This is a genomic window from Methylobacterium aquaticum (genome assembly GCF_001043915.1).
In the GTDB taxonomy this organism is placed as follows: domain Bacteria; phylum Pseudomonadota; class Alphaproteobacteria; order Rhizobiales; family Beijerinckiaceae; genus Methylobacterium; species Methylobacterium aquaticum.
In genome coordinates, this window is record NZ_LABX01000081.1 from 1 (window position 1) to 56,548 (window position 56,548).

At 70.7% G+C, this 56,548-nt stretch carries 49 protein-coding genes, 1 tRNA gene and 2 pseudogenes (1 of these 52 cut by a window edge); 35 read left to right on the forward strand and 17 right to left on the reverse strand.

Annotated elements, in window-relative coordinates:
• Together VP06_RS11070 and queD are read left to right on the forward strand one after the other, a co-directional pair.
• A partial coding sequence (locus VP06_RS11070) for an integrase core domain-containing protein (RefSeq protein ID WP_048463898.1) occupies positions 1–319 on the forward strand: 319 nt, incomplete at its 5' end.
• A gap of 223 nt (positions 320–542) precedes the next feature.
• Positions 543–899, forward strand: a complete 357-nt coding sequence (gene queD, locus VP06_RS11075) for a 6-carboxytetrahydropterin synthase QueD (RefSeq protein WP_048463825.1) — start codon at positions 543–545, stop codon at positions 897–899.
• Positions 900–1,036: 137 nt separating this feature from the next.
• Here the strand turns inward: queD and VP06_RS38065 are convergent.
• The 3 genes and pseudogenes from VP06_RS38065 to VP06_RS11085 form a co-directional block, all read right to left on the reverse strand.
• Positions 1,037–1,570: pseudogene (locus tag VP06_RS38065) on the reverse strand (transposase); the annotation flags it as partial.
• 42 nt (positions 1,571–1,612) lie between these two features.
• Positions 1,613–2,572, reverse strand: a complete 960-nt coding sequence (locus VP06_RS11080; RefSeq protein WP_048463826.1) for a mechanosensitive ion channel family protein — start codon at positions 2,570–2,572, stop codon at positions 1,613–1,615.
• A gap of 87 nt (positions 2,573–2,659) precedes the next feature.
• Complete coding sequence (locus VP06_RS11085; RefSeq protein ID WP_048463827.1) at positions 2,660–2,911, reverse strand: hypothetical protein; 252 nt, start codon at positions 2,909–2,911, stop codon at positions 2,660–2,662.
• 318 nt (positions 2,912–3,229) lie between these two features.
• Between VP06_RS11085 and VP06_RS11090 the strand changes: the two genes are divergently transcribed.
• From VP06_RS11090 to VP06_RS11135, 11 genes and pseudogenes are all read left to right on the forward strand, one after another.
• Positions 3,230–3,565, forward strand: a complete 336-nt coding sequence (locus VP06_RS11090) for a hypothetical protein (RefSeq protein WP_063928377.1) — start codon at positions 3,230–3,232, stop codon at positions 3,563–3,565.
• Between the two features lie 52 nt (positions 3,566–3,617).
• Positions 3,618–4,889, forward strand: coding sequence for a cation:proton antiporter (locus VP06_RS11095; RefSeq protein WP_048463828.1), 1,272 nt, complete (start codon positions 3,618–3,620; stop codon positions 4,887–4,889).
• A 396-nt stretch (positions 4,890–5,285) separates the two neighbouring features.
• Positions 5,286–5,501 carry a hypothetical protein gene (locus tag VP06_RS11100; protein ID WP_048463829.1) on the forward strand — a complete coding sequence of 72 codons (216 nt, stop codon included), beginning with the start codon at positions 5,286–5,288 and terminating at the stop codon, positions 5,499–5,501.
• A 124-nt stretch (positions 5,502–5,625) separates the two neighbouring features.
• On the forward strand, positions 5,626–5,856 hold the full coding sequence (locus VP06_RS34830; protein WP_053081707.1) for a hypothetical protein: 231 nt from the start codon (positions 5,626–5,628) through the stop codon (positions 5,854–5,856).
• A gap of 64 nt (positions 5,857–5,920) precedes the next feature.
• Positions 5,921–7,729 carry an ABC transporter ATP-binding protein gene (locus VP06_RS11110; protein ID WP_048463830.1) on the forward strand — a complete coding sequence of 603 codons (1,809 nt, stop codon included), beginning with the start codon at positions 5,921–5,923 and terminating at the stop codon, positions 7,727–7,729.
• Between the two features lie 104 nt (positions 7,730–7,833).
• Positions 7,834–8,505: a response regulator transcription factor gene (locus tag VP06_RS11115; RefSeq protein WP_048463831.1), complete on the forward strand. Its 672-nt coding sequence runs from the start codon at positions 7,834–7,836 to the stop codon at positions 8,503–8,505.
• Positions 8,506–9,158: 653 nt separating this feature from the next.
• On the forward strand, positions 9,159–9,836 hold the full coding sequence (locus VP06_RS38070; RefSeq protein ID WP_245291147.1) for a sensor histidine kinase: 678 nt from the start codon (positions 9,159–9,161) through the stop codon (positions 9,834–9,836).
• A pseudogene (locus VP06_RS34835) lies at positions 9,833–10,054 on the forward strand (transposase); the annotation flags it as partial. The gene VP06_RS38070 and the pseudogene VP06_RS34835, both read left to right, overlap by 4 nt.
• Before the next feature lie 107 nt (positions 10,055–10,161).
• Positions 10,162–10,473, forward strand: a complete 312-nt coding sequence (locus tag VP06_RS11125; protein WP_053081712.1) for a hypothetical protein — start codon at positions 10,162–10,164, stop codon at positions 10,471–10,473.
• A gap of 963 nt (positions 10,474–11,436) precedes the next feature.
• Positions 11,437–12,456: an efflux RND transporter periplasmic adaptor subunit gene (locus VP06_RS11130; RefSeq protein WP_245291148.1), complete on the forward strand. Its 1,020-nt coding sequence runs from the start codon at positions 11,437–11,439 to the stop codon at positions 12,454–12,456.
• A gap of 33 nt (positions 12,457–12,489) precedes the next feature.
• Complete coding sequence (locus tag VP06_RS11135; protein WP_048463832.1) at positions 12,490–15,651, forward strand: efflux RND transporter permease subunit; 3,162 nt, start codon at positions 12,490–12,492, stop codon at positions 15,649–15,651.
• A 51-nt stretch (positions 15,652–15,702) separates the two neighbouring features.
• Here the strand turns inward: VP06_RS11135 and VP06_RS11140 are convergent, their stop codons facing one another.
• On the reverse strand, positions 15,703–17,280 hold the full coding sequence (locus VP06_RS11140) for an Arm DNA-binding domain-containing protein (protein ID WP_048463833.1): 1,578 nt from the start codon (positions 17,278–17,280) through the stop codon (positions 15,703–15,705).
• Positions 17,281–17,498: 218 nt separating this feature from the next.
• Between VP06_RS11140 and VP06_RS11145 the strand changes: the two genes are divergently transcribed.
• A tRNA-Arg gene (locus VP06_RS11145) sits at positions 17,499–17,575 on the forward strand.
• A 258-nt stretch (positions 17,576–17,833) separates the two neighbouring features.
• Here VP06_RS11145 and VP06_RS11150 read toward each other — a convergent pair.
• Together VP06_RS11150 and VP06_RS11155 are read right to left on the reverse strand one after the other, a co-directional pair.
• Entirely contained in the window at positions 17,834–18,685 is an 852-nt protein-coding gene (locus VP06_RS11150; protein ID WP_048463834.1) for an urea carboxylase-associated family protein, read from the reverse strand.
• A 122-nt stretch (positions 18,686–18,807) separates the two neighbouring features.
• Positions 18,808–22,302, reverse strand: a complete 3,495-nt coding sequence (locus tag VP06_RS11155) for an indolepyruvate ferredoxin oxidoreductase family protein (protein WP_048463835.1) — start codon at positions 22,300–22,302, stop codon at positions 18,808–18,810.
• 256 nt (positions 22,303–22,558) lie between these two features.
• On the opposite strand from VP06_RS11155, the gene VP06_RS11160 reads away from it, so the two are divergent.
• Entirely contained in the window at positions 22,559–23,599 is a 1,041-nt protein-coding gene (locus VP06_RS11160) for a cysteine synthase A (RefSeq protein ID WP_048463836.1), read from the forward strand.
• 205 nt (positions 23,600–23,804) lie between these two features.
• On the opposite strand, the gene VP06_RS11165 is transcribed toward VP06_RS11160, so the two are convergent.
• Positions 23,805–24,035, reverse strand: a complete 231-nt coding sequence (locus VP06_RS11165) for a DUF1127 domain-containing protein (RefSeq protein ID WP_048463837.1) — start codon at positions 24,033–24,035, stop codon at positions 23,805–23,807.
• A gap of 129 nt (positions 24,036–24,164) precedes the next feature.
• Here VP06_RS11165 and gcvA point away from each other — a divergent pair, with 129 nt between their 5' ends.
• On the forward strand, positions 24,165–25,091 hold the full coding sequence (gene gcvA / locus VP06_RS11170; RefSeq protein WP_048463838.1) for a transcriptional regulator GcvA: 927 nt from the start codon (positions 24,165–24,167) through the stop codon (positions 25,089–25,091).
• A gap of 304 nt (positions 25,092–25,395) precedes the next feature.
• Here the strand turns inward: gcvA and VP06_RS11175 are convergent, their stop codons facing one another.
• Positions 25,396–26,292, reverse strand: a complete 897-nt coding sequence (locus tag VP06_RS11175; RefSeq protein ID WP_048463839.1) for a LysR family transcriptional regulator — start codon at positions 26,290–26,292, stop codon at positions 25,396–25,398.
• Positions 26,293–26,400: 108 nt separating this feature from the next.
• On the opposite strand from VP06_RS11175, the gene VP06_RS11180 reads away from it, so the two are divergent.
• The 3 genes from VP06_RS11180 to VP06_RS11190 all read left to right on the forward strand — a co-directional run bounded on the left by VP06_RS11180 (position 26,401) and on the right by VP06_RS11190 (position 29,086).
• Positions 26,401–27,195, forward strand: coding sequence for an SDR family NAD(P)-dependent oxidoreductase (locus tag VP06_RS11180; RefSeq protein ID WP_048463840.1), 795 nt, complete (start codon positions 26,401–26,403; stop codon positions 27,193–27,195).
• A gap of 119 nt (positions 27,196–27,314) precedes the next feature.
• Complete coding sequence (locus tag VP06_RS11185) at positions 27,315–28,076, forward strand: endonuclease/exonuclease/phosphatase family protein (protein ID WP_048463903.1); 762 nt, start codon at positions 27,315–27,317, stop codon at positions 28,074–28,076.
• Positions 28,073–29,086 (forward strand): lysylphosphatidylglycerol synthase transmembrane domain-containing protein, encoded by a 1,014-nt coding sequence (locus VP06_RS11190; RefSeq protein ID WP_048463841.1) that lies wholly within the window; start codon positions 28,073–28,075, stop codon positions 29,084–29,086. Before VP06_RS11185 ends, VP06_RS11190 begins: the two co-directional genes overlap by 4 nt.
• Here the strand turns inward: VP06_RS11190 and VP06_RS11195 are convergent.
• Entirely contained in the window at positions 29,040–30,461 is a 1,422-nt protein-coding gene (locus VP06_RS11195) for a phospholipase D-like domain-containing protein (RefSeq protein WP_048463842.1), read from the reverse strand. The genes VP06_RS11190 and VP06_RS11195 overlap by 47 nt on opposite strands.
• A 185-nt stretch (positions 30,462–30,646) precedes the next feature.
• Between VP06_RS11195 and VP06_RS11200 the strand changes: the two genes are divergently transcribed.
• The gene (locus VP06_RS11200; RefSeq protein WP_048463843.1) at positions 30,647–34,033 is read left to right on the forward strand and encodes a DEAD/DEAH box helicase; all 3,387 of its coding nucleotides are present in this window, start codon (positions 30,647–30,649) and stop codon (positions 34,031–34,033) included.
• 7 nt (positions 34,034–34,040) lie between these two features.
• Here the strand turns inward: VP06_RS11200 and VP06_RS11205 are convergent, their stop codons facing one another.
• Together VP06_RS11205 and VP06_RS11210 are read right to left on the reverse strand one after the other, a co-directional pair.
• Complete coding sequence (locus VP06_RS11205) at positions 34,041–34,808, reverse strand: EAL domain-containing protein (protein WP_048463844.1); 768 nt, start codon at positions 34,806–34,808, stop codon at positions 34,041–34,043.
• Between the two features lie 232 nt (positions 34,809–35,040).
• Positions 35,041–35,601, reverse strand: a complete 561-nt coding sequence (locus VP06_RS11210; protein ID WP_245291143.1) for a cupin domain-containing protein — start codon at positions 35,599–35,601, stop codon at positions 35,041–35,043.
• A 168-nt stretch (positions 35,602–35,769) separates the two neighbouring features.
• On the opposite strand from VP06_RS11210, the gene VP06_RS11215 reads away from it, so the two are divergent.
• The 5 genes from VP06_RS11215 (at position 35,770) to VP06_RS11235 (ending at position 42,347) form a co-directional block, all read left to right on the forward strand.
• Positions 35,770–36,552 (forward strand): ABC transporter substrate-binding protein, encoded by a 783-nt coding sequence (locus tag VP06_RS11215; RefSeq protein WP_048463845.1) that lies wholly within the window; start codon positions 35,770–35,772, stop codon positions 36,550–36,552.
• A 17-nt stretch (positions 36,553–36,569) separates the two neighbouring features.
• On the forward strand, positions 36,570–37,226 hold the full coding sequence (locus VP06_RS11220; protein WP_048463846.1) for an amino acid ABC transporter permease: 657 nt from the start codon (positions 36,570–36,572) through the stop codon (positions 37,224–37,226).
• Positions 37,223–37,954, forward strand: coding sequence for an amino acid ABC transporter ATP-binding protein (locus tag VP06_RS11225; RefSeq protein WP_048463847.1), 732 nt, complete (start codon positions 37,223–37,225; stop codon positions 37,952–37,954). The genes VP06_RS11220 and VP06_RS11225 overlap by 4 nt, the downstream gene beginning before the upstream one ends.
• A gap of 52 nt (positions 37,955–38,006) precedes the next feature.
• On the forward strand, positions 38,007–39,293 hold the full coding sequence (locus tag VP06_RS11230; protein ID WP_048463848.1) for an NAD(P)/FAD-dependent oxidoreductase: 1,287 nt from the start codon (positions 38,007–38,009) through the stop codon (positions 39,291–39,293).
• Between the two features lie 333 nt (positions 39,294–39,626).
• Positions 39,627–42,347 (forward strand): bifunctional diguanylate cyclase/phosphodiesterase, encoded by a 2,721-nt coding sequence (locus tag VP06_RS11235; protein WP_048463849.1) that lies wholly within the window; start codon positions 39,627–39,629, stop codon positions 42,345–42,347.
• A 7-nt stretch (positions 42,348–42,354) separates the two neighbouring features.
• Here the strand turns inward: VP06_RS11235 and VP06_RS11240 are convergent, their stop codons facing one another.
• Positions 42,355–43,599, reverse strand: coding sequence for an amidase (locus VP06_RS11240; protein ID WP_048463850.1), 1,245 nt, complete (start codon positions 43,597–43,599; stop codon positions 42,355–42,357).
• A 251-nt stretch (positions 43,600–43,850) separates the two neighbouring features.
• Between VP06_RS11240 and lptB the strand changes: the two genes are divergently transcribed.
• From lptB to VP06_RS11265, 5 genes are all read left to right on the forward strand, one after another.
• Entirely contained in the window at positions 43,851–44,702 is an 852-nt protein-coding gene (gene lptB / locus VP06_RS11245) for an LPS export ABC transporter ATP-binding protein (protein WP_425350904.1), read from the forward strand.
• A gap of 326 nt (positions 44,703–45,028) precedes the next feature.
• Complete coding sequence (gene rpoN / locus VP06_RS11250; protein WP_048463852.1) at positions 45,029–46,582, forward strand: RNA polymerase factor sigma-54; 1,554 nt, start codon at positions 45,029–45,031, stop codon at positions 46,580–46,582.
• Between the two features lie 159 nt (positions 46,583–46,741).
• Entirely contained in the window at positions 46,742–47,338 is a 597-nt protein-coding gene (hpf, locus tag VP06_RS11255; protein WP_048463853.1) for a ribosome hibernation-promoting factor, HPF/YfiA family, read from the forward strand.
• A gap of 91 nt (positions 47,339–47,429) precedes the next feature.
• Positions 47,430–47,894, forward strand: a complete 465-nt coding sequence (gene ptsN, locus VP06_RS11260; protein ID WP_048463905.1) for a PTS IIA-like nitrogen regulatory protein PtsN — start codon at positions 47,430–47,432, stop codon at positions 47,892–47,894.
• 17 nt (positions 47,895–47,911) lie between these two features.
• On the forward strand, positions 47,912–48,226 hold the full coding sequence (locus tag VP06_RS11265; protein WP_048463906.1) for a hypothetical protein: 315 nt from the start codon (positions 47,912–47,914) through the stop codon (positions 48,224–48,226).
• Positions 48,227–48,301: 75 nt separating this feature from the next.
• Here the strand turns inward: VP06_RS11265 and VP06_RS11270 are convergent, their stop codons facing one another.
• The 3 genes from VP06_RS11270 to ftsE form a co-directional block, all read right to left on the reverse strand.
• Positions 48,302–49,096, reverse strand: a complete 795-nt coding sequence (locus VP06_RS11270) for a YdcF family protein (protein WP_245291144.1) — start codon at positions 49,094–49,096, stop codon at positions 48,302–48,304.
• A 194-nt stretch (positions 49,097–49,290) separates the two neighbouring features.
• The gene (locus tag VP06_RS11275) at positions 49,291–50,250 is read right to left on the reverse strand and encodes a cell division protein FtsX (protein WP_048463854.1); all 960 of its coding nucleotides are present in this window, start codon (positions 50,248–50,250) and stop codon (positions 49,291–49,293) included.
• A gap of 18 nt (positions 50,251–50,268) precedes the next feature.
• Positions 50,269–50,988 (reverse strand): cell division ATP-binding protein FtsE, encoded by a 720-nt coding sequence (ftsE, locus tag VP06_RS11280; protein WP_048463855.1) that lies wholly within the window; start codon positions 50,986–50,988, stop codon positions 50,269–50,271.
• A gap of 183 nt (positions 50,989–51,171) precedes the next feature.
• On the opposite strand from ftsE, the gene VP06_RS11285 reads away from it, so the two are divergent.
• From VP06_RS11285 to VP06_RS11295, 3 genes are all read left to right on the forward strand, one after another.
• Positions 51,172–51,903, forward strand: a complete 732-nt coding sequence (locus VP06_RS11285; protein WP_048463856.1) for a zinc-ribbon domain-containing protein — start codon at positions 51,172–51,174, stop codon at positions 51,901–51,903.
• 14 nt (positions 51,904–51,917) lie between these two features.
• On the forward strand, positions 51,918–52,487 hold the full coding sequence (gene hpt, locus VP06_RS11290) for a hypoxanthine phosphoribosyltransferase (protein WP_048463857.1): 570 nt from the start codon (positions 51,918–51,920) through the stop codon (positions 52,485–52,487).
• A gap of 217 nt (positions 52,488–52,704) precedes the next feature.
• Complete coding sequence (locus VP06_RS11295) at positions 52,705–53,091, forward strand: response regulator (protein ID WP_048463858.1); 387 nt, start codon at positions 52,705–52,707, stop codon at positions 53,089–53,091.
• A gap of 6 nt (positions 53,092–53,097) precedes the next feature.
• Here VP06_RS11295 and VP06_RS11300 read toward each other — a convergent pair whose 3' ends face one another.
• Positions 53,098–53,997: a LysR family transcriptional regulator gene (locus tag VP06_RS11300; protein WP_048463859.1), complete on the reverse strand. Its 900-nt coding sequence runs from the start codon at positions 53,995–53,997 to the stop codon at positions 53,098–53,100.
• A gap of 109 nt (positions 53,998–54,106) precedes the next feature.
• Here VP06_RS11300 and VP06_RS11305 point away from each other — a divergent pair, with 109 nt between their 5' ends.
• Entirely contained in the window at positions 54,107–55,087 is a 981-nt protein-coding gene (locus tag VP06_RS11305) for a quinone oxidoreductase family protein (protein WP_048463860.1), read from the forward strand.
• Between the two features lie 199 nt (positions 55,088–55,286).
• Here VP06_RS11305 and VP06_RS11310 read toward each other — a convergent pair whose 3' ends face one another.
• Positions 55,287–55,817 carry a TspO/MBR family protein gene (locus VP06_RS11310; RefSeq protein WP_082167338.1) on the reverse strand — a complete coding sequence of 177 codons (531 nt, stop codon included), beginning with the start codon at positions 55,815–55,817 and terminating at the stop codon, positions 55,287–55,289.
• A gap of 101 nt (positions 55,818–55,918) precedes the next feature.
• Here VP06_RS11310 and VP06_RS11315 point away from each other — a divergent pair, with 101 nt between their 5' ends.
• A protein-coding gene (locus VP06_RS11315) for a trans-sulfuration enzyme family protein (RefSeq protein ID WP_048463861.1) crosses the window boundary here: on the forward strand, positions 55,919–56,548 show its 5' portion. 522 nt of this gene lie beyond the right edge of the window; only the first 630 of its 1,152 coding nucleotides appear in the window; its start codon is at positions 55,919–55,921; its stop codon lies beyond the right edge, outside the window.

Consider the following 56,548-nt stretch of genomic DNA (forward strand, 5'->3'; position numbering starts at 1 on the left):
ACGACCGCTTGAACCCAAGCAGTACTTCGCTCTACGCTACTCCGAGTGCCTAGCTGTAGCAGGGATCGAGCCGTCGGTCGGCAGCGGTGGCGACAGCTACGACAACGCATTGGCGGAGACGATCAACGGCCTGTTCAAGGCGGAGGTCATCCACCGACGCGGACCCTGGCGCTCCTTCGAGGCGGTCGAGTACGCTATCCTGGAGTGGGTCGACTGGTACAACCACCGTCGCCTCCTCGCGCCGATCGGCAACGTCCCTCTCGCCGAGGCCGAGGCGCGCGATTATACCCACGTCGGCGACCAAGCCCTGGCCGCCTGACCCAAGCCAACAAGCCTCCGAAAAACCCGGAGCGGTTCACCGGCCGACCAGATCATCGCCTCGGTCAAGCGCTTCTGTCTCCGAACGGCTCAGCTCGACGACAGCGAAGCCGGTTCATCACCGAACTTCGGTGCCAAACATCTGGGCGTGATCGCGGGCGATTTCGCCTGACGGACCAAGGGTGATAAAGGGCTGCCCGATCGATCCCCAGACGCGACCACAGATGAAGATCACCCAAGCCTTTACGTTCGAGGCGGCCCACCGGCTGCCGAACGTGCCCGAGACCCATCGCTGCCACCGCATGCACGGCCATTCCTACCGGGTGGAGCTGACCCTCGACGGGCCGGTCGACCCCGAGACCGGCTGGGTGGTCGATTTCTTCGACGTCGAGGCCGCCTTCGGGCCGGTGCTCGAACGCCTCGACCATTACTGCCTCAACGAGGTGCCGGGCCTCGAGAATCCCACCGCCGAGCACATCGCGATCTGGATCTGGGAGAAGACCCGGCCGGCCCTGCCGCTCCTGTCCTCGGTCAAGGTGTTCGAGACGCCGATGTCGTGGGCGGAATATACCGGCGTGTGAGACACATTCGGCTTGATCCGTTCGGGCAACGCTCAAGCGCGGGTTTCCTTCTTTCGTGTGGAAGAGGAGAGGCGGGATTCCTCCTCGGGCGGAGTGATCAAGCAGAAATCGCACGACGCCTGACAGTCTGTCCGGGATCATCGTGAACTCTGACAGACCTTTCGCCTCATGATGCGGACGGAGGCAAGGCGCAGGAAAGCCAGCGCCTTGCGGGTGCGGAACTCCCAATGCTTGGCCAGTCGCCGACAGCGATTGAGCCAAGCGTCGTGCGCTCCACGGTCCAACGCTTGGGCAAGAACCTCGAACCCGACCGCCTGATCCGAGCGCTTGACGATCTCCACCGTCGCAGACCGGCACACCCGCTCCAAAGCTTCTCGAAACACGGCCCCTGATATCCGCCGCCTGCATACCGCTTCAGCAGGAACGGTTGGAGACCAAACAGCGCCGCCATCACCCACACTCCGCCGCCCTGATCTTCAATGTCGGCTGGATTGACCAGAGCATGCATCAATAATCCTTGCGAATCGACGAGGATGTGGCGCTTTTTGCTTTTGGTCTTCCTGCCAACATCATAGCCGAATTGGTCGATTGCGGCCCCGTTTTTCCACGCTCTTGACGCTCTGGCTGTCGATGATCGCGGCCTTTGGGCTGGCCTCGCGTCCTGCCTGCTCGTGCTCAACATCCCCGACCAGGGCGCCAACTGAGGGGAGGCATCACGCGCGCTCCTCCTCGTCCGCCTCCTTCCGCTCCTGCGCGACGTGCCAGCGGCTGCGCGGGGAATTCCGGCCCGCGGGCCAGCCCTCGCGCTGGCGCGTCCGGTCGCCATCGCTCTCCTCGGTCTGGTCGTGGAACAGCACTTGGCTGGTCGGGTACGGCAGGTCGATGCCGGCCGCGACGAGCGCGTCCTTCACGTTGGCAATCGCATGGTCGAGCGCGTCGACCGCGTCGCGCCGCCGGGGCGGGTCGATCCACAGCCTTGCCGTCATGTCGACGCCGGCGGCGCCCAGGCCCGTGACCAGGGCCTCGGGCGGCGGGTCGGCCAGCACGCCCTCGGTGCCCTTGAGCGCCTCGACGATGACCCGGCGTGCCTCGCGGATGTCGTCGCCGTTGCCGATGGTGAGCGGGAAGGCGAGGCGCCGCTTCTCGTGCGCGGTGATGACCGTGATCTTGTCGACGAACAGGCTGGCGTTCGGGATCAGCACCCGCTGGTTATCGTAGGTGCGCAGCACCGTGGCGCGCACCCAGACATCCTCGACCGTGCCTTCGTGCGAGCCTGCGCGGATCTGGTCGCCGATGACGAAGGGCCGCGTCAGCAGGATCAGGATGCCGGCGAGCAGGTTCTGGAGCACGTCGCGGAACGCGAAGCCGATGGCGACGCCGCCGATCCCGAGCAGATTGAACAGGTCGGCGGCCGAGACCGACGGAAAGGCGACCGAGGCGGCCACCAGGAACGCGACGAGGATGGTCACGCCGCCCGCGATGCGCCCGAGGACCGCGGCCGAACCCGGCGAGGCGTCACGGAGTGCGGCTGCTCGGCGCACGGCGGCGCGCACCAGTCGGGCGACGACAAGGCCGAGACCGAACAGGACGAGAGCGACGGCAAGCCCCGGCAGCAGCGCCGCTGCCGACCGACCCAGCCCTTCGAGGCGTCCGAGCGCTTCCGCGAAGATCATGCCTGACACCATCCCATGAAAAAGCCGCCGGAGGCGGTCGTGCCTGCCGGCGGCGCGTCGTCCCTCGCGGAATGATCGCGCGTGCGGTTAGCGGCGTGGGCCGCCGCTCGTCCCGCCGTATTGCTGCCCGCGGGCGCCACGCGACGGCATGGCGGCATTCCCGCGGCTGGCGGAGCCCTGCCGCATCCGGGAGCGCCGGTGCATGCGCACCTGCACGACGTCGACGCCGGCCGTGGGCGCCACGCCGGCGGCGATCACGGGCAGCGCCGCGGACGGCAGGGTGGACGCGGCCAGGCCGAGGCCGGCGAGAAACGCCGATGCGAGGATGGTCTTCTGCAAGGTGATGCTCCTTGTCCGGCCTGGACAGGTTTGCCGGACCCTTCGGGTGACGCGACCAGGAAACGTCCGCTCAACATGTCGGTTCGCGGTCGGCAACGCCCGAACCGCGATCGCGTTCAGGCGAATTCGACCATCGTCCGGGGGCGGCAGGACCGACGGGCGGCGCCATGCAGCAATCGCCTCGGATTGTCGTCCGGTGCCCACTCCGGCATGGCCCGTGCGGATGGTGCCGGGCCCGGTCAGGAACCAAGGCCATCCGAGGGGCTTGCAGGACGACGGGCCCGCGCGCGGGCATCAGACCGGGAGTTCCGCGAACCGATGACCGACCACCAACGTGCCCGCCGCGTGCGGAGCATCACCACCCTCCTCATCGGCGCGGTTGCCGGCCTCGGCACGACGACCGCCACCGTCGATCGGGCGGCGGCCCAGTCGGCAGCCAGCGCCATCGACCAGCCGACTGCCGGGACCCTGCCCTCCGGTACGTCGACGATCGAGGGCAATGGCAGGCCGCGCGACCGGGCCACCGGCCAAGTGGCGCCTCCGAGTGCGATCCAGGCGACCACGGACGTGATGCGATCCGAAGGCTCCGTGCAGGGCAAGGACGAGGGGGGCCGCACCGACCCGCTGAAGCACCTGCCGCGGGACATGCGCTGAACTCCCGCGAGTCCGCAGCGGCCACGATGCCGCTCCTCATCGGGGGACGACCGTGATTTCCATCCTCGATCTCGCGGCCCTGCTGCTGACGCTCTCGGCCCTGTTCGGTTGGCTCAACCGGAAGCTGCTGCATCTGCCGCACGCCGTCGGCCTGCTCGTCATGGGCCTCGCCGCCTCGGTCGCCCTCGTCATCCTCGATGTCGCCTTCCCCGAGCAGCACCTCTACGAGGACCTGACCCGTGTGCTCGGGCAGGTCGACTTCACCAAGGTGGTGATGGACGGCATGCTGGCCTTCCTGCTGTTTGCCGGTGCCATGAGCCTCGACCTCGGGGCCTTGCGCGACCGGGCGGGGGCCGTGGCGACGCTGGCGCTCGTCGGCACCCTCATCTCCACCGCAATCGTCGGCGGCGCCTTCTGGTTGGCGGCGGGCGCCCTCGGCCAGCCGCTGCCCCTTGCCTGGGCGCTGGTGTTCGGCGCCCTGATCAGCCCGACCGACCCGGTGGCGGTGCTGGCCACCCTCAAGAACGTGCGGGTGCCCGAGGCCCTGGAGGTCGAGATGCAGGGCGAGGCCCTGTTCAACGACGGCATCGGCATCGTGCTGTTCACGGTGCTCGTGGCCTTCGCCGCGGGCTCCGGCGGAGCGGCGACGAGTGCCGGCGGCGTCGCCAAGCTCCTCCTGCAGGAGGCGGGTGGCGGCCTGCTGCTCGGTGTCGTCACCGGCTACCTCGCCTACCGGGCCATGCGGGCCATCGACGACTTTCCCGTCGAGGTGCTGATCACCCTGGCGCTGGTCGCCGGCACCTACGCGCTCGCCCAGAAGCTGCACGCCAGCGGCCCGCTCGCCGTCGTGGCGGCCGGGCTCCTGGTGGGCGACCGCGCGCCGCGCGACGCGATGAGCGAGCGCACGCAGGGCTATGTCGAGTCCCTCTGGACGCTCATCGACGAAGTCCTGAATTCGGTGCTGTTCCTGCTCATCGGCCTGGAGGTGCTGGTTCTGCGCTTCGAGGCGAGCGGGTTGCTGCTCGCCGCCTGCGCCGTGCCCATCGTCCTCGTTGCCCGCCTCGTGGCGGTGTCCGCGCCGCTCCTGGCCTTCCGGTGGGGCGGCTATCTCAGCCCCCGCAACGTGCCGTTCCTGACCTGGGCGGGGGTGCGTGGCGGCATTTCCGTGGCCCTGGCACTGTCGTTGCCGGAGAGCGACGCCAAGTCCGTCGTGCTGGCCGCGACCTACGCGGTGGTCCTGTTCACCATCATCGTCCAGGGCCTCACGCTCGGCGCCGTCGCACGCCGGACGCTGAGGGACCTGCCGGAGGGCGACACTCCGTAAGTCCCCCGGCTTACGGCACGTCCGTGGTCTGGAGAGCTTCAGCACGCAAGCGCGATGGGTCGAGCACGGTCGTCCACGCGGCGTTCCGAGGCAACTTCGCTATCGCGACGATCCAGATTCGGCCTCGCTGGCATCGGGCAACTTGGCATCGGGCGGCCGGAGCCTGTCCCATGTCGACCTGGTGCGGTCTTGGGACGGATCATGAGCCGGGGGCTGGGTGACCACGTTCTGTGACGTCAGCTACGGAGACAAAACCGGACGAGGCGGGATGGCGTGGACGACCTTGAAGCGCGGTCGCCACGCAGGGTCGGCAACATTCCACGCATCCGGCATCCCGTAATGTTGCCGTAATGCGGAACCTCTACCGAGCCTCCCGACCACCACCGGAGGTGTCTCGTGCAGACGGAAATCGAGAAACCGGACGACACCTTCGAGGCAACGTCGCGGAAGGTGGACACCGACACCATAAAGTCGGGCCTGGATACGGATCTCCCTTGGGAGAATGACATCATCGCTCGTTTGATGAATTATGAAAATCGCGTAGGCCTGGAGCAGATGAGTTCCCCAACCCTGCAGGTCATCCTGTCGGAGAAACGCCTCCTCGGTAGATAGGAGCGAAGCGGCCGGCCGCCTCCTGAGCGGCAGCATCCGCCCCCGGGTGCGCCATCGCGGCCGCAATGGCGAAGGATGCCCGTCCGCACGGCCGGTTCACGCGGGCCTACAACGACGCGACCCGATGATGACGCAGGGAGGCCAATGGGCCGCCCTTCACATCCCCAATCTCGCCGAGCCGACGCTGCGCCAGCTGGTCTCGGACTGGTTCGCGGAACGCCTTCGTCGCCATCACGCGACGGGTGCCGGACACGACCTGGAACTCGTCCGACCCGCCACCGACGGCGCTTGGCTCGCCTGTCTCGTCCGCGACACGCCGAGCGAATCCGTGCCCGTCCTCGGCGGGTTCCCGTGAACGCCTCGTCGCCATGACCCTGGCCGGACCGGCAACGACTTCGAACGACGGCAACCCCTCACCCATGAGACAAACTTCAACGAACGGGTTCGCACCGGAAGCGGCCGACGACACCGCCTACGACGCACTCGCCACGGCCCACGTGTCCGTGGCGCGCATCCTCGGCCTTTTCAGGCCCTACAGGGGGCGGATCGCGCTCGTCCTCTTCCTGATCGCCCTGGCGTCGGCCGCCGGGCTTGCCTCCCCGTTCCTGCTCCGGGCAATCATCGACGAGGCCTTTCCGAAGGGCGACCTGCCGTTGCTGGCCGCCCTCTCCGGCAGCCTGGTCGCCCTTGCGGCGGTCGGCGCCGGCATCGGCGTGCTGCAAGTCCTCGTCACCGCAAAGGTCGGGCAGGCGATCATGCACGACCTCCGGATGGCGGTGTACACCCACCTCCAGTCGCTCTCGCTCGGGTTCTTCACGGCAACGCGCGCCGGCGACATCCAGTCCCGCATCGCCAACGACATCGGTGCCTTGCAGGCCCTGGTGACCCATACGGCCGGCGAGGCGACCAGGAACGCCAGCACGGTGGTCATGACGGCCGCCGCGATGCTGCTCCTGGATTGGCGGCTCGCCTTGCTCTCGTTCCTCGTCCTGCCGCTCGCGGCATGGATCAGCGACCGGGTCGGCCGGCAGCGCGAGGAGTTCACCTACGAACAGCAGGGACGGATCGCGGAGATGTCGTCGGCGGTGCAGGAATCCCTGTCCGTGTCCGGCATCGTCCTCGCCCGCACGATGGGACGCACCCGCGACCTGGCGCAACGCTTCGGCCGGGCGTCGCGCGAGGTGGCTTCGCTGGAGGTCCGGTCTCACACGGCGGGCCAGTGGCAGTGGTCGGTCATCGACCTGGTGCTTCAGGCCATGCCCGCCCTGACCCTGCTCCTCGGCGGCTGGCTGATGGCCTCGGGCACTGCCATGACCGTCGGCACGCTCGTGGCCATGATCGCCTTGCAGGAGCAACTCCTGTTCCCGCTCGAAGAGGTGCTGCGCTCGGGCGTCGAGGTCAGAAAGACGCGAGCCTTGTTCGCGCGCATCTTCGAGTACCTCGACGAGCCAACCGGGATCACCGAACGGCCCGATCCCGTCACGCTCGACCCGGCCACGGTCGCGGGCCACGTCAGGCTCGATCGCGTAGTGTTCTCGTATGACCGGGCGGGACCCGCCGCCATACGCGGCGTCACCATCGACATCCCGGCGGGCTCGCACACCGCCATCGTGGGTGCCACGGGATCGGGCAAGTCCACGCTCGGCTACCTGATCGCCCGCCTCTACGACGTGGATGCCGGAGCCGTGCTCTACGATGGCGTCGACGTCCGTGATTTGAGCCTACGCTCGCTCACGGACATCCTGGGGGTGGTCACGCAGGACCCCTACCTGCTCCATGCCAGCGTCGCCGAGAACCTGCGCTTCGCCCGGCCGGACGCCAGCGACGAGGACCTGTTCGCGGCCGCGCGGACGGCGCAGGTGCACGACCTGCTCGCGGCCCTGCCCGACGGGTACGATACCGTGGTCGGCGAGCGGGGACACCGCTTCTCCGGCGGCGAGAAGCAGCGCCTGTCCCTCGCCCGAACCATCCTGCGCGATCCGCGCGTGCTGCTGCTCGACGAGGCGACGAGCGCGCTCGACACCGCGACGGAGCTGGCGATGACCCGTGCCCTCGACCGACCCGGCAGGACCCGCACGACCATCACCATCGCGCACCGGCTCTCCACCGTTCGCCGGGCCGATCAGATCATCGTTCTCGACAGGGGAGCGGTGGTCGAGCACGGGACGCACCAGGAGCTGCTGGGCCGCAGCGGCGCCTATGCTCGTCTCGTCCGCACGGCGGCTTGACAATCCGGACCAGCCGGACCCGTCCTGCTGGGATGTCGGCCCGGACGCTCGTCAGTACGTCGGCCGGCGGGTCGCCGCCCTCACTCCTTGGAGGTCCAACCGTCTTGCGAGTCCTGGTCGTAGAGGATGACCCGCAACTGAGCGCATGGCTCAAGACCACGCTCTCGGAAGCGCTCGGGCACGCCGACGTCGTCGGCACCCTCGACGAGGCGCTTGCCGCCGTCAGCGTCCAGCCGTTCGATCTCGTCGTCCTGGACCGCAGGCTGCCGGACGGCGACGGCATCACGCTGGTGACTCGCCTGGCGGAACTCAGGCCGCGGCCCGGGCTGTTGATGCTGACCGCGTTCGACGATCCGCGGGAGATCGCCCGAGCCCTCGACGCCGGAGCCGACGATTACGTGCCGAAGCCGTTCGAGCCGGTCGAACTCGTCGCCCGCGCGAGGGCCGTGATCCGCCGGCTCCAGGTCGACAGAAACGGCGTGCTGAGGATCGGCAACCTGTCCTTCGACACGGCCGCACGCTCGGTCAGCATCGATGGTCACCCCATCCCGGTCCCCCGCCGGGAACTCGCGTTGCTCGAAGCCCTCATCCGCCGGGCCGGGCAGGTCGCCATGCGGGAGGCGCTCGAAGCCGCGGCCTACGGCTTCGACGACGAGATCCAGTCCAATGCCCTCGACGCCCACATCTCACGCCTGCGGAAGCGGTTGCGGGCCGCCGACTGCTCCGTGGCGATCAAGCCGCTCCGGGGCCTGGGCTACATGCTGGAGGCCGGCTGATGCCGCATGGGCAGCCGTCCATCGCCCGGCTCGCCGCCGTCCTGCTCAGCCTCGTCGTCGCCGCCACCATCCTGTGCACCTGGACACTGGTCATCGCCCTGCAGGGCGATGATGGTCTCCTGGCGCAGTATGATGCGGCGAGGGCGATCAAGGGGGCCCTCTCGCGCGACGGGGGCGGGGCGCCGGTCGTGTCGTCGACAGGCGACCTCGACGGGATCAAGCGCACCTTCCCTGGCCTCTGGTACGTCGTGACGACGAAGGGAGGGACGTTGCAATACGGCGCCGTGCCGGCATCGATCCGGGACGGCGACATCGCGGCTCCAGGCGGGCCGGACATCCCGGAAAGCGGCGATGCCCTGCGTTTGACCAACGCGACCCTCGTGACGCGCCTTGGAGGGGAACTCGTGCGGATACAGGTCGGCGGTGCCGCCTACACCCCCGCACAAGCCGCGCTGACCAGCCTGCGCGACGTGAACTACACGGCCATCCCCGTCCTGGCCGTGGTCGTCGCGACCATCCTGGTCGCTCTCTTCACCGTCCCCGCCCTGATCGCGCGACCCGTGCGCCGGGTCTCACGCTCGGCGGAGCGCATCGACGGCGGGTCCGACGGCATTCGCCTGCCGTTGAGCGAGGCCCCACGGGAACTCGTCCCGATGGTGGCCGCCTTCAATCGCGCGCTGGAGCGCATCGACGTGGCCTCGGCCACGCAGCGCCGGTTCCTGTCGAACGCGGCCCACGAGCTCCGGACCCCGCTGACCCGGGTCCGGACCGGCCTGGAGCGGGTGGAGGACCCGCAGCTGCGCCGGGTGCTCGTGGCGGATATCCAGTCGCTGTCGTCCACCGTCACGATGCTGCTCCAGATCGCGCGGCTGTCCTCGAACAGCCCGGAGATGCGCAGGTTCGACCTCGTGGCGACGGTTCGCGCCGTGACCGCGGAGCATGTCCCGGCGGCGCTGGCGGCCGGCGTGGACATCGCGTTCTCCTCGGAGGGCGACGCCGTCTTCGTCACCGGTTCGGACACGGCCGCAGGCATGGCCGTCGGCAATCTCGTCCGCAACGCGCTTCAGCACGCCCGCGCCGACAGGAGCATCCTGGTCGACGTTCGCGCGCCCGGGACCGTTCGCGTCATCGACCACGGCGGGGGGGTCGAGGTTCGCGACCGGGCGGAGATGCTGCGACCGTTCGTTCGTGGCGAGGCGAGTGACGGCACGGGCCTCGGGCTCGCCCTCGTCGCGCAAGTCATGGCCCTACACGGCGGACGCGTCGCGATGGAGGAGACGCCCGGCGGCGGCTTGACGGTCGTACTGACCTTCCGGGGCACCGATGCGTGAGCCTGTCGAAGCTCGTCAACAGCCTCAAAGGCGTGTTGAGCCGCAAGCTCAGAGACATGCGTCCCGGGATCACCGGACGCTACCACCAAGGCGTTCTCTGGTCGCCGTCGTATTTCGTGGCGTCCTGTGGCGGCGCTCCGCTCTCTGTGGTCGCCCAATACGTCCGACAGCAACGGGAGAATGCGCGGGCTCCCCGGCCTGAAGGCCGGGGCTTCTAGGAGGGTTTGATGACCACCGCCATGGACGGCGATGGCGGCGCGTAATGCTGCGGCAACCTCGGCCGCTAAGGTCGCTTCAGGTTCTCCCCACGCCTGAGGCGCCTAACGTGCCCAAGACAATCATCCCCAAGACAATCATCGTCCTTGCGGCCTCGCTCGTCGCGTTCTCGTCCGTGCTCCCCGGCGCACAGGCCCGTGGCCGGGGAGAAGCGTTCGCGGCAGGCATTGTCGGCGGCCTCGCGGTGGGTGCGCTCGCCGGAGCCGCCGCGCGGGTGGAGCCGGTCTACGGTCACGGCGACGATGACGCCCCGGAATACGACCCGCCGCATTGCGACCACGTCTACCATCGACGGATCATCATGCGGGAATACGAAGAACCCTTCTGGGAGCCGTCCCCCTACGACTCCTGGCACGACTGAGCCTTTCCGCCGCCCCGATCCCCGCCAACGCCCGCACCGGGAATAGCGGTGGTCCGGTGGATGCTCGCCCCGCCCCGCGACCGCGGGAGGCCCACGGCACGGCGCCGGCAGCATCGAAGCCTCGCATCGCACCGAAAACGGCCGCGAGGCGCATTCCCGGCTTGCCCGGCGTCGAGCGAATGGCGCTGCCTCAAGGACTACCAACGATGCGGTTTCTCAAATCAAGCGCCCGCTCGGTCATGACATGCTGCGTCCTGGCCGCGGCGAGTTTCGGGCAATCCGGCGCAATGGCGGCGTCGTCCGAACCCGCCGGCGTGGCATCCATGGATGGCAAGGCCGGGGAAGGTCCACTGGACGCGCTTGAGCGCTCGTGGTCGGCCCTGCTCGCATCGCTCGACGCATCCGTGGCCGGGGCACCGTCGTTCGGGCCGGTCCTGGTCTTCTCGAAAGCCCCTTGTCCGAGAAGCGCCGACGGAACGTCGTCGGATTGTGGCTTTGCAGCCGATCACCTCTGCCGCGGGGTGGGTCGAACGACGGGAATCTCCTTCGATCAAACGACGGCACGAAGCTGCCGAGGCGGTATCGCGTCGCCAACCGGCAGATTGTCCGCGTTCTGCAAGCCGTCAGCCTGGATCAACCATGCCCTGTGCTGGTGACGCACCTGCGATGTCAGGCAACGCCCTCCCGTGCCCGCTCGTCCGGACCGATGTGCCGGCGCCTTTCGCATCGGGCGCATGCGGTCACCGCGGTCGGGCAACGGCACCGGTCCGTTCGACAGTCATTCCTGCCCGGCACCAGACCGGACCCTCCTACGGAGCCACGCGGAGCGGAGGATGGCGGACAGGCGCCCTGGCCGCAGCCGGCCTGATCGTGCTTGCCGCGACCGGGTGCAAGCCGGTCGAGGGGACCCCAGCCGCTACCGCCGCGGATGACCGCCCCTTGGTGGTCTCGACGGTCACCGCGATGCCCGTCAGCGTACCGCAGGCCGTCGACTTGCCGGGTCGTGTGAACCCGACGCGGGTCGCCGAGGTCCGGGCCCAGGTCGCCGGCATCATCCGGGAGCGCGCCTTCGAGGAAGGCAGCTTCGTGAGACAGGGCGACGTCCTGTTCCGCATCGACCCCGCCGTCTACCGGGCCGAGGTCGACGCCAAGGCCGCGGCGCTCGACCGGGCCGAGGCGACGCGGATGCAGGCGCTGCGGCAATCCGAGCGGACCGAGACGCTGGTGGAACGCCAGGCCGCCAGCGCCGCCCAGCACGACATCGCGACCGCTGCCCTGCGCCAGGCCGACGCCGATGTCGCGAGCGCGAAGGCGCACCTTGCCCGAGCCCGGATCGACCTCGACTACGCCACCGTGCGTGCGCCCATCGCCGGCCGCATCGGCCGCGCCCTCGTCACCGAGGGGAGCCTGGTCAGCCAGGGCGAGGCGACCAAGCTGGCGGTGATTCAGCAGGTCGATCCGATCTATGCCGACGTCAACGCTCCCGCCGCCGATGCCGGCCGGCTTGCCGGGCGAGCCTCGGGGCAGGAAGAGACGGAGGTGCGCCTCGTCCTGCCGGACGGCTCGCTCCATCCTGACGCCGGACGGCTGCTGTTCACGGACCTGGGCGTCGACCCCGGCACCGGGCAGGTCTCCCTGCGGGCCACCTTCCCCAACCCGAAGGCCACGCTGCGGCCTGGCAGCTATGTCCGCATCCGCATCGCGCAGGGCACGCTGCCGGGTGCGGTCATCGTCCCGGCGCAAGCCATCCAGCGCTCGAGCGCCGGCGTGGCCCAGGTCTTCGTGGTCGCCGAGAACGGAACGGCAGCGCTGCGCCCCGTCCGGACCGGGGCCCTGACGGACGGCGGCTGGATCGTCGAGGACGGCCTGAAGGCCGGCGAGACCGTCGTCGTCGAAGGCTTCCAGAGGTTGCAGCCCGGCATGCCGGTCAACCCGTCACCCTGGCAGGCATCCCGGACGGCCTCCGCCTCGGTGAAGCCCTGACCGCCGGGACCGGATTGCCAGGATCGCACCACCATGACCCGCTTCTTCATCGAGCGCCCGATCTTCGCCTGGGTGATCTCCATCTTCATCATGCTGGCGGGAGCCATCTCCATCGCGTTCCTGCCAGTCTCGCAGTATCCGGACGTCGCCCCGGTCACGATCCAGGTGACGGCGAGCTACCCGGGCGCCCCGCCGGAGCGGCTCTACGACGGCGTCACCCGCATCATCGAGGAGGAGCTCAACGGCATTCCCGGGCTGATGTCCTTCGAGAGCACCAGCGACACGTCCGGCACGGCTTCGATCACGGCCTCGTTCGCGCCGGGCTCGGACCCGTCGAAGGCGACGGTCGCGGTGCAGAACCGGATCAAGCGCGTCGAGGCGCGCCTGCCCCGCGCGGTGACCCAGCAGGGCGTCGTCGTCGAGGAGGCCAGCACCAGCTTCCTGCAGTTCGTCACCGTGTCCTCGAGGGACGGCTCTCTGAGCGAGACCGATCTCGGCGACCTCGCCGCCCGCCGCCTCCTTGGCGAGCTGCGGCGCGTGCCGGGCGTCGGGCGCGCCACCCTGTTCTCGTCCGAGAAGGCGCTGCGCATCTGGATCGACCCGGTCAAGCTCGTCGGCCTCGGCCTGACGCCGGGCGACGTCACCGCCGCGGTTCAGGCGCAGAACGCCCAGGTCGCCTCCGGCATCGTCGGCGCACAGCCGGCGCGGAAGGGACAGCGCATCGCCGCCAACGTGCTGGTGAAGGGTCAGCTGACCACGACCGCCGAGTTCGGCGAGATCGTGCTGCGTGCCAACCCCGACGGTTCGCTGGTGCGCCTGCGCGACGTTGCCGAGATCGAGCTCGGCAGCCAGTCCTACGGGATGCAGACCCGTCTCGATGGTCGCGCAGCCGCCGGCATCGGCATCCAGCTCGCCCCGGGGGCAAACGCCATCGCCGCCGCCAGCGGCGTCAAGGCGAAGCTCGCCCAGCTCCAGCGCACGCTGCCGGCCAACGTGAGCGTGACGGTCCCCTACGACACCACGCCCTTCGTCGAGGTGTCGATCAAGAAGGTGCTGATGACGCTGGCCGAGGCGATGGTGCTCGTCTTCGCGGTGATGTTCCTGTTCCTCCAGAACGTCCGCTATACCCTGATCCCGACCATCGTCGTGCCGGTGGCGCTGCTCGGCACCTGCGGCGTGCTGCTGGTCGCTGGTTTCTCGGTCAACGTGCTGACGATGTTCGGCATGGTGCTGGCCATCGGCATCCTGGTCGACGACGCCATCGTGGTGGTCGAGAACGTCGAGCGGATCATGTCCGAGGAAGGACTGTCCCCGAAGGCGGCGACCGCCAAGGCGATGGGCCAGATCACCGGCGCCATCGTCGGCATCACCTCGGTGCTGGTGGCGGTGTTCGTGCCGCTCGCCTTCTTTCCCGGCTCGGTCGGGGTGATCTACCGCCAGTTCGCGGTCAGCATGGCGACTTCCATCACCTTCTCGGCCTTCCTGGCGCTCTCGCTCACACCCGCCCTCTGCGCCACCCTGCTCAAGCCCGTCGAGGGCGGCCACGGCCATGCCAAGGGCGGCTTCCTTGGCGGGTTCAACCGCCGCTTCCGGTCCGGCACGCTGGTCTATCGCTCGGGCGTCGCGGGCGTGCTGCGCCGGCCGGTGCGGGCGCTCCTCGTCTACGCCATGCTGGTGGCTGCGCTCGGATGGGGGTATCTCCGCATGCCGTCGAGCTTCCTGCCCGTCGAGGACCAAGGCTACCTCATCGTCGACGCCCAGACCCCGCCGGAATCGGCTATCGAGCGCACGCTCGACGTGGCCAAGCGCATCGAGGCGCACTTCGCGTCCGAGCCCGGCGTCGACAACCAGACCATGCTGCTCGGGTTCGGCTTCTCGGGCCAGGGGCAGAACGCGGCGCTCAACTTCGTCGGGCTGAAGCCCTGGGGCGAGCGCGGGCTGAACGACGGCGCCGACGCCATTGCGGTCCGCGCCAACGCCGCGCTCGGTGGCCTGCCGGACGCCGTCGCGATGTCGCTGTCGCCGCCGGCCATCGACTCACTCGGCAATTCCAGCGGCTTTTCGTTCCGCCTGCAGGACAAGGGCCAGCAGGGCCATGCGGCGCTGGCCGCCGCGCGAGACCAGCTGCTCAAGGCGGCGAGCCAGAGCCCGATCCTCCAAGGCGTCTACGTCGAGGGATTGCCGACCGCGCCGCAGATCGAGCTGATCCTCGACCGGCAGAAGGCGAACGCCCTCGGCGTCACCTTCGCCGACATCAATGACGCGCTCTCGACCAGCCTCGGCTCGGCCTATGTCAACGATTTCCCGAACCAGGCGCGCATGCAGCGGGTCATCGTCCAGGCCGAGGCGGCTCGGCGCATGAAACCCGAGGACTTGCTCGACCTGCACATGCGCAACGCGAAGGGGCAGATGGTGCCGCTGCGATCCTTCGCCCGGGTCGAGTGGACGATGGGCCCGTCGCAGGTGGTCGGCTTCGACGGCTACCCGAGCATCAAGATCTCCGGCAGCGCCGCGCCGGGCCATGCCAGCGGCGACGCCATGGCGGAGATGGAGCGGCTCGCCGGACAGTTGCCGCCGGGCTTCGGTTTCGCCTGGACGGGGCAGTCGCTGCAGGAGAAGCTCTCGGGCTCGCAGGCCGTCTACCTGCTCGCGCTGGCGCTGTTCTGCGTGTTCCTCTGCCTTGCGGCACTCTACGAGAGCTGGTCGATCCCGCTCGCCGTCCTGCTCGTGGTGCCGACCGGCGTGGTCGGGGCGGTCTTCGCGATGCTCCTGCGGGATCTGCCCAACGACGTCTACTTCAAGGTCGGCCTGATCACGGTGATCGGCCTGACGGCGAAGAACGCCGTCCTCATCATCGAGGTGGCCAAGGACCTCGTCGCGCAGGGCCGGTCCGTTCGCGAGGCGGCGCTGGCGGCCTGCGAGCTGCGCTTCCGGCCCATCGTGATGACCTCGCTCGCCTTTATCCTCGGCGTGGTGCCCCTCGCCTTCGCCAGTGGTGCCAGCATGAACAGCCAGCGGGCCATCGGCACCGGCGTGCTCGGCGGCATGATCACGGCGACCGTCCTGGCGGTGTTCGTCACGCCGCTGTTCTACGTGCTGATCGCCAGAGCTTCCCATGCGCGCAAGCCTGATGGGGAGACGGGAGGGGCGTCCCGCGTCGGCATACCCGCGCAACACGGCGTCCACACGGCCTGAAGGCCGAGCCCCCGCCGACCTGGCGCCGACCCCCGGCCGGCACCGGCGGGCTCAGGCCGGGTTCGTCGCCCCAACCGGCCGACGCCGCTGACGCCAGGTGCGCCCCTCCGCGTAGGCCTTGGCGGCAGCCTTCCGGCGGCGCTCGCCTTCCGCCTCCAGGTCGGTCACGCCGCGCTGGCGCAGGTTCTCGGCGACGATCTGCGCCTTGAGCACTTCGCGGTCCGGCAACTCGACTTTGAGCCGCTCGGCCCACACCGCCTTCTGCCACGCCTCCAGGGCCGGCGCCTTCAGGGCGAGCATCTGGTCGAGCGTGGAGCGGCGCGTCATCGGGTTGCCGTCGCTGACTTCCGGCAGGTCGCCGGTGGCGTGGTCGAGGACCATCCCGACGACGGGCGCCGCCACGCCGAGATCGCGCTGGCAGACCGTCGCGAAGGCGCGTCGGACGTCCTGCGGCGACGCCTCGATCCCCGGCATCGCGGCGACGGCGTGCGTCAGAGTGTGCGGCGACAGGTGCGTGACCGGGTCGCCGATCCGCCGCGGCCGCGCCGCCGGGTACATCCACGGCGACCGCGGGACACCCCGCTCCTCCGCCTCCCGGCGCGAGAAGGCGAGGTAGGTCTCGATCCGCCTCCAGACATGCGGCGGCAGCGGCAGGGCGTGCGAACCGTGCCGCGGGTCGTCCTCGGTCGGAGCGCCTTGGGCGATCGTCCGGTGACCCTGCCACCAGATTCCCCAGCCCTCGCGCTCGGGCCACGGCTCGAATTCGGCGACGCGCGCTGTGACGACGGAGAGCCGGCGCTGCGCGGTGTAGATGAGAAGCTCGATGGCGCCGCCGACGGAGGTCGAGAGGGCGCCGTGCTGCGCGACGGCGAGCATGGAGGCGATCGCCGGCACGCGCGGGGACCGTCGCGTCGGCTTGTCGCCCGTCTCCGGCGCCTTCAGCCCCGCCAATGCGTTCGGGTCGGCGCCGGAGAGGTGCTTCCGACCGGCGTCGCCCATCCACGGCCAGAACCGCTTCGACACACGCACGACGTCCCGGGCGGTCGACCGCTTGCCCTGCTCGACCAGGGTCGCGACGACGGCGGCGACGTCCGCCACGGTGATGCGCGAGACGAGGCTCGCGTCCAGCGTCCGCATGGCGGGACCGCTCATGACGCCGAGATAGTTCCGGACCGTCGCATCCCGGAGAAGGCACGCCTCGACCTCGCGCCGCATCCAGGCGCCCCACGCCTGGCGCGCCTCGGCGAGGGTCCACGTGGCCGGGCCCCGGCCGCGGGGCATGGCGGCCGGGACATCGACCCCGCCCTTGGCGGCGAGCGCGGTGCGCTTGAGGGCGATCCAGTCATTGGCCGGGATTCCCTGCCCGGCCTCGACATGCGTCCGTAAGTCCCCGGCGACGGCGCGTGCCTGTGCCAGGGTCCACTCCCGAGCGTCGCCGAGGCGGATGCGAAGCGGCTTGTCGTCGTGGCGGAAGCGGATCGACCAGACCGCCGCCGTCGGCGTCAGGCGCAAGGTCAGCCCCTGGCAGCCGCCGTCGGCGATGTCCCGGGGCGCGGCGCGGGTCTCGCGCGCTTCCCGGATCAGCCTCTCGACGCCCCCGGAGGTGAGAGTTTCGGCTTTCCTGGGCATGGCGCGCTCCACTGGGGCGGAAGCTCTAGCGCGTAGCAAACCCGTAGCAAACCGGCGTCTTGCTGCCCGGGGTCCGCGGCGGTTGCGGAGGCCCGCCCAGAAGCGACTTCGCGCGCCTCGAAAGAGGCCGAAACCGGGCGTCCGCAGAGGGGAAATGTCAGCCGGTTGAGTCTCTTGTGGACGGCGGGCGAGGCGCCTGATACGACGGAGATCGGTCAGGCCCCGTAGCTCAGCTGGATAGAGCAGCCGCCTTCTAAGCGGCAGGTCGTAGGTTCGAGCCCTACCGGGGTCGCCACCAATCTCAATGAGTGAGCGGGGCGCGGCGCGCGGCTGACCCCTCATGACGACCTGCGCCACGCTCGGCATCCCCGATCACAGGCCGCCCCTCCCACCTTCTCGCCGACTTGGTCAGGCAGACAGCGCCCGCCTGACTGCCCGCGCCATTGCCCCGGTTGCTCGGGCGCTGCTTGAGGTTTTTGATCTTGCGCAGTGTCGGCGACGGACCGGTATCCACCTCGCCGGAACATGCTCGAGGTCTGGCGCTGCCGCTCCGTTAAGCCTTGTCCCACCAGCCCGTCTCGGCGTGGAGCCCGTGCTGGCCGCGATACGGCGCGACGCCAGGGCTGTGCCAGCCTTCCGTCAGCTCCGGCGCCAGCCGGTAGACCTCGACGGCGAGCGGCCGGCAGACATCGATCGGGTCGCGGGCGTCCGGCCCCCAGAGCGGCACCGAGAGGTCGCCGCCCGGGCAGGTCGAAAGGGCGCAGAGCAGATCGATTTCGGCGAAGAATTCCAGGTAGTCGCCGGCTTTCGCCGGGCAGTCGCGCATGAAGTACAGGTCGTCGTGGTTGAGGCCGGTGACCTGGAACACGTTGAGCACGTCGTGAACATCGAACTCGGTCAGGCCGAACGGCATCACCGCGCGGACCAGGTTCGAGTGGCAGTGGAAGTGGAAATCCTGCCCGGTCAGCAGCTTGTTGACGTAAGGGTCACAGCGGGTGCCGAGCAGGTCATGGACCCGGCCGCCATACTCGTCGGTGCCGTAATGGCCAAGCGTGTCGGCCGTGATGGTGACGAGCGGGCGCAGGAACGGCAGGGTCGACCACAGCCGATCGAAGGTCGTGACATGGGCGCCCTGGAGCTGGCGGGTGCGCGCCGCCCAGAGCCGCTCGCGCGGGTCGTGCCGGTTCCAGATGTTGAGGTCGCCAACCTGCGGCCCCTCCGGCGCCACGACGCGAAAAACGTGGCCCGCCGGCACGCTCCAGGCCCGCCCGAAGCGGATCGGGAGGGTGAACGCATCCACGAGGGTGCGCCCGCCGGTCTCGGCTGCTATCCGCTCGTAGAATGGCCGGTCGACCGACAGGGCCGAGCCCTCGCTGACCTGATAGGCGGCCGGGAAGTCCTTCATGCCGGGGGCTCCTGGTGAGGTGGCGGCGCCAGGAGTGGCAGAAGCGGAGGAGAGGGGCAAACCCAACCGAGACGGGCGCGGGCCCCTCCTCTCCCCGCGGGCGGGGAGAGGAGGATGGAGCCTCACTCCGCCGCCGTCGCGAGCGGGGCGTCCTGGCTGCGGAACCGCGCCAGCAAGACCGCCTCTTCGGCCCTCGCCGCCGCCAGGTTCGTCGCCTTCACCGGCCCGTAGCCGCGGATGCGCTGGGGCAGGCCGGCGAGGCCCACCGCCGCGGCGTGGTTGGCGGGCGTCAGGTCGCGGGCGATCTCGGCCAGGAGCGCCTCGAAGTCCTTGATCAGCCGCCGTTCCTCGCGCCGCTCCTGCGTGTAGCCGAACGGGTCGAAGGCGGTGCCGCGCAAGGCTTTCATCCGGGCCAGCACCCCGAACGCCGTCATCATCCACGGCCCGAAGGTCATCTTGCGCGGCCGGCCGGTGGCGGGGTCGCGGCGGGCCAGCAGCGGCGGCGCGAGGTGGAACTCGTAGCGAAGGGTCTCGCCCTCGAAGGTGCGCTGAACTTGCGCCTGGAAGCTGCCGTCGGTGTAGAGCCGGGCGACTTCGTACTCGTCCTTGTAGGCCATCAGCCGGAACAGCGAGTGGGCGGCGGCATCCGTCAGCGCCGATTGGCCGGGCACGACCGCCGCTTCGCGGGCCCGGAGGGCCGAAACGGCCCTCGCGTAAAGCTCGGCGTAAGCGGCATCCTGGTAGGCGGTGAGGAAGGCGACGCGCTGGGCGATCACTCCGTCGAGGTCCGGCGCCAGTTCCGCGCCCGGGGCCTCGATCGCCCGCATCGTCTCGGGCGCCGCGGCGGCCCGGCGCCCCCAGGCGAAGGCCGCGCGGTTCATCGCCACCGCCTCACGGTTCAGCTCGATCGCCGTCAGGAGCGCGTCCCGCGACAGCGGCACCCACCCGCGCTGCCAAGCATAGCCGAGCATGACCATGTTGGCGGCCAGCGCAGTGCCGAGCACCGAAACGGCGAGGCTGGTCGCATCGGTGAAATCCGCATGCTCGGCGCCGGCGGCCTCGCGGATCGCCCGCTTGATCCGCTCGGCCGGCAGAGAGAAGTCGGGCCGGCGGGTGAACTCGCCCGGCATCACCTCGGCGGTGTTGACGACGAGGTGGGTGCGGCCCTTCGTGATCGCCGACAGCACCTTGCGATGGCCGCTGACCACGAGATCGCAACCAAGCACGAGATCGGCGGCGCCGGCCCCGACCCGGATCGCGTGGATGTCCTCCTGGCGGTTCGCGAGGCGGACATGGCTGAACACCGCCCCACCCTTCTGGGCGAGGCCGGCCATGTCGATCATGCCGAGGCCCTTGCCCTCGAGATGCGCCGCCATGCCGAGGATCGCCCCGATCGTCACCACGCCGGTCCCGCCGACGCCGGTGACGATCAGGTTGTAGGTGCCGGCGATCGCCGGAATCGCGGGCTCCGGGAGCCCCGCATCCGGCGCCTCGTTGCTCACCGCCGCCGGCACACCGGCCGGTTTGCTCCGCGGCTTGGCGCCATGCACCGTCACGAAGGACGGGCAGAACCCCTTCACGCAGGAAAAGTCCTTGTTGCAGCCCGACTGGTCGATGCGGCGCTTGCGGCCGAACGCGGTCTCGACCGGCTGCACCGCGACGCAGTTCGACTGCACCGAGCAATCGCCGCAGCCCTCGCAGACCAGTTCGTTGATGATGACCCTCTTGTCCGGGTCGGGATAGGCGTTGCGCTTGCGCCGGCGGCGCTTCTCGGAGGCGCAGGTCTGGTCGTAGATCATCACCGAGACGCCCGGCACGGCGGCCAGCTCGCGCTGGACCGCGTCCAGCTCGTCGCGGTGGTGGATCGTCAGCCCGTGCGGCCAGGCGATTGTGGAGGCGTACTTGTCCGGCTCGTCGGTGACCAGCGCGATGCGCTCGACGCCCTCGGCCCGCACCTGCGCGGCGATGCGGTCGACGGTGAGCCCGCCCTCGTGCGGCTGGCCGCCGGTCATCGCCACCGCGTCGTTGAACAGGATCTTGTAGGTGAGGGTGGTGCCGGTATCGACGGCCCAGCGCAGCGCCAGCGACCCCGAATGGTTGTAGGTGCCGTCGCCGAGATTCTGGAAAACGTGGCCGCGCTTGGAGAAGCTGTTCTCGCCGATCCAGTTCGCGCCCTCGCCGCCCATCTGGGTGAAGCCGTCGGTGCTGCGATCCATCCACTGCGCCATGTAGTGGCAGCCGATGCCCGCATAGGCCCGCATGCCCTCCGGCACCTTGGTCGAGGAATTGTGCGGGCAGCCGGCGCAGAAATGCGGGATCCGGGCCGCGATATCGGCGGTGGCCGCCAGCCGCTCCTGCGCGCCTTTGAGCCGGGCGACGCGGCCCGCGAGGTCGTCGTTGCGATGGTAGCGCAGCAGGCGCTCGCCCAACGCCACCGCGATGTCGTTGGGATCGAGCGCGCCCTTGACCGGAAAGAGCCAGTTTCCCGCTTCATCCCGCTTGCCGATGCAGACCGGCTGATGGGCCGACCCGTACAGCTCCTCGCGCAGCTGCACCTCGATCAGCGATCGCTTCTCCTCCACCACCATCACGAGGTCGAGGCCGTCGGCGAAATCCGCGAGTTCGCGCCGCGACAGCGGCCACGGGCAGGCGACCTTGTAGAGGCGCAACCCCATGTCGTTGGCCTTGACCTCGTCGAGGCCGAGGTCGTCCATCGCCTGGCGCACGTCGAGATAGGATTTTCCGACCGTGATGATGCCGATCTTCGGCTGGCGCCCGCCCGAGAGCACGATGCGGTTGAGGCCGTTGGCCCGCACGAAGGCCAGCATCGCGTCGCGCTTGAAGTCCTGGAGGCGGGCCTCCTGCTCCAGGATGCCGTCCGGCGTGCGGATGTTGAGCCCGCCCGGCGGCATCAGGAAGTCGTCGGGCAAAACAATCTTCACCCGGTCGAGGCGCGCATCGACGCTCGCGGTCGATTCGATGTTCTCCTTCACGCACTTGAAGGCAACCCAGGTGCCGCAATAGCGGCTCATCGCATAGCCGTAGAGGCCGTAATCGAGGATCTCCTGCACGCCGGCCGGGTTCAGGATCGGGCTCATCACGTCGACGAAGTGGAACTCCGACTGGTGCGCGACGGTGGAGGATTCCGCCGTGTGGTCGTCACCCATCAGCGCCAGCACGCCGCCATGGCGCGAGGTGCCGGCCATGTTGGCGTGGCGGAACACGTCGCCCGAGCGGTCGACGCCCGGGCCCTTGCCGTACCAGAGGCCGAACACGCCGTCGTAGCGGCCCTCGCCCCGCATCTCGGCCTGCTGCGATCCCCACAGGGCGGTGGCGGCCAGTTCCTCGTTGAGGCCGGGCTTGAAGACGATGCCGGCCCGGTCGAGCACCGTCTTGGCCCGCACCAGGTTCTGGTCGAGCCCGCCAATCGGCGAGCCGCGGTAACCCGACACGAAGCCCGCGGTGTTGAGCCCCGCCGCCCGGTCGCGGGCCTGCTGCATCAGCAGCATCCGGATCACCGCCTGGGTGCCGGTGACGAAGACCTGATCGCGGGAGAGATCGTATTTGTCGTCGAGGCTGACCGGCCGAAGGGACGGGGTGGTCGCGGGCGTACCCATCGCGTGTTCCTCTCCTCCTCGCGCGGTGCGGGCCGGTTCGACCGACCTCTCGGGACCACGCCGATTACGTCAGGAAGGCTGACATTTGCCGGGCTGAGCGTCAACGCGGCTTGAACACCGCATCTTGCAGGCATTCATCTTGCAAGCATTCATCTTGGAGGCATTCCAGGCCGGCGAGCCTTGCCGGTCTTCCGCTTTCGCGGCATCACCGCCACCCCCGCGGGCATCAGGCCCGCCAGCCCCGGATGACCCCGCGATGATCCGCTCCGACATCCTCGCCGCGATCGGCGGCACGCCCTTGATCCGCCTCAAGCGCGCCTCGGAGGAGACCGGCTGCACCATCCTGGGCAAGGCCGAGTTCATGAATCCCGGCCAGTCGGTGAAGGACCGCGCCGCCCTCTCCATGGTCGAGGCGGCCGAGCGCGCCGGGACATTGCGGCCGGGCGGCACGATCGTGGAGGGCACGGCGGGCAATACCGGCATCGGCCTCGCGCTCGTCGGCGCGGCCCGCGGCTACCGCACGGTGATCGTGATTCCCGACACCCAGTCGGCCGAGAAGAAGCAGGCGCTGCGGCTCGCCGGGGCCGACCTCGTCGAGGTGCCGGCGGTGCCGTTTTCCAACCCCAACAACTACGTGAAGGTGGCGGGCCGCCTCGCGGCGCGCCTTGCCGCGACCGAGCCCGGCGGCGCCTTCTTCGCCGACCAGTTCGACAACCTCGCCAACCGCGAGGCCCATATCGCCACGACCGGCCCGGAGATCTGGGACGCGACGGGCGGCAAGATCGACGGCTTCATCTGCGCTGCCGGCACCGGCGGCACGCTCGCCGGCACCGCGGCGGCGCTCCGCGCCCGCAACCCCGGGGTGACGATCGGGCTCGCCGATCCGGACGGCTCGGCGCTGCATCCCTATTATGCCACCGGCGACCTCAAGGCGTCCGGCACCTCGATCACCGAGGGCATCGGCCAGGGCCGCATCACCGGCAACCTCGAGGATTTTCGGCCCGACATCTCCTTCGGCATCCCCGATACGGAAGCGCTGCCGCTGGTCTTCGGCCTGCTGGAGGAGGAGGGCCTGTGCCTCGGCGGCTCGTCGGGCATCAACGTGGCGGGAGCCATCCGGCTCGCCCGCCATCTCGGCCCGGGCCACACCATCGTGACGATCCTGTGCGATTACGGCACCCGCTATGCCTCGAAGCTGTTCGATCCCGGCTTCCTGCGTGCCCGCGGCCTGCCGGTGCCGCATTGGCTGGCGAACCCGCGGGTCATCGATCCGGGGCTGGTGGCGACGGGAGCGTGAGGGGAATCGGCTGAGAGGCGTTGCTCGGGCCATCGTGCGAGCGTCAACCGAGAGGAGCGGGACTGCGGGGCGCGCAAGACGAAGCGCGGGCTTCCCCTCTCCCCGCGGGCGGGGAGAGGGGAAAACCCACGCCTTTTCTCCACCGGACGGTTGATGGTGGATGCCAGATGCCCGCGCCGCGACAGTACCTGACGCAGGCCCGGCCTCACTCGACCCAGAACGGCTTTCCCGCCTCGCGCACCGCATCGGCCCGCGACAGGCCGACATCCTTGAGCAGCCCGTCGGAGCAGGCCAGCAGGGAGCGGCGCTCGCGGCGGCGGTCGGCCCACAATTCGAGCTGCTGGATGACCGACACGGCGGAGCGGCGGCGGGGCGGGCTGACACGGATGGCGGGAACGAGGCGCAGGTTTCCTCGGCCAGCGACGAGGGTCGTCATGGCTCTCTCCAGATCGGGCGGACGGTGTATTCGGTGAGGAGAGATTGCCTTTCGGAGGCCGACCGATCAAACCAGATCGACTCGTCCTTCCCCTCAGGAAATCTGGGTCACGCCCATGCGGAGCCCGCCATGGCCCTCGATCGGAACCCCCGCCGCCGCCTGCCGCCGCTCAACGCCGTGCGGGCCTTCGAGGCCGCCTCGCGCCACGCCACCTTCCACGAGGCCGGAGACGAGCTTGGGGTCAGCGCGGGAGCGGTGGCACAGCAGGTGAAGATCCTCGAAGGCTGGTTCGGCACGCCCCTGTTCCGCCGCCTGCCGAGCCGGGGCGTCGCCCTCACGCCGGCGGGGCAGCGCTTCGCGGCTGCGGCCGGCGAGGTCCTGGACCAGCTCGCCGAGGCGACCGCCCGGCTGCGCCGCCAGGGCCAGGACCACGTGCTGACGGTCAGCACCACCCATTCCTTCGCCAGCCTGTGGCTGATCCCGCGGATGGGCAGCTTCCGGGCGCAGAATCCCGACCTCGACGTGCGGGTGGTCGCCAACAACCGCCTGGTGGACTTCTCCCGCGACGACGCGGACCTGGCGATCCGGCACGGGCGCGGGCGCTATCCGGGCCTGCGCTCGGACCTGCTGATGCACGACGTCGTCTTCCCGGTGTGCAGCCCTCACCTGCGCGACGGCGAGCCGCCCCTGCGGTCACCCGAGGACCTCGCCCGCCACACGCTCCTCCACGACGACGACCCGATCGACATCGAGGCGGTGGACTGGCCGCAATGGCTCGCGGCGGCGGGGGTCACCGGGGTCGATGCCTCGCGCGGGCCCCGCTTCACCCACACCTTCATGGTGCTGCAATGTGCCACCGGCGGCGGCGGGGTCGGCCTCGCCACGCGGGTGCTGGGGGGCGACCTCGTCTCGGGCACCGGACTGGTGCGTCCCTTCCCCGACGAGGTGGCGAGCCCCTACAGCTTCTTCCTCGTCACCCCGACCGAGACCGACGCCCCGAAGGTGGCGCGCTTCCGGGACTGGATCACCGCGCAGGCGGCGGCGTCGGCCCGTTGAGCGACCGCCCGGCTGCGTCGCCATCCCCGCACCATGTGACGCCGCGCCCCTCGCCGAGCAGGATGCACGCACCGGGATCGGACGAACGACGCCACGGCAGCATTCCAAGGAGGGCGGCGGCGAGGCGCGAGAACCAGGACGGCATGACGGATGGCGGACTCCGCGAGGGCCGGGCGCTGTCGGCACACGCTCCGGTGGGGGTGGCACTGTGCCAGAGCGCGATCGCGGCTTCCATGACCGTGCGTTCCAATGTCTTGCCCCTGCATCCACAGGGTGCCGGGACCGCCGCGGTCACGGCGCGTTCCTACCCGCGAACCGCCGCATGGACGGCGAGAAAATCGACGAAGCAGCGGATGCGCGAGGACAGCCGCTCGGGCCCGGCATAGAGGGCGTGGATGTCCTCCGCGTCGCCCGGGCTGAACTCCTCCAGCACCGGCACGAGGCGGCCCGCTGCAAGATCCTCGTCGACGTGGAAGCGGGCGAGCCGGGCGAGCCCGGCGCCGCCGAGCGCCATCAGCCGCACCACCTCGCCGGAATTGCCGAAGAAACTGCCGTGGACCGGCCGCTGCACCACCGCCCCGTCGATCAGGAACGGCCAGGTGTCGAGGGAGCGGCGGAAGCTGAAATTGAGGCAGTTGTGGTCTGGCAGCGCATCCGGATGCGCGGGCGTGCCACACCGCTCCAGATAGGCCGGAGCCGCCACCACCGCGAGGCGGCTGCGGCCCAACAGCTTCGCCCGCAGGCGGGTGTCGCGCAAGGGGCCGATGCGGATCGCCACGTCGGCCCGCGCCTCGACGAGATCGACCACGTCGTCGGTGAGCGCGAGGTCGACCCGCATCCGCGGCTGCTGACCGAGGAAGCGCGGCAGCACCGGCAGGATCACCTTGGTGCCGAACGGCACCGAGGCGTTGACCCGCAAAAGCCCGCTCGGCTGGGCGGCGTCGCGGCCGAAGCCGTCCTCGATCGCGTCGAACTCGGCGATCAGTTCGGCCGCACGGGCAAGGTACTGGTCGCCCTCCGGCGTCAGGGTCATCGCCCGGGTGGTGCGCCGGATCAGGCCGACGCCGAGGCGCGCCTCCAGCCGCGCCACCGCCCGGCTCACCGCCGAGGGCGTGCAGCGCAGGGCCTTGGCGGCGGCCGCGAAGCTGCCCCGGCGGGCCACCTGCACGAAGGCTTCCATCTCGCCGAGGCGGTTGTCCATCGCGGGTCCATTGGTGCGTCCGATGCACGATCATCGTGCCGGCGCGCCTGCTGGTCATCAATCCCCGGCAACGTCATCTCGGAGCCTCCAGACCGACGGAGACCGACCATGGACCTCAAGATCGACGGCAAGATCGCCCTCGTCACCGGCGCCACTGCGGGCATCGGCCTCGCCATCGCCCGCCGCCTCGCCGCGGAGGGCGCCGCATTGGTGCTGCCCGGCCGCGCCCAGGCGAAGCTCGATGCGGCGGCGCACGCCATCGCCGCCGAGCCCGGCGCGCGGGCGCCCCGCACGGTGCTGGCCGATCCGGCCACCGCGGAGGGCGCGGCGGCTTTGGTCGCGGCGGTGCCGGCGGTCGACATCCTGATCAACAACCTCGGCATCTACGAAGCCAAGGCGTTCGAGGCGATCACCGATTCCGACTGGCACCGCCTGTTCGAGGTCAACGTCGTCTCGGGCGCGCGGCTGGCGCAAGCCTATTTCCCCGGCATGCTCGAGAAAAAGTCCGGGCGGATCGTGTTCGTGTCGAGCGAATCCGGCCTCGTGCCGCCGCCCGACATGCTGCACTATGCGGTGTCGAAGACCGCCCAGCTCACCCTCACCCGCGGCCTCGCGCAGCGCACCCGCGGCACCGGCGTGACGGTGAATGCGGTGATGCCCGGCCCGACCCGCTCGGAGGGCATCGTCGACTTCCTGAAGAGCGTCGCCTCGGACCCGGACGCGCCGGTGCCTGAGCTGGAGGCGGAGTTCTTCCGGGTCCACCGTCCGCTCTCGCTGCTCGCCCGGATGATCGAGCCCGAGGAGATCGCGGGTCTCGTGGCCTATCTGGCGAGCCCGCTCGCGGCGGCGACCAACGGGGCGAGCCTGCGGGTCGAGGGCGGGATCGTGCCGACCATCGCCTGATGGCGAGACCGGCCCGCGAGCGCGAGGCGAGACGGCCCACGATGGAGTCGGAGACCGCCGAACCACCCGCAGGCTCGGCCGTTGAGGGACATTCGCCCGTCGCAGAAGGCCTCGCCCGGTTGCTCCGCGTCCTCACCTACAACGTGCGCCGCTGCCTCGGCGCCGACGGCCGGCTCGCCCCGGAGCGCGTCGCCGCGGTGATCGCCGCTTGCCGGGCGGACGTGGTGGCGTTGCAGGAACTCGATGTCGGCCGCGCCCGCAGCGGCGGGATCGACCAGGCGGACGTGATCGCCGGCCATCTCGGCATGCGCGCCCACTTCCATCCGGCGATGCGGGTCAGGGAGGAACTCTACGGCGACGCGATCCTGACCGCCCTCCCCTCCCGGCTGGTGCGGGCGGAGGCCCTGCCGGGCCGGGACGGCTGCGAGCCGCGCGGCGCGCTCTGGGTCGCCATCGCCGCCGGCGACACCGAGATTCAGATCGTCACGACGCATCTCGGCCTCGACCGGCGCGAGCGGCGGGCCCAGGCCGAGGCTTTGCTCGGGCCCGCCTTCCTCGGCGATCCGGATTGCCGCGACCCGGTGGTGCTGCTGGGCGACTTCAACGCCCTGCCGGGATCGCGCGTCCATCGCCGCCTCGCCGCCCGGCTGCCGGATGCGCAACGGACACGTAGCTGGACGCGGCCGACCTTCCCGGCCCGGCTGCCGCTTCTGCGCATCGACCACGTCTTCGTCAGCCGCAGCATCGCGGTGCGCGAGGTCCGCACCCTCGGCGGCGGGCTCGCCCGGATCGCCTCCGACCACCTGCCGCTCGTCGCCGACCTCGATCTCGCGCCGGCCCTCGGCCCCCGCATCTCCGTGCCCCGAGAGGAACCGGCGTGACGCAGGCTCAAGCGACCCCCGAGGCAAAACAAGCGACCACCGCCCGCCGCCGGTTCTGGACCATCCTCCTCACAATCCTCAGCGTCGCCCTCGGCGGCTACCTCCTCTACCGGACGCTCGCCGGCTACAGCCTCGCGCAGCTCGTGGAGTCGGTGCGGGCGCTCCCGGCCGGCCGGCTCGCGGCCGCGGGGGGATTTGCCGCCGCGAGCTATCTCTGCCTCACCGGGATCGACTGGCTGGCTTTGCGCGCCGCCGGCAAGCCCCTGCCCTATCGGCGGGTGGCGCTCGCGGCCTTCATCAGCCTGTCGCTCGGCCACAGCATCGGGTTTGCGGGCTTGAGCAGCGGGGCGATCCGCTACCGCTTCTACACCCGCTGGGGCCTCGGAACCGCCGACGTCGCCAAGGCAGTACTGTTCTGCGGCGTCACCGTGGCGGTCGGCCTGATGGCGCTCGGCGCCGTCGCGGTGCTGGTCCATCCCGGCCTTGCCCGCGAGGTGACGGGCTTGAGCCAGGGCGCCGTGCTGGCGGCGGGCCTCGCCTGCGCGGGGGGCGTCGCGACCTATCTCGGCCTTGCCGCCTGGTGGCGCAAGCCGGAGACCTTTCGGCGCTGGTCGATCGAGATGCCGCCGCTCCCGCTCGCGGCGGCGCAGGTGGGGTTGGGCGCGGTCAACTTCGCCCTGGTCTCGGCCTGCCTGCACCAGGTTCTGGCGGCGGTCGCCGATGTCGGCTTCCTCGCCGTCGCCTCGGTCTTCGTCATCGCCAACGCGGCGGTGCTCGTCACCCACGTGCCCGGCGGCGTCGGGGTGATCGAGAGCGTGGTCGTCCACCTTCTGCCGAAGACCGACGTCATCGGTCCGCTGATCGCCTTCCGGTGCCTGTACTTCCTCGGGCCCCTGGCGCTCGGCCTCGTCGCCTTCGCGGCGACCGAGGCTTGGTTCCGATGGCGGGATGCGGGTGGGGCGGCTACGCCGTCCCGAACGGCCGCTCCGGGTCCAGCAGCTCGGAGCTGACCAGCGGATCGAACAGGCCCTCCTCCTCGGGCACCTCGCAGACCCGTAACGAGCGCAGGCCCCCCATGTGGCGGCGGATCGCCGCGATGAGGCCGCCTTCCGCGATCGCCGCCTCCATCACCTCCGGCGCCACCCCCAGATGCTCGGCCACCAGGCGGGCGCGCAAAGACCGGAGCGCGGCGCGCTCCTCCGGGTTGCGGGCCTCGACCGCAAGGTCGCATTCGGTGTCGAGGGCGACGGAGCGGTTGTTGAGGTTCGAGGATCCGATGCGCAGGACCCGATCGTCGATGAGGACGAGCTTGGCGTGGACCTCGATCTCGCACTCTCCCTCGGGACCCGGAACCACCGGATAGGCCACGAAGAGGCGCCCGTAGCGGTCGATCTCCCGCAACCGGCGCAGCACCCGGTCGCGCGGCGTCCCCATGGCGACGCGCTCGGTGAAGTTGTGCGAGCGCCGCGTCAGCACCACGACGATCTCCGGCCCCGCCTCCGCCGCGAGATGGGCCGCGAGCGCATCGGCGACGAAATTGGCCGTGAGGTACTGCGCTTCGAGGTAGATCGTGTCCTGCGCCGCCGCCAGGGACGCGGCGGTGAGCGCCGCCGCCTCCTCGATCGAGGGTTCGTCGCCCTGGAGCGGCATCGTGCGGGCGATGGCGACGGGCGCATCGGTGACGAGCGCGCGCAAGCCCTGCGGCCAGACCGGAGCGGCCCCGGTCACGGGGGCCAGCCCCTCGCCGGTGGCGGCGCGCCAGCGCTCGCGGGCGAGATCGCCGAGCCGCGCGGCGGCCTCGCCGTCCACCGCCATCTGGAGATCGTGCACCGGCGGGTAGAGCGCGCCGTCGGGATTGGTGCGCAAGGGATCGCCCGCCATGTGGGCGGTGGTGTCCCAGCGCCCGACCGTGAGGTCGATGCCGCCGCAGAAGGCGATCCGGTCGTCGATGCAGACGAGCTTCTGGTGGTGGGCGGCGTAGACCGGGTGGTGGGTATCGAGGCGCAGCTCGATGCGCGGATGCGCCTCCCACTCGGCCCCGAACAGCAGCGGCAGCGCCGCGCCCGGCCCGTGCACCGTGGCGACGCTCCAGACCAGCACCCGGATCTCGAGCCCGGGCCGCCGGGCCGCGAGGTCGCGCAGCAGCGGTCCCAGGGGCGGCGAGTCCTCGGGGCTGGCGTCGTGGCGCAGGCGGATGCGCCCGTCGAAATCCCAGCCGACGATCAGGATCGCGCGGTGCGCCTGGCGCAATGCCTCCTCCAGCCGGGCGAAATACTCGGCGGAATCGATCATCACCGCGACCCGCCCGGCCCGCGCCACGCACCAGCAGGTGCGGCCGGGCTGGAACAGGCTGTCGGTCTCGTCACGCGCGGGGTCGATGGTCATGGGCGCTCGTGGACTCCTGCATTCCCTCGGTGCCGGAACGGCAGGCGCGGCCGTCCGTTCCGGGACGACGAGACATGCACAGGCGATTCGGCCGGACCGCGGCGGTCACGGTTTCCAGCGCCGCACCGGCTTCCTACCTTGCCCAAGGAGGCCGGACTGAGCAGGCCGGAGGTGGATCCGTTTCGATGCGCAGGAAGCCGTCCTTCACCGAACGCGACATCCTGCGCAATTGCGGACACGCCTCCTTTCACGACGGCGCGCGCGACCTGGTGCACGGTCAGGTGGTCGACGTCGAGGCCGACGGGGACGATTACATCGAGGGCGATGTCGAGAGCAGCACCGGGCGGACCGTGTACAGCACCTCGATCGTCTTGAGCCGGGATTCCGACGGCGTCTCCATCAGCGGGCATTGCAACTGCCGCGAGCGCTACAATTGCCGGCACGTGGCGGCGGTGCTGCTCGCGGCGCTGAACGGCACCGCCTCGCGGCCTCCGCAGCCCTTGCCGCCGACCCCCGAGGAACGGGCCGCCCGCCTGCTCCGGCTCCAGGATTCCGCGGCCTCCGACACCCTGCCGGTCGAGCTGTCGAACTGGGTGGCGCGCCTCGACCACGCCCGCAAGACCGGCGGCGAGGAGTTTCCGCCGGAGATCGACCGGCGCCTGATCTACGTCCTCCTGGCGCTGCCCGGCCGCGGCGGCACCGCGCCCCGGCTCGCCGTCGCGCCGATGCAGGCAAGGATCCTGAAGAGCGGGGCGATCTCCGCCAAGGCCCGCCCGGTCGAGTTCCGCAACATTGCCTATTCCGCAAGCCAGCCCGCCTATCTGCGCCCGTCGGATCATCGCATCCTCAAGGCCCTCACCGAGCGGATGCGCGAGACCCACGGCGACGGCCCGCCGGCCTATTCCCTCGTCGACCAGGGCAGCGCCGAGATCCTGGACCAGGTGCTGGCGACCGGCCGGGCCCGGTTCGAGACCGTTCTGGGGCCGGCGCTCACGGCGGGCCTGCCCCGGCCCGGCCACCTCGCCTGGGTCGAGGGCGAGGAGACCCTGGCGCCCCATCCCCACCTCGACGGCGAGGACGAGACGGTCCTGGCGCTGGCCGCCCACCCGCCGGCCTATCTCGATCCGCAAGCCGGGCTCGTCGGGCCGATCGATCTCGGCATGCCGCCGCACCTCGCCGCCGCGCTGCTGGCGGGCCCGGCGGTGCCGGCGGTCTCGGTGCCCGCCCTCAACGCCGCCCTGGCGCGGCAGATCCCCGGCCTCACCTTGCGCCTGCCGGAGCCGCCGCGGGAGACGGTGATCGACCGGGCGCCGGTGCCGGTGCTGCGCCTGACCCAGATCGAGGTGCCGGGGGCCTATCCCCCCTTCGGCCAGCAGGCCCCGCCGGCGCCGGTGCGCCTCGCCGCGCTCGCCTTCCGCTACGGCCCGGTGACGGTGCCGTTCGGAGACCTGCGGGCAAGACCGACGCGGCTCTCCGACGGCCGGCTCTACGTGGTGGAGCGCGACGTTCCGGCCGAGCAGCGGGCGGTGGCGCGGCTCCTCGCCTGCGGCCTGTCGCCGGCGCAGGAACGCCGCCCGGGCCTGCCCCAGATCCATGCCCGGGACTTCGTGCCCGACGGCGGCGAGGAGGCTTGGACGGCGATCCAGGGCGAGGCCCTGCCGGCCCTGAAGGCCGAGGGCTTCCAGATCGTGACCGATCGGAGCTTCCGCGGCCGGGTGCTGCACCCGGATGCCGCGGTCGAGTTCGAGATCCACGAGAGTTCCGGCATCGACTGGCTCGAACTCGATCTCGGGATCGAGATCGAGGGCGAGCGCATCCCCCTCGCCGAGCCGATCGCCGCGCTCCTGGCGAGGCCCGACTTCGCGATCGAGTCGATCGACGAGACCTCGCCCGAGCCGGTGATGCTGCCCCTCGGCGACGGCCGGCTGCTGGCGCTCCCCGGCGCCCGCCTGAAGCCGATCCTGCTCGCCCTGCGCGAGCTGAGCCTCGGCGGCGGCTCCGGCGAAGGCGGACGCCTGCGGCTCGGCCTCGTCGACGCCGCCACCCTGGCGGCCCTGGAGCGGATGAGCGAGGCGGCGATGATCGCCTGGCGCGGCGGCGAGGCTTTGCGCGCCATGGGCCGGATGCTGCTCGCCGAGGGCGGCATCCCGCAGGTCGCCCCGCCCGAGTCGTTCCGGGCGAGCTTGCGGCCCTACCAGGCGCAAGGGCTGTCCTGGCTCGCCTTCCTGCGCGATGCCGGCCTCGGCGGAATCCTCGCCGACGACATGGGGCTCGGCAAGACCGTGCAGGCCCTGGCGCTGATCGCCCGCGAGAAGGCGGAAGGCCGCCTCGACCGGCCGGCCCTGGTGATCGCCCCGACGAGCCTGATGGGGAACTGGCGCCGGGAGGCGGAGCGCTTCGCCCCCGACCTCTCCGTGCTGGTGCTGCACGGCCAGGGCCGCCGCGAGCATTTCGACGCGATCGACGGCCACGACCTCGTGCTGACCACCTATCCGCTCGTCGTCCGCGACCAGGCGGTGCTCTCGGGCCAGGACTGGCACGTCCTGATCCTCGACGAGGCGCAGACGATCAAGAACCCGGACGCGGCGACGACCCAGCTCATCCACGGCCTCTCGGCCCGCCACCGGTTCTGCCTCTCGGGCACGCCGCTGGAGAACAACCTGGCCGAGCTGTGGTCGCTGTTCTCCTTCGCCTGCCCGGGACTGCTCGGCGAGCGCAAAGCCTTCGCACGGACCTGGCGCACGCCGATCGAGAAGCACGGCGATGCCGAGCGCAGCCGGCTGCTCGCCCGCCGGATCAAGCCGTTCCTGCTGCGGCGGACCAAGGAGGAGGTGGCGCGCGACCTGCCGCCGAAGACCGAGATCACCGAGGAGGTCGAGATGGGCGAGGCCCAGCGCGCCCTCTACGAGTCGATCCGGCTCGCCATGCATGCCCGGGTGCAGGAGGCGATCGCCGCCAAGGGCTGGGAGCGCAGCCGGATCGTCATCCTCGACGCCCTGCTCAAGCTGCGCCAAGCCTGCTGCGACCCGCGCCTCCTGAAGCTCGACAGGGCAAAAGGCGCCGGCTCGGCCAAGCTGGAGCGGCTGGAGGAGTTGCTCGACGCGCTGCTGGCCGAGGGACGCCGGGTGCTGGTCTTCTCCCAGTTCACCTCCATGCTCGACCTCATCAAGCCGCGGCTGACCCAGGCCGGCATCGCCTTTACGGAGCTGACCGGCCGCACCCGCGACCGGGAGGGGGCGGTGCGGCGCTTCGAGAGCGGCGAGGTTCGGGTCTTCCTGATCAGCCTCAAGGCCGGCGGCACCGGGCTCAACCTCGTCGCCGCCGACACGGTGATCCTCTACGATCCCTGGTGGAACCCGGCGGTGGAGGCCCAGGCCGTCGACCGCGCCCATCGCATCGGCCAGGACAAGCCGGTCTTCGTCCACAAGCTCGTCGCGGCGCGCAGCATCGAGGAGAAGATGGAGGACCTGAAGGCGCGCAAGAGCGCGCTCGCCGAATCCCTCTTCGACCACGAGGGCGCGCCGACCAGCGCGCTCACCCAAGCCGACCTGGACGTGCTTCTGGAAGGATGACGGGCGCTCACGCCGCCTGACGCATCCCCGGCAGGCTCAGCTCCGGCAGGGCCGCGACCATCGGCCGGGCGAACAGGTAGCCCTGGAACAGGGTGATGCCCGCCTCGCGGAGCGCCGCGAGTTCCTCCGGCGTCTCGATGCCCTCGGCGATCACCGCGACGCCGAGCGCCCGGGCGATGCCGATCACCCCGGAGACGATCGCCCGCCGGGCCGGCGAGTCGGCGATGCCGCGGATCAGCTCCATGTCGAGCTTGATCAGGTCGGGCTGGAACCGGGCCAGAAGGCCGAGGCCGGCATAGCCGGCGCCGAAATCGTCCAGCGCCGTGAGGAAGCCGCGCTGGCGGTAATCGGTGATGATGCGCTGGACATGGACCACGTCGGTCATGCGCTCGTTCTCGGTGAACTCGAACATGATCCGCCGGTGGGCGAATCCGATCCGGCGCGCCGCCTCCAGGGTCGCCCGGATGCAGGCCGCCGGCTCGTAGACCGCGTTCGGCAGGAAGTTGATCGACAGCCGCACGTCGCCGGCCGGAAACAGCCCGCCGGCCAGCTCGATCGCCTTGGTGCGGCAGGCCTGGTCGAAGCGGTAGCGGTTGTCGTCGTCGACCTGGCCGAGGATGTAGCCGGCGCCCTGCCCCTCGGTGCCGCGCACCAGGGCCTCGTAGCCCCAGACGCCGCCCCCCTCGAGATCCACGATCGGGTGGAATGCCATCGTGAAGGTGAAGGGCAGCGGCTCACCGCTCCTGCACTGCCCACACCCGTTGCCCTTCGTCATGATACCGTTCCGGCTCCGTCGATGGATACCCTCCCACCGTTATCTTGACGCAAGATGAAACCGGCACGGCAGAGGCGTGAATAGGTTTGTTGTCCTATCATGCCATCGGCCCAAGATGCGGACGCATCGGGCCGATAACCCGCCTCGAATTTCCGCTATCAAATCAAAGATTTGGCGAAAATTCGAGAACGGCACCGAAGGTCGTTGTCAACGACCGTTGGTTATCACGGACTCAGGTCCGCGGCACGGCATTGACCCACAGGACCACGGCGGTCCGGTCGGGGGACGGGTTGCGGTAGCGGTGCGGGCGCCGGCTGGCGAAGCGGAAGCTGTCGCCGGGCCCGAGTTCCGCCGTCGTGCCCTCGACTGTCAGGACGAGGGCCCCCTCCATCACCAGCCCGGCCTCCTCGCCGTCATGGACCAGGGGCTCGTCGCCGGTCCCGGCCTCCGGCGCGAGCTGCATCAGGAACAGGCTCAACGACCCGTCGCCCTGCGTCAGCAATTGCTTGGTGATGCCGGCGCGCCAGAGGGTGAGCGCCGCCCGCTCGCCGGCGCGGGTGACGATCCCGTCGGCGGACGCATGTTCCGGCGCGCCGAACAGGGCGCCGAGGCCGACCCCGAACAAGTCCGCGACCTGGGTCAGCACTCTCAAGGACGGCGAGGACAGGCCGCGCTCGACCTGGCTGAGATAGCCGATCGACAAACCTGTCAGCGCCGCCACCGCCTTCAGCGACAGCCCCCGCTCCTGCCGCAACCCGCGCAGGCGCTGGCCGACCGCGAGATCGGCCGCCATCGGCGCGATCCCCGGCGTGTCACCTTGCCCGTTTCGTCGTCGCCCTGCCGCCTGTTTCATGTGCATGAAATTCGATTGCATGACCCAGCGAATTATGGCCTGATGTTCATGTCAATGAAATTTATGCGGTGAGGCGGCGAGCCGCGCACAACCGCCAGGGAGCAGAGGATGACGAGGCGTCTGATTCGGGCCGCGGGCGCGGCCCTGGTACTGCTCGTCGGGAGCGCGCTCGCCCGCCCCGTCCTGGCGCAGGAGACGATCCGGGTCGGCTCGACGCCGACGGGCGTCCCCTTCACCTTCCTGGACACCAAGACCAACACCATCCAGGGCGTGATGGTGGACGTGATCACGGCCATCGGCAAGCAGGCCGGCTTCTCGGTGCAGATCGAGCCGTTCCAGTTCTCGACGCTGATCGCCGCGCTCACCGCCAAGAAGATCGACGTGATCTCCGCGGCAATGTTCATCACGGCGCCGCGCAAGGAGGTGATCGCGTTCTCCGAGCCGGTCTACGCCTATGGCGAGGGCATGGTGGTGCCGAAGGCCGACACCAAGGCCTACACCGCCTTCGCCGACCTGAAGGGCGAGACCGTGGGCGCCCAGGTCGGCACCGCCTTCGTCGACGCGCTCAAGAAATCGGGCGAGTTCGCCGAGGTGAAAGCCTACGACACGTTCCCGGACATGCTGCGGGACGTCAATGCCGGCCGGGTCAAGGCGGTCTTCGCCGATGCGCCGATCATCGCCTACAACCTCAAGAGCGGCAACTTCCCCAACGCCCATCTCGTCGCCTCGTACAAGCCGGTGGTCGTCGGCTCGGTCGGCATCGGCGTGCGCAAGGACGACACCGCGCTCCTCGCGAAGATCAATGCGGGGCTTTCCAAGATCAAGGAGAGCGGCGAGCTCGCCAAGATCCTGGAGAAGTGGGGCTTGCAACCGTCGGTGAACCCGTCCTGACCGGGTGACGCCGTCCCATGGACAGCTTCCTGTCGGACGCCCGTGAGTTCCTGCCGATCCTGCTTCAGGGCGTGTGGCTGACGATCCTGATCACGGCGGGCTCGCTCGTGGTCTCGACGGTCCTCGGCCTGGTCTGGGCGATGATGCGGGTCTCAGGGATACCCGCCCTGTCGTTCTTCGCCGCGACCTTCATCAACGTGATCCGGGGCATCCCGATCATCGTGCAGCTGTTCTACATCTACTTCGTGCTGCCGGATTTCGGGGTGTCGCTGACGGCGGTGCAGGCGGGCATCATCGGCCTCGGCCTGGCCTATTCGGCCTATCAGGCCGAGAATTTCCGCGCCGCCATCGAGGCGATCGACAGGGGGCAGGTCGAGGCGGCGCAGACCATCGGCATGGGCTGGGGGCTGACCATGCGGCGGGTGCTGCTGCCGCAGGCGTTCCGCGCCGCCCTGCCGCCCTTCGGCAACGTGATGATCATGATGCTGAAGGATTCGTCGCAGGCCTCCACCATCACGGTCGCGGAATTGGCGCTCCAGGGCAAGCTCATCGCCTCGGCGACCTTCAAGAACACCAGCGTGTTCACCCTCGTGGCGCTGATGTACCTCGCCCTGAGTCTGCCCCTGATCCTGATCGTGCGCCACTTCGAGAAGCAGCAGGCCGGCCGGCGATGATCGAACTCGACGACGTCCGCAAATCCTACGGGGCGCTGCCCGTCCTCAAGGGCATCACCGCGCGGGTCTCGAAGGGCGAGGTGGTCTGCGTGATCGGGCCGTCTGGCTCGGGCAAGTCGACCGTGCTCCGCTGCATCAACGGACTCGAATCCTACGAATCCGGCACGATCACGGTGAATGGCCGCAAGGTCGATCGGTCCGACCGCTCGATCCGGGCCGTGCGGGTCCAGGTCTCGATGGTCTTCCAGCGCTTCAACCTGTTTCCGCACCGCACGGCGCTCCAGAACGTCATCGAGGGGCCGATCTACGTAAAGGGCGAGGACCGCCAGGAGGCGACCGAGCGCGGCCGGGCGCTGCTCGCCCGGGTCGGGCTCGCCGGCAAGGAGGAGGCGCATCCGCCGCAACTGTCCGGCGGGCAGCAGCAGCGGGTCGCCATCGCCCGGGCGCTCGCCATGCGGCCCGACGCGATCCTGTTCGACGAGCCGACCTCGGCGCTCGACCCGGAGCTGGTCGGCGAAGTCCTGGGCACGATGCGCGGACTCGCCGAGGAGGGGATGACCATGATGGTCGTGACCCACGAGATGAGCTTCGCCCGCGAGGTCGCCGACCGGGTGCTGTTCCTCGACGGCGGCGTGATCGTCGAGGAGGGCCCGGCCCGCGAGGTGCTGGGCCGCCCGCAGCAGCCCCGCACCCAGGACTTCCTGAGACGGGTGCTGAATCCCCTGTGACGAGTGTCTTGGACGGGTGTCTTGGACGGGTGTCTTGGGCGAGTGTCTTGCGATGACCGAACCGTTCCCCCTGGGGCCGGCCCTCTGGGCCACCACCGCGCCGCCGGCTCCCGCCACCCAGCCCCTCGCGGAATCCGGCCGCGCCGACGTGGTGGTGATCGGCGGCGGCTTTTGCGGCCTGTCGACGGCGCTCCACCTCGCCGAGGCGGGCCTCAAGCCCGTGGTGCTGGAGGCGCGCGAGATCGGCTTCGGCGGCTCGGGCCGCAATGGCGGCCAGGTGATCCCGGGCCTCAAGCACGATCCCGACGAGCTGGTGGCCATGTTCGGGCCCGAGCGCGGCGAGCGCCTCGCGGCCTTCGGGGCCGGCACCGCCGACGCGGTGTTCGACCTCATCGCGAAGCACCGCATGGACGTGCCCCGGATCCGCACCGGCTGGATCCAGGGCGCCCATACCGACGAGGGGCTGGCCCTGGCGGAAAGCCGGGCGGCGCAATGGTCCCGCCGCGGCGCCCCCGTGCGCCTGCTCGACAAGGCCGAGACCGACCGGCTCCTCGGCACCGAGCGCTACCGCGGCGGCTGGCTCGACCGGCGGGCCGGCGCGGTCCAGCCGCTGGCCTATGCCCGCGGCCTCGCGACGGCGGCGCTGGCGGCCGGGGCCCGCATCCACACCGACACTCCCGTCACCAGCCTGTCTCGCCAGGGCGACATCTGGACGGTGCGGACGGCGGCCGGCCCGAGCCTGACCACCGAGCGGGTGGTGCTGTGCACCAACGGCTATTCGGGCGACCTGTGGCCGCACTTGCGCCAGACGATCATCGCGGCGAACTCGTTCCAGGTCGCCACGACGCCGCTCTCCGACAACCTGCGCCGCACGGTGCTGCCCGAGGGCCAGGTCTGCTCCGACACCCGCAAGCTGCTGCTCTATTTCCGTCTCGACCATACCGGACGGCTGCTGCTCGGCGGTCGCGGGCCGTTCCGGGAGCCGAAGGGGCAGAGCGACTGGTCGCATCTGGAGCGGATCGTCCCGAAGCTGTTTCCGCAGCTCGCCGGCATCGGCTTCGATCATCGCTGGTGCGGCCGGGTCGCGGTCACCCGGGACTACCTGCCCCACCTGCACGCGCCCGAACCCGGCCTCCTCATCGATATCGGCTGTCAGGGCCGCGGCGTCGGCCTCCAGACCCGCATGGGCCAGGCGATCGCCGCCTTCCTCGCCCGGGGCGACGCCGACGCGCTGCCCCTCGCCCCGACCCCGATCACGCCGCTGCCGCTGCACGGGCTCCACCGGCTCTACGCCTCGGCGGTGGTGGCCTGGTACCGGCTGCAAGACGGGGGGCTGTGACGGACGCGCCCACGAGGCGCCGCGGGCGTCCGGCACCGCCGTTTCCGCATCGCCTTCGGGACGTCGACCCCGTCCGGCATCGCTCGTGCAAAGCCACGCCTCCGTCACGCTCGATTATCGTGACGCCTTGGTCTACACAAGTCGCCAACATCGTCACTGCGGGCGGCATTTTTCGTAGTCAATCTTAACCCCGGCGTCATCTCTGGCTCGACGTCAGATCTTACGCCAAAGAATATCATCGCGACCCGCGGAGTCCGCCGCACCATTTTCATCGCTTCTTAAAGGCCGCGGGGGCACGGTGGACTCGTCCTCCGCATCGATCAGACCAGAGCTGTGCGCCCTTCGATCGACACTCCGCCGGCCGATGACTCCCGCGGCCGCTCCTTCCGGCTGGTGGCTCTGTCCGCCGGCGTCCTGGCGGTGCTGATCGCGGTCTCCGCCGTGCTGCTCGTGCGCAGTCTGCACACCCATGCGGTCACCGAGACCGAGCGCAGTCTCATCGGACTCTCGACCGTGCTCGCCGATCAGGCCGACCGGGCGCTGCAATCCATCGAGCTGGTCCAGGACGGCGTGATCGACGATTTTCATGCCGCCGGGATCGCCACCGAGGCGGATTACGCGGCGATGGCGGCGCGGAAGACGCTGCACGAGACGCTGAAGACGCGCCTCGCCGCCCTGCCGCAGGCGAACGCCGTCGCGATGATCGACCGGGACGGCAACCTCCTGAATTTCAGCCGCTACTGGCCGATCCCGGCGGTGAACATCGCCGACCGGGACTACTTCAAGGCGCTCGCGGCCGATCCGGCGCTCGATCGCACCATCAGCCGGCCGTTGCAGAACCGCGGCGACGGGGCCTGGACGGTCTACATCGCCCGCAAGGTCCGGGCACCGGACGGGTCGTTCCTCGGGCTGGTGCTCGGCGCCATCGAACTCGGCTATTTCGAGCGGCTCTATCGGACGATCGCTCCGACGACGGAGGACGTGATCTCGGTGTTCCGCAGCGACGGGACGCTCCTCGTGCGCCATCCCCATTACGCCGGCACCGTCGGCCGAACCTACACGGAGGTTGCGACGTCCCGCATCCCCCACAGGAACCTGTCCGGCGGCGTGATCCGCCAGGTCAGCCCGATCGACGGGCGCGACCGCATCGTCGGCACGAAGGCGCTGGCACGCTACCCGATGTTCCTGAGCGTCAGCCGCACGACGGAGGCGAGCCTCGCTACCTGGCGCCGCCAGGCCTGGGTCATCGGCACGGCCGCCCTCGTCCTCGATCTCGGCCTCCTGGGGCTGGTGCTCCTCGACCTGCGCCAGATGCGGGCACAGGCGCGGATCGCCGAGGCCGAGGCCGCCCGGTCCGCCGCCGAGACGCGGGAGCGGGGCGAGCGGGAACTCAGCGCCCAGCGGGCGAAGTTCGGCATCGCCCTCGACCACATGACGCAGGGGCTGTGCCTGTTCGACTGCGACGACCGGCTGATCGTGATGAATGCGCGCTACGCGCAGATGCACGCCGTGCCCGATGCCCTGCGCCCGCAGGGCACCCCGCTCGCCGCGCTCCTCGCCCATCTGGAGGCGGACGGGACCCGGTCTGAGCTGTTGACCGCGGGCCGGCGCTGCATCGCCGCGGGCGGCCCGGCGAGCGTCACCTGCGACCTCGCCGACGGGCGCGCCATCGCGGTGGTGCACGTGCCGATCCCGGGCGGCGGCTGGATCTGCACCCACGAGGACGTGAGCGAGCAGCGCCGCAACGAGGCGCGCATCGCCCATATGGCCCGGCACGACGCCCTGACCGGGCTGCCGAACCGGACGCAGATGCAGGACCGCCTCGACGCCGCGCTCGCGGAGCGCGGCGCCGGGGACAGGGTGAGCGTCCTCTGCCTCGATCTCGACGGGTTCAAGGAGGTCAACGACACCTACGGCCACCCGGTCGGCGACGAGCTTCTCCAGCTCGTGGCGAAGCGCTTGCAGGAGGCGGTCGGCACCACGGCTCTCGTCGGGCGTCTGGGCGGCGACGAATTCGCGGTGATCCGCTGCGCGCCCGCGCATCCGGCCGGGATCGCCGCCCTCGCCGAGCGGATCGTCCGGCTCCTGCGGGTGCCGTTCGCGGTCCAGGGCCACGAGGTCGGCATCGGAACCTCGATCGGCATCGCCACCACGGAAGCGACCGAGGTGACGACCGCCGAGCTGCAACGCCAGGCCGATGTCGCGCTCTACCAGGCCAAGGCATCCGGACGGAACGGCTGGCGCTTCTTCGACCCGGCGATGGATGCCGGCCTGCAACGCCGCCGGCAGCTCGGCGCCGACCTGCGCAGCGCCCTCGCCGAGGGACAGCTCGACGTCCATTACCAGCCGATCGTCGCCGCCGACGGGTCGGGCCTGCGCACCTGCGAGGCGCTCCTGCGCTGGCGCCACCCGCGCGAAGGCTTCGTCAGCCCGGCCGAGTTCATCCCGATCGCCGAGACGACCGGGCAGATCCGCGCCCTCGGCGCCTGGACGCTCGCCCGGGCCTGCACCGACGCCGCCGCCTGGCCCGCCGACATCAAGGTGGCGGTGAACCTCTCCCCGGCGCAGTTCGTCGGCGACGGCCTCGTCGAGGAGGTCGCGGGCGCGCTCAGGGCGAGCGGCCTGCCGCCCGAGCGGCTCGAACTCGAGATCACCGAATCGGTGCTGCTCCAGGACGACGACGCGACCCTGGCGATCTTGCACCGGCTGCGCGCCCTCGGGATCGGCACCGCGATGGACGATTTCGGCACCGGCTATTCCAGCTTGAGCTACCTGCGCCGCTTCCCCTTCGACAAGATCAAGATCGACCGCTGCTTCGTGCAGGATCTGGGGCAGGAGGACGATAGCGGCGCGATCGTCCGCGCCACGATCGGCCTCGGCAAGGCGCTCGGCATGGTCGTGCTGGCCGAGGGCGTCGAGACCGAAGCGCAGGCGGCGATCCTGCGCGGAGCGGGCTGCGACGAGTTGCAGGGCTACCTGTTCGGCAAGCCCTGCCCGGTCGCGGAGCTGCGGGGAATCGGGCGGAGGGGTGGCGTGGTCTCGGCCGCCGCCTGACCCTCCCCTATCCCCGCAGCGCGCGCTCGATCAGCCCCGCCGCGGCGAGCGCCCGCCCGTCATCGCCGAACCGGGCGATCACCTGAACCCCCACCGGCAGGCCGGCGGGCGTCCGGTCGACCGGGAGGGTGACGCACGGCACACCCATCAGGGTCCAGAGGCGGTTGAAGCGCGAATCCCCCGTGTGATCGAGGCCGGCCGGCGCCGCGCCGGGCGCCGCGTAGGTCAGGAGAACGTCGCATCCCTTCTCCGAAAAGACGTCCTTCAGGCCGCGGCGGGCGTGGTGGGCGGTGCGGCGCGCGTCGTCATAGGCCGGGGTGTCGATCCCTTGCGCCGCGTCGAGGGCGGCGCGCAGGCGCGGTGGCAGGGCGTCGCGGTGGGTCGCGTATTCCCAGGCGAGGGCCTGGCGCGCCTCGTAATCCTGGAGCGTGCCATGGGCCGCGAAAGCCTCGCCGAACGGGGCCGGCAGGGTGAGGTCGCGGAGCACCGCGCCGGCCCGCTCGGCGGCTTGCGCCGCCCGTGACAGCGCCGCCTCCGCCTCCGGCTCGGGGGCGGCGCAGAATTCCTGGCGCAGGATCCCGATCCGCGGCGCGCCGACCTCGCCGCTCCGCGCGATCGCCGGCCGGTCGGCGAGCAGCGCCAGGGCCTGGGCCGCGTCCGCAACGCCCGCGGCGAACAGGCCGAGCGTGTCGAGGGCCCAGGAGTAGCACTTCACCCCCACCGTCGGCAGCAGCCGGAACGACGGCTTGACGCCGACGACGCCGCAGAACGCCGCCGGGCGGATGATCGAGCCGCCGGTCTGGGTGCCCAGCGCCAGCGGCAGCATCCCGGCCGCCACCGCGGCGGCCGATCCCGCCGAGGAGCCGCCGGGGGTGTGCCCGGGGTGATGCGGGTTGCGGGTCGCCGTGGGGTCGAGGAAGGCGAAGGGCGTGGTGGTCGTCTTGGCGAGCGGCACCGCGCCGAGCTGCTTCAGCCGCGCCACCACCGGCGCGTCGGCCCGCGGGCGCCAGCCATCGTAGATCGGCGAGCCCATCCGGGTCGGCAGGTCGGCGGTGTCGATGATGTCCTTGATCCCGACGGCGAGTCCGGCGAGCGGGCCGCTGTTCGGGATCGCCGGCGCCGGATCGACGCAGACCAGGGCGCCGACCTCCGGCTCGCGGGCCGCGATCGCTTCGCGCACGAGGCCGACCGCCCCCTCGGGCGTCAGCCGGCCGGAATCGCGTCGGGCGCAGAGATCGAGGAGCGAGAGCATCGGGCCATCCGGGTGGGAGGAGTCGGATCAACGACTTTGTAAGCCCATTGTGGCGGTGTGTCCCAGAACACGAAGCGAGTCCTGGCGGGACCTGCCCGCGTTGCGGGCGGGGCCCGGCTTCGGCTAAACCGGCGCCGTTCATCCGCCGCACGGCCGCCTGGGGCGGATCAGGCCGGCGCGGCGGGGCGCCGAACAGCCGGCCTCCTTCACCGGCATCCTTCGCGAGTGAGCCCGTGACTCTTCCCTCCGCCCTGTCCCTGCGAGCCCAGTCCGTGCCCGCCCCCCGGGCCGTCTCGCGCCTCGGGCGCCTGTTCGGCCGCGGGCGCGGGGCCGAGACCCTGGCGACGGCGCAGGGCGGCGCCGCCGACGGTTTCGGCGGGCCCGGCATCCTGGCGGTGGCCGGCCTCAAGAAGAGCTACGGCGCCCGCACGGTGGTGCATGATGCCGGCCTGACCGTGCGCAACGGCGAGGCGGTGGGCCTGCTCGGCCCCAACGGTGCGGGCAAGACCACGATCTTCTACATGATCACCGGCCTCGTCTCGGCCGATCGCGGCACGATCAGCCTCGACGGGTACGAGATCACCCGGCTGCCGATGTACCAGCGCGCCCGGCTCGGCATCGGCTACCTGCCGCAGGAGGCGTCGATCTTCCGCGGCCTCAACGTCGAGGACAACATCCGGGCCGTGCTCGAGGTGGTGGAGCCCGACCGCAAGGCGCGCGAGCGCAAGCTCGATTCGCTCCTCGACGAATTCAACATCACCCGCCTGCGCAAGTCGCCCTCGATCGCCCTGTCGGGCGGCGAGCGGCGGCGCTGCGAGATCGCCCGGGCGCTCGCCTCCTCGCCCTCCTTCATGCTGCTCGACGAGCCCTTCGCGGGCATCGACCCGATCGCCGTCGGCGACATCCAGGAACTGGTGATGCACCTCAAGGGCCGCGGCATCGGCGTGCTCATCACCGATCACAACGTGCGCGAGACGCTCGGCCTGATCGACCGGGCCTATATCGTGCATTCGGGCCGCATCCTGACCGAGGGCACCCCCGACGAGATCGTGGCGAACGAGGACGTGCGGCGGCTGTATCTGGGCGAGGATTTCAGGCTGTAACGGCGCCCCCGGGATCCGGGCGCCGCCGTGCAACCCCGCCGACGACCGGGAGCCGCGGCACCATCACGGCCCGCTCGGCGGCCCCCTACGTCATTGGCCCCTTACGTCATCGGCCCCCGCGTCGCGACCAACCCCCTGATCTCGCTCCGGCCCTTTTTCCACTGGTGTCCCGCACGGCCCTGCGTCACCCTCGGGTCCGACCACGCAGGCCCGCACGATCGCTTTGACGCGTGCCACGCTTCGGTTTAAAGCTGCTGTCCGATGTCTGAAGCAAGACTTGTGCCGACCCCGGCCGAAACCGGGGCGTCGCATGGCGGGGCTGGCTGATGGGTTTGCTGCAACGGCTCGAGATGCGCCAGGGTCAGGCCCTGGTGATGACGCCGCAACTCTTGCAGGCGATCAAGCTCTTGCAGCTCTCCCATCTCGACCTCGCGGCCTATGTCGATGCCGAGCTGGAGCGCAATCCGCTCCTGGAGCGGGCCGAGGTGGAGGCGCCGGAACCGGCCGAGTCCCGCGGCGAGGCGCCCGACCCAGGCGGGGGCGAGAGCGACGGGTTCGACGGCGACGGTCCGGCCGAGCCCTGGCTCTCCCACGATCTCAACCCCAGCCGCAGCGAGATCGAGGGCGATCTCGGCACCCGCCTCGACAACGTGTTCCCGGATGACGGCCCGGTGGGCCGCGAGGCCCCGGCGGGGGACGGTGAGGGGCTGTCGCTCACCCCGGCACCGTGGAGCGGCACCGGCGGCAGCTTCGACGGCGAGGCCCCGGATTTCGAGGCGACGCTGACCAGCGAATCCTCGCTGCACGAGCATCTGCGGGCCCAGCTCGACCTCGCCACTCGCGACCCCGTCGAGCGCCTGGTCGGCGGCTTCCTGGTCGATGCGATCGACGATGCCGGCTACCTGCGCGAGGACCTCGCCGCCCTGGCCGAGCGCCTGGGCGTCGGCCGTCCGGTGGTGGAGCGGGTGCTGGGGCTCGTCCAGGGCTTCGACCCCTCGGGCGTCGGCGCCCGCGACCTCGCCGAATGCCTGGCGATCCAGCTCCGCGAGCAGGACCGCTTCGACCCGGCGATGCAGGCGCTGGTCTCGCGCCTCGACCTCGTCGCCAAGCGCGATTTCACGGCCTTGCGCCGCCTGTGCGGGGTCGACGATGAGGATCTGGCGGACATGCTGTCCGAGCTGCGCCGCCTCGATCCCAAGCCCGGCCGCGCCTTCGGGGCCGGCCCGGTCGAGGTGCTGGTGCCGGATGTGTTCGTGCGCCCGGCCCCGGACGGTTCCTGGCTCGTCGAGCTGAACAGCGAGGCCCTGCCCCGGGTGCTGGTCAACCAGAGCTACTACGCCACCGTCTCGCGCGGGGCGACGACCGACACCGACAAAGCGTTCCTGTCGGAATGCCTGCAAACCGCCAACTGGCTCACCCGCAGCCTGGAGCAGCGCGCCCGCACCATCCTGAAGGTGGCGAGCGAGATCGTGCGCCAGCAGGACGGGTTCTTCGTCAACGGCGTCGCCCACTTGCGGCCGCTCAACCTGAAGACCGTCGCCGACGCGATCGGCATGCACGAATCCACCGTCTCGCGGGTGACCTCGAACAAGTCGATCGGCACCAGCCGCGGCACCTTCGAGATGAAGTATTTCTTCACCGCGGCGATCCCCGGGGCGGCCGGGGCGGCGGCGCATTCCTCGGAAGCCGTGCGCCACCGCATCAAGCAGCTGATCGACGGCGAGGCCGACGACGTCCTGTCGGACGATGCCCTGGTGCAGCGCCTGCGCGGCGAGGGCGTCGACATCGCCCGCCGCACCGTGGCGAAATACCGGGAATCGCTCCGCATCCCCTCCTCGATCGAGCGCCGGCGCGAGCGTGCCGCAATGCCGGCGCGGTGACCGCCGGCCCGCCCGCGGCTCCCCCGAAAGGTTCCTGCCGTCACTGAGCCGGCTTCGTTGACTTCGCGTCCGGACGTTCCTAGCTCTTGAAGGCAGGCCCTTGGCGCCGGAGACGTCCCCGGGCTGCGGGCCGACGAACGACGAGACCGGAGGGAGCTGATGGCAGCGTTGCGCGTGTCGGGTCGTGGCGTGGATCTCGGGGAAGCCCTGAGGACGCGGGCGGAGGAGCGGATCTCCGCGGCCCTCGCCAAGTACTTCGACGGTGCCTACCACGGCCACGTGACGGTCGGTCGGGATGGCGGCGCCTATCGCACCGACTGCGTGCTGCACCTACCCTCGGGCATCACCCTGGAGGCGTCGGGCACCGCCCACGACGCGCATGCGAGCTTCGACCAGACCGCGGAGCGGATCGAGAAGCGCCTGCGCCGCTACAAGCACCGGCTGAAGGCCCATCCGAACGGCCACGCCAAGGACCGGGCGCTCGATGGCGGCCTGCCGGACACCGCCGTGATGGAAGCGGCCTATTCGGTGATGGAAGCGCCCGAGGAGGATACCGGCGAGCACCCGCCGATCATCGCCGAGAGTACCCGCACCCTGCACCGGCGCACGGTGAGCGAGGCGGTGGTGGAACTCGATCTCACCGGTGTCCCCGTTCTCGTCTTCGTTCATGCTGGAACCGAACGGGTCAACGTCGTATATCGTCGAGGCGACGGCGCGATCGGCTGGATCGATCCGCCGGAACGCGGCACTCCGTGAGCGGGCCCAAGCTCGGTCTCGCGGAGGGCCTCCGGTCCTGGAACAAGTGCGGGGCGCCGTGGCGCTCCCCGCCGATGAGGCAGCGGTCTCGATGCCATTGCTGGAATTCCTGAAGCCGGAGGCGGTCCTCCCGGCGCTGCGGGCGCAGGGGAAGAAGCAGGTTTTGCAGGAGCTGGCCGCCCATGCGGCCCGCCACCTGCCGAGCCTGGACGAGCGCGAGATCTTCGAGACGCTGCTCCAGCGTGAACGCCTCGGCTCGACCGGCATCGGCGAGGGCGTGGCGATCCCGCACGGCAAGTTGCCGGGGCTCGGCACGCTGTTCGGCCTGATGGCCCGCCTGGAGCGCCCGGTCGATTTCGAGGCCCTGGACGGTCAGCCGGTCGACATCGCCTTCCTGCTGCTAGCCCCCGAGGGCGCCGGCGCCGACCACCTGAAGGCTCTCGCCCGGGTCGCCCGGGTGCTGCGCGAGCCCGGCATCATCGATCGCATCCGCGCCGCCCGCGACGCCGACGCGCTCTACGCCCTCCTGACCCAATCCCCCGCCCAAGCAGCGTGACGGAAGCCGGCGTGACCATGCGGACCTCCCTCTGCGCGGTGGCGTTCCTGCTCGCCGCGCCCCTCGCCGCGCGCGCCGACGGCACCTGCGCCCGCGACCTCCTGGTGGCGCAGTCCTCGCAGAGGACGGCGATCGAGCGCCTGGAGACCCTTGGTGACAGCGACGCCGACCGCTGCCGCGGCTGGCGCCAGCATGTCGACACGATGCGCCGCGCCGCCACGGTCTATGGCCGCTGCCTCTCGGGTTCGGAGCGCAGCGAGCGCCTGGCCCAGGTCCAGGGCTCGGAAAAGGAATTTTCGGAGCTGCTGCGGACCCGCTGCAAGGCGCGGTGAGCACAAGAAGCGGGCGCGCAAGCCGCAGGTGCAAAGGCGCAGGGGTGAGGCAGAGACGGCCGCGCGGCGCCCCCGTCACCGCACCAGCGGCTCGGCCACCACCTTCACCGGATGGCCGCGGCTGACCAGCACCGCCGCGCTCGAATGCTCGGGATCGGTCTCGAACCGGGTGCGGATCCAGGCGACCAGAAACTTGGCGTATTCCGAGGCCAGCAGCCGCGCGGAGGCCGGATGGCGCCACCACTGGTCGGGATCGATCCCCCCCGGCACGACCGGGTGCGGCACCACCCGGTTGCCCTCCCCCAGGGCATGGTCGAGTTCCACCAAAGTGCGGGGCATGTGGTAATTCGAGGTGACCACCGCGACGCTCCGGAACCCGTTCTCGCGCATCCAGCGCCGGATCTCGATGGCGTTGCCGATGGTGTTGCGGGCCCGGTAGTCGAGATCGACGCAGCAGGCGATCAGGTGCTGCTGTCCCGGATTGAGCCGGGCGATCTCGTCGCGGCTGGTGCGCTCGTTGACCCCGGTGATGAGCAGGCGCCGGCCATAGCCGCCGGCGAGCAGGTCCATTGCATCCTCGATGCGCTGGGCGCCGCCGGTGAGCGCGACGATGCCGTCGGAGGGGCCGAGGGGCAGCTGCTCCGACCGGGCGAGGCCGGACACGAAGGCGAGGAAGCCGGCACCGAGAGCGATCCCAGCGGCAAGGCCGAGCCCGGCGACGCCGAGGGCCAGACGACGGCGCAGGCTCCAGGACGGGCCGGGATCCGAGGGACCGGGAGCGTGGGAAGCCGGGCGCCCGGCAGGCCCCGTCCCCTCGGGCCCGTCGCCCGACCAGGACCAGCCCACCACGTCGCCGGTTCGCATTGTCATGTCGCGCTGCATCCGCGAGGTCATCTCACCCGTGCCGAGCATAGTGCCGATTACGGCGGCCCAGAGGCAACCGCCCGAACGGGCGATTCGTTCAACTGGACCGGCCCTGTGAAGAGCGGGCAAGCAGCAACGCTACGGCCCGTGGCTGGCGCCGGGCTGGTTGATACCGGCGTCGTCGACGCCGATCCTTGATCTCAATCCAGGAAGCGCCGCACGGTGAGGCGCGAGACCACCGCGGTGACGATCGAGGCGATCACCCCGATCAGCACCACGCTGGCATAGCCGCGCCAGCCGATGGCGAAGCCGCCGAACAACGCCTCGATCTCGTCGCCGGCCGGGCCGGCGCGCCAGACCCGGGCCAGCGCGCCGCCGGCCCCGATCACCGCGAGCGCCGCCACGGCGCCGATCGCCCCGCCGCGCAACCCCAAGCGGAAGAAGCGGCGCTGGAACTCGCGGGCGATGAAATCGGCGTCGGCGCCGACGAAATGCAGCACCTCCACCACCTCGCGGTTGCCCGCCATGGCGCCGCGGGTCGCGAAGGTGACCGCGAGCCCGGTGGCGAGCAGCACCAGCGCCACCACGGCGACGCCGACGCCCACCACGGTGTTGGCCATGGTCGAGAGGCGCGAGAGCCAGAGCGCGTGATCGTCGAGGCTGGCCACCCCGGGCAGGGCCTCGGTCAGGCGCTGGCGTAAGGAGCCGAGATCGGGCGCGGTCGTCCCCAGGCGCACCGTGATGAGCCGTGGCACCGGCAGCTCGCCGAGATCGAGGCCGCTGCCGAGCCAGGGTTCGAGCAGGCGCTCCGATTCCGCCTTGGTGAAGGGCCGCGTCGCCACGATGCCGGGGGTGGCGGAGGCGAGCGCCGCCGCCTTGGCGACGTCGGCCTCGGTGTCGCGGCCCGATCCCGGGCGGATCTGGATCGTCACCTCCTGCGCCACCGAGCCCTGCCACTGCGCCGCGCTCGACGCGACGATCTCGGCGCCGCCGGCGCAGAGCGCGGCGAGGAAGGTCAGGATCGCGATCACCGCGGCGAGCGCCCGGCCGGCGCTGGTGTCGGTCGGCACCAGGGGCGCGTTGCGGCGTAAGGTCGGCGGCAGATCGGAGGCGGGCGCCTCGCGCCGCGTCGCCCGCTCCCGGATGGCTCCGTCAGACATGATGCGTCTCCCTGCGGCTCATCCCTCGACCCGCAGGCGGTTGTTGCCGAGGATGAACCGGCGCGCATCGACGAGGTCCATCAGGGCGAAATCGTGGGTGGCGATCAGCACCGAGGTGCCGAGGCGGTTCAGCTCGACGAACAGGCGCAGCAGGCGCCGGCCGAGCTGGGGATCGACGTTGCCGGTCGGCTCGTCGGCGAGCAGCAGCTCCGGCCGGGCGATCAGCGCCCGGGCGATCGCCGCGCGCTGCTTCTCGCCGCCGGAGAGCAGCGGCGGCAGCACATGCATGCGCTCGCCGAGGCCCACCCAGCGCAGGAGTTCCACCACCTCGGCCCGGTAGCTCGTCTCGGCCCGGCCCTGGACGCGCAACGGCAGGGCGACGTTCTCGTAGGTGGTGAGGTGGTCGAGCAGGCGGAAATCCTGGAACACCACGCCCATGCGCCGGCGCAGGGAGGTCAGGGAGCCGCGAGAGATGTCGTTCACCTCCTCGCCGAACACCGAGACGAGGCCGCGGCTCGGCCGCACCGAGAGCAGAATCAGGCGCAGAAGCGTCGTCTTGCCGGCGCCCGACGGGCCGGTGAGGAACTGGAACGAGTGCGGCGCGATGGTGAAGCTGATGTCGCTCAGGACCTCGGGGCCGACCCCGTAGCGCATCCCGACATTCTCGAACCGGACCACCGGCTCGTCCATCCCGCCGAGCAGGCTGCTTCCGGTTCCCCGGTCCGTTCTCGCGTCCATCCGGTCTCCCTGCACGGTCTCGATGCGCGGTCTCGCGATGAGCGATCGTTCGGTGCGATCGCTCCGGCGCAGGCGCTTTTGCAGGCCCGAGGCGCCTCGTCATCCGCGCCGCTTTACCACGCATTAAGGCTGTGGCGGGAGGAGTCGTGGTGCGGCTTCGGTGCCGTGCCCGACTGATTCGCCATGCTGATCGTCTGTCCTGCCTGCGCAAGCGAATATACGCTCGATCCCGAGCAGATCGGCCCGGCCGGGCGCACGGTGCGCTGCGCCGCCTGCCGCGAGCCCTGGTTCGTGTCCGCCCCCGCCCCCGAACCGGGCGCTGACCTGCCGCAGACCGGCGAGGCGGTGTTCTCGGCCTCCGGCACCGCCCCGCCCCGCCGGAGTCGCCCCCGCGCCGAGCCGGCGAAGCGGAGCGGTGCGCCGGGGCGCCGGCGCCTCGCCGCCGCGGCGCTGGCGGTGGCTGGGCTCGGCGCGGTCGGGCTCGCCCTGATGCCGGCGGGACGGGCGGGCCTGGTGCGCGCCCTGCCCCAGACCGCCCGGCTCTATGCGGCGATCGGCCTGCCGGTGAACCTGCGCGGCCTCGCCTTCCGGGACGTCGCCGCCTACCAGGTGCCGGATGCCTCCGGCGCCGGCCGCCTCGTGGTCGAGGGCGACCTGGTGAGCGCCGCGAAGGAGGCCGTGCCGGTGCCCCCCTTGCGCCTCGAACTGCATGACGAGCACGGCCAGGTCGTCTACCGCTGGACGGCCGAGGCGCCGCGGGACCGGCTCGAACCCGAGGAAACCGCCCGCTTCCGGGCGGAGCTTCCCGGTGCCCCGGCCAAGGGGCGCGCGGTGCTGGTCCGCTTTGCCGCGGTTGACAGCGGGGATTCTGCCGTCAGCCTGAGGGCGCCGCTGAATCCCCCCACGACCCCGTGAGAAGACCGAGGCCGATGAACCCGCCCCTGCCCCGCGTCCGCGTCCTCTTCGACGAATCCGCCATCGCGCAGCGCAACGAGGAGATCGCCCGCGCGATCGCCAGCCAGCCCCTGGAGGACCTCCTGGTGGTGGCCGTGCTGAAGGGCAGCTTCATGTTCGCCGCCGACCTGATCCGGGCGCTGCACCGGGCCGGCCTCGCGCCGCAGGTCGAGTTCATCCACCTGTCGAGCTACCGCGCCGCGACCGTGTCGTCGGGCCAGGTCGCGATCCTGCGCGACGTCGAGAGCGAGGTGCGCGGGCGCGACGTGCTCCTGATCGACGACATCCTCGAATCCGGCCGCACCCTCGTCTACGCCAAGGATCTGCTGATGGCCCGCGGGGCGCGGCGGGTGCTCTCCACGGTCCTGCTCGAAAAGCCCGGCAAGCGCGCGGTGACGATGGACGCCGATTACATCGGCTTCACCTGCCCGGACGTGTTCGTGGTCGGTTACGGGATGGACGTGGCCCACGCCTTCCGACAGTTGCCCTATGTCGGCGTGGTGGATTACGGCGACGGGGCGCCGGACCTGTTCGACGAGCGTTAGGAATTGCCGGCTTAGGAAGTCCGGCGCCGGGGGCGGCGCGGACGGGCGGCGGTGCCGCGATCCCAGAGCGATGCGCAATTGCAACGCGGCTGGGTTTCGTTCCGGAGAGCGGCACGAAACCGGGAACTTGACGACTGCGGTGGCTTGACCCGGCTCCGCAGGCCCGATCACATCGGCCGTGTCCGCGCGGTTTTTCGGCCCAACGAGACGAGAGGACATGGCGCGCATCCTGCTGGTCGACGACGAGGAACCGATCCGAGGCTTCCTGAAGCGCGGGCTGGAGATGGACGGCCACACGGTCGTGACGGCGATCGACGGCAGCGACGGTCTCGACCGCCTGTCCGAGACGCCCTTCGATCTGATGCTGACCGATATCCGCATGCCGCTGATGGACGGCATCGCCCTGGCGCTCGCGGCCAAGCGCGACTACCCGGATCTGACGATCCTGCTGATGACGGGCTTCGCCGACCAGCGCGAGCGCGCCCGCGGCCTCGACGCGATCGTGGCCGATGTGCTGACCAAGCCCTTCACCCTCGCCGACATGCGCGCCACGGTGTCCCGCATCCTGCGCAGCGCCCGGGCGGTGGCCGCACCCGCTCGCTGACCGCCCTCACGGCCCGGGCGCCGGGCCGGCGAACCGGGCGAGCGCGAAATCGATGAAGGACCGGAGCTTCGGGGTGAGCCGCCGATCTGGCGCATAGAGCAGGTTCATCGGGCGTGAGACGGGCCGATAGGCCGGCAGCACCGGCACGAGATGGCCCGAAACGACGGCGTCCTGCACCAGGGCGATCGGTTGCAGCAGCAGGCCGAGGCCGGCCAGCGCTGCGGTGAGCAGAGCCTGGCCGTTATTGACCAGAAGCCGGTACGACACGTCGACCGCCTCGGGCCCGTCCGGCCCGATGAAGCGCCATTGGTCCCCCGTCGCCATATGGGCAAAGCCCAGGCATTCGTGCTGCCGCAGGTCGGCCGGCACGAGCGGCGCGCCTCTCGCCGCCAGGTAGGACGGGGAAGCGCAGAGGGCGAAATCCATCGGGCGCAAGGGCCGGGCGATCAGGCCGCTCTCGGCCGGCGGGCCGACGCGGAAGACCACCTCGTAGCCCTCCTCGATCAGGTCGACCTTCCGGTCCGAGAGGGTCAGCTCGACATCGACCTGGCTGTAGGCCGCGAGGTAGGCCGGCAGCACGCGGGCGAGGTCGTAGGCGCCGAAGGTGACCGGGGCGTTCACGCGGATCCGGCCCCGCGGCACCGCCTGGCTGCTCGCCGCGACCGCCTCCACCGCCTCGACCTCCGCCAGGATGATGCGCACCCGCTCGTAGAGCGTGCGCCCGGCCTCGGTCAGGCTCTGCCGGCGCGTCGTGCGGTGGATCAGCCGCACGCCGAGATGATCCTCCAGCAGGCGCACCTGCTTGCCGACCGCCTGCGGCGAGAGCCCGAGCAGCGCGCCGGCGGCCGAGAAGGATCCGGTCTCGACGGCCTTCGCGAAGGCTTCCATGCCGGACAGACGGTCCATCGATTGCAAGCCCAACGTTTCGAATGTCGAATGCGGGCCTGGATTTATCACGCCGCCGGCCGGGTCCATACCGGTTGCACGAGCGGGGCAGACCAGAGGAGAGGCCATCATGGCGACGACGCGCAGCGTGGTGATCACCGAGTTCGGCCCGCCGCAGGTCATGACCTTGGCAAGCAGGGACCTGCCGGCCCCCGGTGCGGGCGAGGTGTGCCTGCGTCAGACCGCGATCGGCTTCAACTTCATCGACATCTACCAGCGCCGGGGCATCTACCCGCTCGCGCGGCCGACCGGGCTCGGTTTCGAGGCGGCGGGCGTGGTCGAGGCGGTCGGGCCGGAGGTCGCGGACGTCGAACCCGGCGACCGCGTGGCCTACATGAATGCCGGTGTCGGCGCCTATGCGGACCGGCGCAACGTGCCGGCGGAGAAGCTCGTGCGGATCCCCGCGGGCATCAGCGACGAGGCCGCCGCCTCCCTGCTGTTCAAGGGCATGACGGCGCAATACCTCCTGCGCAAGACCCATGCGGTGCAGCCGGGCGACCTGCTGCTGGTCCATTCCGCCGCTGGCGGCGTCGGCCAGATCCTGACCCGCTGGGCCACGGCGCTCGGCGCCACCGTCATCGGCACCACCAGCTCGCCGGGAAAGCGCGAGGCGGCGCGGGCCGCCGGCTGCGCGGCCGTGATCGACCTGACCGATCCCGACTGGCCGAAAGCCTTCCTCGAGGCCACCGGCGGCGCCAAGGCGCGGGTCGTCTACGACGCGGTCGGCAAGGACACGCTGGTGAAGTCCCTTGATTGCGCCGCCCCCTTCGGGCTGGTTGTCTCTTACGGCGCCGCCTCAGGCCCGGCGCCGGCGATCGACCCGGAATGGCTGAACAAGAAGGGCTGCCTGTTCCTCACCCGCCCCTCGGTCTTCCCGCACAATGCCGACCCGGCCACCTTCCGGGCCAACGCCGCCGACCTGTTCGACGCGATCCGTCGCGGCCACGTCGCGGTCGAGATCGGGGCGCGCTTCCCCCTGGAGAAGGTGGCCGACGCGCACGAGGCGGCGGAGGCGCGGGCGGTGACGGGGGCGATCGTGCTGCTGCCGTGATGGCCCCTCTTGCCAACGGTCGAAAGAAAACGACCTTTGGTGCCGTTCTCGAAGTTTCGCCAAGTCTCGAATTGTCCCGAAGCCCGAAATCCCGGACATCTGGGCTTGGCATCGACAAGTCGAGAGGGAGTCAACGGCCGCGTCGATCTCGGGCCTGCCCGAGATCGAATCGATGCGTCAGCATCTTCGGCCGTTGGTATCAGTTCATCCACCAGATCGCCGCGTTGAGCGCCGTCGCGTAGGCGACCCAGGCGGCATAGGGCACCAGGACGAGGGCGGCGAGCCGGTCGAGGGGCAGGAACAGCCGGATCGTCCACAGGATCATCACCAGCATGGCGGCCACCACGACGAGGCCGCCACCGAGGTCGTGGCGGGCGAAGAAGACCGGCGTCCAGGCGCCGTTGAGCGCGAGCTGGACGAAGAACGCCCACAGGGCGAGCGTCCGGGTGCGCCGCAGGCCGAGCGTCGCCGGCCTCGTGCCCAGCACCCGCCAGCCGGAGAAGGCGATCAGCGTATAGAGGATCGTCCAGGCGACCGGGAACAGCCAGTTCGGCGGCGTGAAGCCCGGTTTCGCGAGGCCCGCATACCAGGTCGGGATGTTGGGGGTGGTCGCCAGGCTGCCCAGGACCGCGACCGCGACGACGGGCACGATCGCCGCGACGAGGCGCGGCAGGGGGGACAGGACGGGCCGGGCGGGATCCGGGTGGGACAGCGTTGCGGTGGGCGGCATCTCGGGCTCGGGTGCTATACCGGGATGGAGGTTGCGCGCCGGCACCGCTTCTGCAAGGGCGGAAGGGAGCAAAACGTCCCTGTCAGCCCCGGAGTCCCGGCATGAGCCACGCCCCGCGCCATTGGTCGAAGAAGAGCCTCGCCGCGCAGGCGCTGGGCCACGTCGACCCGGTCACCAAGGCGGTGGTGCCGCCGATCCACGTCGCCACCACCTATCTCCGCGACCCCGACAACCAGTATTCCTCCGGCTACGTCTATGGCCGGCCCGACAACGCCACCGTGCGCGAGGCGGAAGGCGTGATCGCGATGCTGGAGGAGGCAGAGGCCGGCGCGCTGCTGTTCTCCTCCGGCATGGCCGCCGCCACGGCGGTGTTCGGTGCCCTCGATCCGGGCGACCACATCGTGGCGCCGACCATCATGTACTGGGCCCTGCGCCGCTGGCTGTCCGAGGAGGCGACCCGCTGGGGCCTCAGGGTCGATTTCGTCGCCACCGACGACCTCGACGCCCTCAAGGCGGCGGTGCGACCGGGCGAGACCAAGCTCGTCTGGCTCGAGACCCCGTCGAACCCGCTCTGGACCATCACCGACATCGCGGCCGCGGCCGAGATCGCCCACGCGGCGGGCGCCCGGCTCGCGGTCGATTCCACCGCCAGCTCGCCGGTGGTGACCCGGCCCCTGACCTTGGGCGCCGACGTGGTGATGCACGCCGCCACCAAGGTGCTCAACGGGCAT

Excerpts from the sequence above, each read along its gene's own strand:
- VP06_RS11205 (WP_048463844.1), bottom strand. The coding sequence starts at position 34,808 with ATGACGAAGGGCAACGGGTGTGGGCAGTGCAGGAGCGGTGAGCCGCTG.
- VP06_RS11200 (WP_048463843.1), top strand. The coding sequence starts at position 30,647 with ATGCGCAGGAAGCCGTCCTTCACCGAACGCGACATCCTGCGCAATTGC.
- VP06_RS11090 (WP_063928377.1), top strand. The coding sequence starts at position 3,230 with ATGACCGACCACCAACGTGCCCGCCGCGTGCGGAGCATCACCACCCTC.
- ptsN (WP_048463905.1), top strand. The coding sequence starts at position 47,430 with ATGCCATTGCTGGAATTCCTGAAGCCGGAGGCGGTCCTCCCGGCGCTG.
- VP06_RS11110 (WP_048463830.1), top strand. The coding sequence starts at position 5,921 with ATGAGACAAACTTCAACGAACGGGTTCGCACCGGAAGCGGCCGACGAC.
- VP06_RS11215 (WP_048463845.1), top strand. The coding sequence starts at position 35,770 with ATGACGAGGCGTCTGATTCGGGCCGCGGGCGCGGCCCTGGTACTGCTC.
- hpf (WP_048463853.1), top strand. The coding sequence starts at position 46,742 with ATGGCAGCGTTGCGCGTGTCGGGTCGTGGCGTGGATCTCGGGGAAGCC.
- gcvA (WP_048463838.1), top strand. The coding sequence starts at position 24,165 with ATGGCCCTCGATCGGAACCCCCGCCGCCGCCTGCCGCCGCTCAACGCC.
- VP06_RS11270 (WP_245291144.1), bottom strand. The coding sequence starts at position 49,096 with ATGACAATGCGAACCGGCGACGTGGTGGGCTGGTCCTGGTCGGGCGAC.
- VP06_RS11310 (WP_082167338.1), bottom strand. The coding sequence starts at position 55,817 with ATGCCGCCCACCGCAACGCTGTCCCACCCGGATCCCGCCCGGCCCGTC.
- VP06_RS11275 (WP_048463854.1), bottom strand. The coding sequence starts at position 50,250 with ATGTCTGACGGAGCCATCCGGGAGCGGGCGACGCGGCGCGAGGCGCCC.
- VP06_RS11220 (WP_048463846.1), top strand. The coding sequence starts at position 36,570 with ATGGACAGCTTCCTGTCGGACGCCCGTGAGTTCCTGCCGATCCTGCTT.
- VP06_RS34830 (WP_053081707.1), top strand. The coding sequence starts at position 5,626 with ATGATGACGCAGGGAGGCCAATGGGCCGCCCTTCACATCCCCAATCTC.
- VP06_RS11080 (WP_048463826.1), bottom strand. The coding sequence starts at position 2,572 with ATGATCTTCGCGGAAGCGCTCGGACGCCTCGAAGGGCTGGGTCGGTCG.
- VP06_RS11295 (WP_048463858.1), top strand. The coding sequence starts at position 52,705 with ATGGCGCGCATCCTGCTGGTCGACGACGAGGAACCGATCCGAGGCTTC.
- VP06_RS11240 (WP_048463850.1), bottom strand. The coding sequence starts at position 43,599 with ATGCTCTCGCTCCTCGATCTCTGCGCCCGACGCGATTCCGGCCGGCTG.
- ftsE (WP_048463855.1), bottom strand. The coding sequence starts at position 50,988 with ATGGACGCGAGAACGGACCGGGGAACCGGAAGCAGCCTGCTCGGCGGG.
- VP06_RS11135 (WP_048463832.1), top strand. The coding sequence starts at position 12,490 with ATGACCCGCTTCTTCATCGAGCGCCCGATCTTCGCCTGGGTGATCTCC.
- VP06_RS11180 (WP_048463840.1), top strand. The coding sequence starts at position 26,401 with ATGGACCTCAAGATCGACGGCAAGATCGCCCTCGTCACCGGCGCCACT.
- VP06_RS11175 (WP_048463839.1), bottom strand. The coding sequence starts at position 26,292 with ATGGACAACCGCCTCGGCGAGATGGAAGCCTTCGTGCAGGTGGCCCGC.
- VP06_RS38070 (WP_245291147.1), top strand. The coding sequence starts at position 9,159 with ATGGTGGCCGCCTTCAATCGCGCGCTGGAGCGCATCGACGTGGCCTCG.
- VP06_RS11140 (WP_048463833.1), bottom strand. The coding sequence starts at position 17,280 with ATGCCCAGGAAAGCCGAAACTCTCACCTCCGGGGGCGTCGAGAGGCTG.
- VP06_RS11165 (WP_048463837.1), bottom strand. The coding sequence starts at position 24,035 with ATGACGACCCTCGTCGCTGGCCGAGGAAACCTGCGCCTCGTTCCCGCC.
- VP06_RS11305 (WP_048463860.1), top strand. The coding sequence starts at position 54,107 with ATGGCGACGACGCGCAGCGTGGTGATCACCGAGTTCGGCCCGCCGCAG.
- VP06_RS11210 (WP_245291143.1), bottom strand. The coding sequence starts at position 35,601 with ATGGCGGCCGATCTCGCGGTCGGCCAGCGCCTGCGCGGGTTGCGGCAG.
- VP06_RS11265 (WP_048463906.1), top strand. The coding sequence starts at position 47,912 with ATGCGGACCTCCCTCTGCGCGGTGGCGTTCCTGCTCGCCGCGCCCCTC.
- VP06_RS11150 (WP_048463834.1), bottom strand. The coding sequence starts at position 18,685 with ATGAAGGACTTCCCGGCCGCCTATCAGGTCAGCGAGGGCTCGGCCCTG.
- VP06_RS11230 (WP_048463848.1), top strand. The coding sequence starts at position 38,007 with ATGACCGAACCGTTCCCCCTGGGGCCGGCCCTCTGGGCCACCACCGCG.
- VP06_RS11130 (WP_245291148.1), top strand. The coding sequence starts at position 11,437 with ATGCCCGTCAGCGTACCGCAGGCCGTCGACTTGCCGGGTCGTGTGAAC.
- VP06_RS11155 (WP_048463835.1), bottom strand. The coding sequence starts at position 22,302 with ATGGGTACGCCCGCGACCACCCCGTCCCTTCGGCCGGTCAGCCTCGAC.
- VP06_RS11300 (WP_048463859.1), bottom strand. The coding sequence starts at position 53,997 with ATGGACCGTCTGTCCGGCATGGAAGCCTTCGCGAAGGCCGTCGAGACC.
- rpoN (WP_048463852.1), top strand. The coding sequence starts at position 45,029 with ATGGGTTTGCTGCAACGGCTCGAGATGCGCCAGGGTCAGGCCCTGGTG.
- VP06_RS11160 (WP_048463836.1), top strand. The coding sequence starts at position 22,559 with ATGATCCGCTCCGACATCCTCGCCGCGATCGGCGGCACGCCCTTGATC.
- queD (WP_048463825.1), top strand. The coding sequence starts at position 543 with ATGAAGATCACCCAAGCCTTTACGTTCGAGGCGGCCCACCGGCTGCCG.
- VP06_RS11285 (WP_048463856.1), top strand. The coding sequence starts at position 51,172 with ATGCTGATCGTCTGTCCTGCCTGCGCAAGCGAATATACGCTCGATCCC.
- hpt (WP_048463857.1), top strand. The coding sequence starts at position 51,918 with ATGAACCCGCCCCTGCCCCGCGTCCGCGTCCTCTTCGACGAATCCGCC.
- VP06_RS11225 (WP_048463847.1), top strand. The coding sequence starts at position 37,223 with ATGATCGAACTCGACGACGTCCGCAAATCCTACGGGGCGCTGCCCGTC.
- VP06_RS11195 (WP_048463842.1), bottom strand. The coding sequence starts at position 30,461 with ATGACCATCGACCCCGCGCGTGACGAGACCGACAGCCTGTTCCAGCCC.